General features: G+C 65.6%; 38 protein-coding genes (1 of these 38 running past the window's edge). 22 read left to right on the top strand and 16 right to left on the bottom strand.

The genetic code is table 11. From position 1 onward, the window contains the following. A protein-coding gene (locus KOR34_RS25935; protein ID WP_146569064.1) for an alpha-2-macroglobulin family protein crosses the window boundary here: on the bottom strand, positions 1-4,529 show its 5' portion. Its footprint begins 1,594 nt before the window's first position; 4,529 of the gene's 6,123 nt are visible here — the first part of the coding sequence; it begins with the start codon at positions 4,527-4,529; the stop codon falls past the left edge of the window. 284 nt (positions 4,530-4,813) lie between these two features. Here KOR34_RS25935 and KOR34_RS25930 point away from each other — a divergent pair, with 284 nt between their 5' ends. Next, positions 4,814-6,241 (top strand): undecaprenyl-phosphate glucose phosphotransferase, encoded by a 1,428-nt coding sequence (locus KOR34_RS25930; RefSeq protein ID WP_146569063.1) that lies wholly within the window; start codon positions 4,814-4,816, stop codon positions 6,239-6,241. Positions 6,242-6,738: 497 nt separating this feature from the next. Next, positions 6,739-7,557: a helix-turn-helix transcriptional regulator gene (locus tag KOR34_RS25925; RefSeq protein ID WP_146569062.1), complete on the top strand. Its 819-nt coding sequence runs from the start codon at positions 6,739-6,741 to the stop codon at positions 7,555-7,557. Between the two features lie 4 nt (positions 7,558-7,561). Here the strand turns inward: KOR34_RS25925 and KOR34_RS25920 are convergent, their stop codons facing one another. From KOR34_RS25920 to KOR34_RS25875, 10 genes are all read right to left on the bottom strand, one after another. Further along, positions 7,562-8,302 (bottom strand): ABC transporter permease, encoded by a 741-nt coding sequence (locus KOR34_RS25920; protein ID WP_146569061.1) that lies wholly within the window; start codon positions 8,300-8,302, stop codon positions 7,562-7,564. A 49-nt stretch (positions 8,303-8,351) separates the two neighbouring features. Continuing rightward, a complete protein-coding gene (locus KOR34_RS25915; protein ID WP_146569060.1) occupies positions 8,352-9,506 on the bottom strand; it encodes an endonuclease/exonuclease/phosphatase family protein in 1,155 nt (384 codons plus the stop codon). A gap of 93 nt (positions 9,507-9,599) precedes the next feature. Next, on the bottom strand, positions 9,600-11,891 hold the full coding sequence (locus tag KOR34_RS25910; RefSeq protein ID WP_146569059.1) for a GH92 family glycosyl hydrolase: 2,292 nt from the start codon (positions 11,889-11,891) through the stop codon (positions 9,600-9,602). 175 nt (positions 11,892-12,066) lie between these two features. Next, a complete protein-coding gene (locus KOR34_RS25905; RefSeq protein ID WP_146569058.1) occupies positions 12,067-13,620 on the bottom strand; it encodes an alpha-L-arabinofuranosidase C-terminal domain-containing protein in 1,554 nt (517 codons plus the stop codon). A 32-nt stretch (positions 13,621-13,652) separates the two neighbouring features. Beyond that, entirely contained in the window at positions 13,653-16,235 is a 2,583-nt protein-coding gene (locus tag KOR34_RS25900) for a glutaminase family protein (protein WP_146569057.1), read from the bottom strand. 142 nt (positions 16,236-16,377) lie between these two features. Next, positions 16,378-16,785 (bottom strand): hypothetical protein, encoded by a 408-nt coding sequence (locus tag KOR34_RS25895; protein ID WP_146569056.1) that lies wholly within the window; start codon positions 16,783-16,785, stop codon positions 16,378-16,380. Positions 16,786-16,838: 53 nt separating this feature from the next. Continuing rightward, positions 16,839-17,996, bottom strand: coding sequence for a DUF1559 domain-containing protein (locus KOR34_RS25890; protein ID WP_146569055.1), 1,158 nt, complete (start codon positions 17,994-17,996; stop codon positions 16,839-16,841). 42 nt (positions 17,997-18,038) lie between these two features. Further along, positions 18,039-19,550 (bottom strand): LamG domain-containing protein, encoded by a 1,512-nt coding sequence (locus KOR34_RS25885; protein ID WP_146569054.1) that lies wholly within the window; start codon positions 19,548-19,550, stop codon positions 18,039-18,041. Positions 19,551-19,618: 68 nt separating this feature from the next. Beyond that, positions 19,619-21,100, bottom strand: coding sequence for a LamG domain-containing protein (locus KOR34_RS25880; RefSeq protein WP_146569053.1), 1,482 nt, complete (start codon positions 21,098-21,100; stop codon positions 19,619-19,621). Positions 21,101-21,216: 116 nt separating this feature from the next. Further along, entirely contained in the window at positions 21,217-23,541 is a 2,325-nt protein-coding gene (locus tag KOR34_RS25875) for a glycoside hydrolase family 2 protein (RefSeq protein ID WP_197531757.1), read from the bottom strand. Between the two features lie 595 nt (positions 23,542-24,136). On the opposite strand from KOR34_RS25875, the gene KOR34_RS25870 reads away from it, so the two are divergent. From KOR34_RS25870 to KOR34_RS25860, 3 genes are all read left to right on the top strand, one after another. After that, entirely contained in the window at positions 24,137-24,682 is a 546-nt protein-coding gene (locus tag KOR34_RS25870) for a sigma-70 family RNA polymerase sigma factor (RefSeq protein ID WP_146569052.1), read from the top strand. Positions 24,683-24,699: 17 nt separating this feature from the next. Beyond that, positions 24,700-26,445, top strand: coding sequence for a FecR domain-containing protein (locus KOR34_RS25865; protein ID WP_228714770.1), 1,746 nt, complete (start codon positions 24,700-24,702; stop codon positions 26,443-26,445). 166 nt (positions 26,446-26,611) lie between these two features. Next, positions 26,612-27,556 carry a DUF6807 domain-containing protein gene (locus tag KOR34_RS25860; protein ID WP_146569050.1) on the top strand — a complete coding sequence of 315 codons (945 nt, stop codon included), beginning with the start codon at positions 26,612-26,614 and terminating at the stop codon, positions 27,554-27,556. Here the strand turns inward: KOR34_RS25860 and KOR34_RS25855 are convergent. After that, entirely contained in the window at positions 27,543-28,391 is an 849-nt protein-coding gene (locus tag KOR34_RS25855) for a sulfurtransferase (protein ID WP_146569049.1), read from the bottom strand. The two genes, KOR34_RS25860 and KOR34_RS25855, sit on opposite strands and share 14 nt — an antisense overlap. 176 nt (positions 28,392-28,567) lie before the next feature. Between KOR34_RS25855 and KOR34_RS25850 the strand changes: the two genes are divergently transcribed. Continuing rightward, complete coding sequence (locus tag KOR34_RS25850) at positions 28,568-28,948, top strand: hypothetical protein (RefSeq protein WP_146569048.1); 381 nt, start codon at positions 28,568-28,570, stop codon at positions 28,946-28,948. 197 nt (positions 28,949-29,145) lie between these two features. Beyond that, on the top strand, positions 29,146-30,390 hold the full coding sequence (locus tag KOR34_RS25840; protein ID WP_197531756.1) for a tetratricopeptide repeat protein: 1,245 nt from the start codon (positions 29,146-29,148) through the stop codon (positions 30,388-30,390). Here KOR34_RS25840 and KOR34_RS25835 read toward each other — a convergent pair. Beyond that, a complete protein-coding gene (locus KOR34_RS25835) occupies positions 30,387-32,141 on the bottom strand; it encodes a CRTAC1 family protein (RefSeq protein WP_197531755.1) in 1,755 nt (584 codons plus the stop codon). The two genes, KOR34_RS25840 and KOR34_RS25835, sit on opposite strands and share 4 nt — an antisense overlap. Before the next feature lie 52 nt (positions 32,142-32,193). Beyond that, a complete protein-coding gene (locus tag KOR34_RS25830; protein WP_146569044.1) occupies positions 32,194-33,618 on the bottom strand; it encodes a tetratricopeptide repeat protein in 1,425 nt (474 codons plus the stop codon). A gap of 246 nt (positions 33,619-33,864) precedes the next feature. On the opposite strand from KOR34_RS25830, the gene KOR34_RS25825 reads away from it, so the two are divergent. From KOR34_RS25825 to KOR34_RS25815, 3 genes are all read left to right on the top strand, one after another. Beyond that, positions 33,865-35,436: a PEP-CTERM sorting domain-containing protein gene (locus KOR34_RS25825; RefSeq protein ID WP_146569043.1), complete on the top strand. Its 1,572-nt coding sequence runs from the start codon at positions 33,865-33,867 to the stop codon at positions 35,434-35,436. Positions 35,437-35,798: 362 nt separating this feature from the next. Next, positions 35,799-38,948 carry an FG-GAP-like repeat-containing protein gene (locus KOR34_RS25820; RefSeq protein ID WP_197531754.1) on the top strand — a complete coding sequence of 1,050 codons (3,150 nt, stop codon included), beginning with the start codon at positions 35,799-35,801 and terminating at the stop codon, positions 38,946-38,948. 57 nt (positions 38,949-39,005) lie between these two features. Then, complete coding sequence (locus KOR34_RS25815) at positions 39,006-40,046, top strand: KamA family radical SAM protein (protein WP_197531753.1); 1,041 nt, start codon at positions 39,006-39,008, stop codon at positions 40,044-40,046. A gap of 483 nt (positions 40,047-40,529) precedes the next feature. On the opposite strand, the gene KOR34_RS25810 is transcribed toward KOR34_RS25815, so the two are convergent. Then, positions 40,530-42,173 (bottom strand): TolC family protein, encoded by a 1,644-nt coding sequence (locus KOR34_RS25810; protein ID WP_146569041.1) that lies wholly within the window; start codon positions 42,171-42,173, stop codon positions 40,530-40,532. A 323-nt stretch (positions 42,174-42,496) separates the two neighbouring features. Between KOR34_RS25810 and KOR34_RS25805 the strand changes: the two genes are divergently transcribed. The 12 genes from KOR34_RS25805 (at position 42,497) to KOR34_RS25750 (ending at position 55,688) form a co-directional block, all read left to right on the top strand. Then, positions 42,497-43,777 (top strand): efflux RND transporter periplasmic adaptor subunit, encoded by a 1,281-nt coding sequence (locus tag KOR34_RS25805; protein ID WP_146569040.1) that lies wholly within the window; start codon positions 42,497-42,499, stop codon positions 43,775-43,777. A gap of 40 nt (positions 43,778-43,817) precedes the next feature. Continuing rightward, positions 43,818-47,189, top strand: a complete 3,372-nt coding sequence (locus KOR34_RS25800; RefSeq protein WP_146569039.1) for an efflux RND transporter permease subunit — start codon at positions 43,818-43,820, stop codon at positions 47,187-47,189. Next, the gene (locus KOR34_RS25795) at positions 47,186-50,482 is read left to right on the top strand and encodes an efflux RND transporter permease subunit (RefSeq protein ID WP_146569038.1); all 3,297 of its coding nucleotides are present in this window, start codon (positions 47,186-47,188) and stop codon (positions 50,480-50,482) included. Before KOR34_RS25800 ends, KOR34_RS25795 begins: the two co-directional genes overlap by 4 nt. Before the next feature lie 257 nt (positions 50,483-50,739). Further along, positions 50,740-51,378, top strand: coding sequence for a hypothetical protein (locus tag KOR34_RS25790; RefSeq protein ID WP_146569037.1), 639 nt, complete (start codon positions 50,740-50,742; stop codon positions 51,376-51,378). 295 nt (positions 51,379-51,673) lie between these two features. Then, a complete protein-coding gene (locus tag KOR34_RS25785) occupies positions 51,674-51,886 on the top strand; it encodes an excisionase family DNA-binding protein (protein ID WP_197531752.1) in 213 nt (70 codons plus the stop codon). A gap of 23 nt (positions 51,887-51,909) precedes the next feature. Beyond that, positions 51,910-52,824, top strand: coding sequence for a hypothetical protein (locus KOR34_RS25780; RefSeq protein ID WP_146569035.1), 915 nt, complete (start codon positions 51,910-51,912; stop codon positions 52,822-52,824). Further along, positions 52,821-53,105, top strand: coding sequence for a hypothetical protein (locus KOR34_RS25775; protein WP_146569034.1), 285 nt, complete (start codon positions 52,821-52,823; stop codon positions 53,103-53,105). Before KOR34_RS25780 ends, KOR34_RS25775 begins: the two co-directional genes overlap by 4 nt. 285 nt (positions 53,106-53,390) lie before the next feature. Continuing rightward, positions 53,391-53,612: a hypothetical protein gene (locus tag KOR34_RS25770; protein WP_146569033.1), complete on the top strand. Its 222-nt coding sequence runs from the start codon at positions 53,391-53,393 to the stop codon at positions 53,610-53,612. Further along, positions 53,612-53,857 (top strand): hypothetical protein, encoded by a 246-nt coding sequence (locus KOR34_RS25765; protein ID WP_146569032.1) that lies wholly within the window; start codon positions 53,612-53,614, stop codon positions 53,855-53,857. The genes KOR34_RS25770 and KOR34_RS25765 overlap by 1 nt, the downstream gene beginning before the upstream one ends. A gap of 11 nt (positions 53,858-53,868) precedes the next feature. Next, positions 53,869-54,630 (top strand): hypothetical protein, encoded by a 762-nt coding sequence (locus KOR34_RS25760; RefSeq protein WP_146569031.1) that lies wholly within the window; start codon positions 53,869-53,871, stop codon positions 54,628-54,630. A 283-nt stretch (positions 54,631-54,913) separates the two neighbouring features. Then, positions 54,914-55,099 carry a hypothetical protein gene (locus tag KOR34_RS25755; RefSeq protein WP_146569030.1) on the top strand — a complete coding sequence of 62 codons (186 nt, stop codon included), beginning with the start codon at positions 54,914-54,916 and terminating at the stop codon, positions 55,097-55,099. Between the two features lie 367 nt (positions 55,100-55,466). Beyond that, entirely contained in the window at positions 55,467-55,688 is a 222-nt protein-coding gene (locus KOR34_RS25750) for a hypothetical protein (protein ID WP_146569029.1), read from the top strand. Between the two features lie 804 nt (positions 55,689-56,492). Here KOR34_RS25750 and KOR34_RS25745 read toward each other — a convergent pair. Further along, positions 56,493-57,587 carry a type I restriction endonuclease gene (locus tag KOR34_RS25745; RefSeq protein ID WP_146569028.1) on the bottom strand — a complete coding sequence of 365 codons (1,095 nt, stop codon included), beginning with the start codon at positions 57,585-57,587 and terminating at the stop codon, positions 56,493-56,495. Between the last annotated feature and the right edge of the window lie 84 nt (positions 57,588-57,671).

Raw genomic sequence — 57,671 nt, 5'->3', positions numbered from 1 at the left:
AGGTCGATCAGCGTCTGCTGGGTCACGACCGCCGGGAGGAAGCGGTTGAGCGTCTGTTCGGTGCAGCCGTGGGGGTAGTCGATCAGGTAGGGCAGGGCGTCGACCATGGCGCCGGCCAGCGTGGGCGAGTAGCGGACCTCCAGCCGGGTCTGCTCCGCCCGGCGTTTGGCGGGCACCTGGATCTCGAACGCGCCCCGCTGCGCGTCGGCGGCGATGACGCCGCTGTACGCGTCCTGCTTGAGCACGCCGTGCACGCGGACCGGGAACGACAGCTCCATGGCGTCGGATTCTTCGTCGGTCAACGCGAACGCGCGGACCTTGGCCTGACCCTCCTTCATGGCCGTCACTCGCCAGTCGACGCGTCGGTCGCCGCCCGCGGGGACGTCAACCTCCTGGGTGAGCTGCGAGGGGGACTCGAGCGCGCCGCCGTCCAGCTCCAGCCGGACCGTGACGCGTTTCTCCTGCTCCAGGTAGTTGTGCACGTTGGCCGAGAGGAAGACCTCGTCGGTTTCGACCAGGAACCGCGGCGTCTGCAGACGCACCAGCAGGTTCTTGCGGGTGACAACCTCGGCCGTGCCCTGGCCGACGCGCGCTCCGTGGCCCATGCCCCAGGCGCTGACCTTCCACGTGGTGAGGTTCTCCGGCATCTTCAGCGAAACCTCGCCGATCCCGTCCGAGTTGGTCTCGAGCGACCCCCGCCACAGGGCCGTGTCGGCGAACTCGCTGCGGACGGCGGGCTCGACCAGCGGCTGCTCGCCGTCGGCGGGCGCCGAGTCGGCGGCGAACTCCGACATCTCCATGTCCACGGCGTCCATCACCGCCCCGGCGGGCGCCATGGCGGGCATGGGCGCCCCGCGGGACATCATGCGCATGCCACCCATCCCGCTGTCCCTGCCGCGTCCTAGCACCGCGGTCTTGGTTTGAATCTGATCACCGAACACGCCCAGCCGCTGCATGCCCAGCTGGCCCGGCGGGACCAGGTTGTAGCCGGTGTGCGAGAGGCTGTCGGAACGGTTGGGGTGGTGGGTGTGCCGCCAGTCCCAGAAGTGCTTGCGGATGTCGCCCACGTTGGACCCGCCGGAAATGTACTCGACGCTCTTGTCGTAGATGGTCAAGGCGGTGTCACCCACGACCGGTTTGCCCTCTTCGTCGGTCAGGCGGAGCTGGACGGTGGCCTCCTGACCAGGCTTGTACGCCTTGGCGCCGGTCAGCAGCTCGAGCTTCAGCACCTTGCTGACCGGCGGGACCGCGATGTCACGCACGGCCTGCAGCACCCGTGCGCCGCCAACGGCGGTCGCCTCGACGATCAGGTTGGGCATGTCGGACTGTTTGACATCGATCTCGACAACGGTGCTCTTGCCGTCGAGCTGCACGAGCCGCGGTTCCGGGTAGACGCCGTTGGCCGGCCTCACGAACAGCAGCACCGCCGACCCGGTGCGGGCCGTGCTGACCTGCAGCCGGACCTTCTCGCCGGTGAGGTACTCGGCCTTGTCGGGGACGATCTCAAGGTCGTTGAAAGCGAACCCGGCGCCGTCAAAACCCTCGCCGGCGATCGTAAAGACGTGGCCCCCCTCGATCTCTTGCCCGGCATCTGTCTTGGAGGTGAACGACAATCGGTACTGGCCGGGCTCCGATGCTTTGATCTGCAGGCTGGCGAGCCCGTCGGCCTTGGTGGCGAGCTCCCAGCGGCGGACCTCGGTCTCTTCGGGCTCTTGCCCGTCGCCGCTGTAGGTGAGTTTCAGCAGCCGCAGCACCCCGGTCTTGGCGAGCGGCTCGCCGCCGGCGGACCGGACCGCGACCCGTGCCTCCAGCGGATCGCCTACGCGGTAGTGCCCGCGGTCGGTCCAGACGTACGCGCGGTACGGCTGGCGGGCGACCAGGACGTCGCCGGCGCCGACGATGGTGCGGCGCGACTCGTCGACCACCTGGGCCTCGATGTGGTAGTTGTGGTCGGAGTTGGGGTGCAGCGCCTTGGCGAGCGAGGTGTCAATCTCGACCTCGATCGAACCGTCGGCGCCGATGGGCGTCTCGCCCTCGGCGACCACCTCGGGCGGGTCCGGCTGCCGCCAGGGCCACCAGCCCGGTGTCGGGCAGCGGACGCCCCAATGGCGGAAGCCGGGGTGCCAGTCGTAATCGCACCCTAGCCAGCCGTAGCCCGGCCCGTAGAGCCAGTCCCAGGGGCGGGGCGGGAACCAGTCGGCGTCCCGCTTGGTGCGCGTGACCTTGTACTTGACGACCGCGTTCACGACCGGCGAGCCGAAGTAGTAGCGGGCCTCGATCTTGGCGGTGAACTTCTCGCCGAGCGCAACGCCGTCGTGGGGCGCCTCGACGGTGACCTCGTACTCGGGTTTCTTGTACTCCTCAACCCGGAACCCACCGGCGCCGTGCCCCAGCACATTTAGCTGGTAGGCGCCCAGCGTGGCGCCGTCGGGCAGCTCGTACTCGCCCTCGATCGCGCCGTAGGCGTTGGACGTCAGCGTGACCTCCTGCACCTTCTCGTTGCGGCCGTCGGTCAGCTCGACGCGGAACGACTTGTGGGCGAACTCCGAGGTGTTCTCCGCGGCGCCGTACTCGGCGCGCTGGACCCAGGCCTTGTAGTGCACCTTCTGCCCCGGGCGGTAGACCGGCCGGTCGGTGATGACAAACGCCTTGGTCTGGTTGTACTGCTGGCGGTGCAGCCGCGACCGGCCGAACCCGTCGAAGCCGAGGTAGGCGAAGCGGCCGTCGACGGTCGTGGCGATCGCCAGCCACTGGTAGTTGGGCTCGCGGGGCTTCTCGGCCACGTCGACGCGGACGAGGCCGCCGGCGTCGGTCTTCTCGGCGAACCGCTGGGTGTCGACCTGGTAGCGGTTGGGGCGGTCTTCGACGGCCCGCTGGCGGAAGCCGAACAACTCGATGGCGGCGCCGGCCACCGGCCGGCCGTTCTTGGCGTCGGCGACGAAGTACAGCTGCTTGCCGTCCAGCGGCTTGCGGACGATAGCCGTGTCCGCCAGCCACAGCACGGTGTGGCTGACTGCGCCGTCGGCCGGCTTGGCGGTCAGCCAGTACGCGCCCGACTTTTGCAGCGGCGTGGTGATGGTGATCTGCTGGTCGAAGTGGTCGGCCGGCGGGTCGAGGTCCAGGTCCCACTCGGCGGCGACCTCGCCCAGGTACTGCTCCTGGCCCTCCCTGAGCAGCCGGTGCCCGACATTGCTGATGTCGAGCTCCTCCCATTCAAGCTTTTCCGGGCGGGAGTCGAGGTACGCCTTCACGTCCATCAGCAGCTTGCGGATGTCGATCTGCTTGGCGGTCAGGTGGACCGAACCCGCGTTGCGGAAGCGGTACTCGACCGTCGCGCCCTGACCGGCGGGCTGCGGCTCGGTTGGCTGGAACTCGCCCCAGTCACCCACGATCTGCTCTCGTGATCTCTGGAACGACTCGCGCTGCCGTTCGGTGGCGTGCTCGAGCGCCGCGTCGAAGTACTCCACCGCTCGCGGGTACTGACGGCGGTTCTGGAACAACTGGGCCAACGAACTGGCGGCCTGAACCAGCGGGTGTTTGAGCTGCTGGGCCGACGGGTTCTGGAGCACCTCCTGGTAGAGCTTGATGTGGTTCTGGTCGGCGGGGAGCTTGAACCGCCGCACGCCGGTGGCCAGGCGGGCGATGGTCTCGTCCTCGGCGAGGGTGTGCAGCGTGAAGATGCTGGCCTCGTTGCCGCTGTCCTGGTTGAGCAGCGGGAAGTACTGGGCCATCGTCTGCACGCCGAACTGGCTCTCCAGGAACCGGGCGCGCATCAGCAACGCCTGCGACCGCTCGTAGTCGCCGTGGCCGGCGTATTGCTCGAGGGCCCACCGCCAGCGCTCGCCGTCGTTGCGGGCGGCGTCCCAGGAGTCGGGCAGGGCGTAGAAGACGGGCTCGCCGTCGGCGTCGACTGGCGCACCCTGGCCGCCCCCGCCGCGGCCCCAGCCGTCCTCGTAGTCGGGCAGCTCGTCGAGGTTGGTCAGCAGCTGGAGCTGCCAGGCCTGCTGCTGGAAGCGGCCGCCCATCAAAGCATCGATCAAGGCCCGCGCGACACCACCCGGGGAGCGCTCGCCGTCGAGCTGCGACGCGTCGCGCAGCAGCTGCAGCACCCGGACGCGGTCGCGCTCGTACGAATTGACCACCTTCGCCCGCCCACGCACGCCGCCGCGGCGGAACTCGCCGGCGACCATCGCGCCGTAGTGGGGCAGGTTTTCATACGACTGCGCTACCTTTAGCAGCACGCCGGGGTTCTTCGGGTAGGCCGCCGCCACCGCCTCGAGGAAGGCGTCGGTCTCCGCGACGCGGTTTAGCTGGGCCAGGCTGTTGACGCACTGACCGATCGCGGGGACCAGCTCGTCATCGGGCAGGTTCTTGCCGAGCAGGCCGGCGCTGAGGGTGTCGTACGCCAGCTTCCAGTTGCCCTGATCGGCGGCCCGCTGGCCGGGCAGTGGCGGTGGGTCTTGGGCGAAGGCCATCGAGAGCAACGCCGCCGCGGGGAGCAGCAGCAAGAACTTCTTCCGTTGAATCATGGCGCCTGTTCGTTCCGGTAGGCGGGGGAGGTCCGTCGCAGGACAGGATACGCCAGTTGGACGGATTGAGGTAGCTGTGAGTTCCCCGCGGCCGCCGCAGCGGCCTGCGGCCCTGGCCGGGCGGTTGTCGACGGGCGTCAACGACCGGTTGACATTTCGCCACACGCCCCCGCAGGCAGGCCGCCCGGGGCCTGCGTTTCCCGTTGTTTTCTAGCGTCCGGCCCACTGGCGCCGGGCTTGCAATCAGTCTGGGCGTTCCGCCACCGACACCGTGAGCCCTCCCGATGAACTCGACCACCCGCGGCATCCGCCAGCACAGCTCTGTCCTCCACGGCGTCCACCGACTGCTGGACGCGGTTGCGATCGCCGGCACGCTGTACGTGGCGCTGCAGGCCACGCCGACCGGCGGCGAGGCGGGGCACACGCTGGCCAACGAGTGGCTGATCATCTCGGCCGCCGCGGTGCTGGCGATGCACGTCGCGGCCGAGGTGACCGGCGTCTACCACAGCTGGCGGGGCGACCGGCTGCGCCGCGAGCTGGGGTGCATCGCCATGACCTGGGGCTACGCCATCGCCGGCCTGCTGGGCGTCGGCCTGGTGTCGCACTACAACGTCCGCTTCACCTACGAGACCAAGGTCGCCTGGCTGGTCGCCGCCCCGCTGTCCATGATGGCAATCCGGGTCGCTATCCGGGGCGTGCAGAAGGCGCTCCGCAAGCGCGGCCTCAACACCCGCACGGTCGCGATCTGCGGCGCCAATGAGCTGGGCCTGCAGCTCGCCGAGAACCTGAACGGCTGCCCGAGCCTCGGCCTGCGTGTCGGCGGGTTCTACGACGACCGGGGCGTGGGCGAGGACGCGGGCCGGGTGGCCGACGCGGGCGACCGCGCCGGTGACCTCGACCAGCTCGTCGCCGATTGCCGCAGCGGCCGTGTGGAGTCGGTCTACATCACCTTCCCCATGCGGGCCGAGCAGCGGATCCGCAACGTGCTGTCGAAGCTTTCTGACACGACCGCCAGCGTGTACATCGTGCCGGACTTTTTCGTGTTCGAGTTGATGCACGCCCGCTGGACCAACATCGATGGCCTGCCCGCGGTGAGTGTGCACGAGAACCCGCTGCACGGCGTCGACGGCCTGTTCAAGCGGTTCTGCGACCTGCTGTTTGGTTCGCTGCTCCTGGCCCTGTTGGCGGCGCCGATGGCGGTAATCGCGGCCGCGGTGAAGCTGACCAGCCGCGGCCCCGTGTTCTTCCGCCAGAAGCGGTACGGCCTGGACGGACGCGAGATCCTGGTCTGGAAGTTCCGCAGCATGCGGACCGAAGACAACGGCCCCGTGGTGCGGCAGGCGACCCGCGGCGACAGCCGCATCACCCCGCTGGGCGCCGTGCTGCGACGGACCTCGCTGGACGAGCTGCCGCAGCTGTTCAACGTGCTGCAGGGAACGATGAGCCTGGTCGGCCCCCGCCCACACGCCACCGCGCACAACGAGCAGTACCGCACGCTGATCGACGGTTACATGCTCCGCCACAAGGTGAAGCCGGGCATCACGGGGCTGGCCCAGGTCATGGGCTTCCGCGGCGAGACCGAGACCCTCGACAAGATGCAGGGCCGCGTCCGCTACGACCACCAGTACATCCGTGACTGGTCGCTGTGGATGGACCTCAAGATCCTGGTCCGCACGGCGTTGGTGGTGCTGAAGCAGGAGAACGCGTACTAGCACGCGGCTGGCGGCGTCACATCCCCGCCAAATGGCCCCTGACTTCGGTCTATCCCGAACGCGGTTGCTATCGGCCTGTTCCGTAGGCCAGGGGCCATTTGGCGGGGTTGCGAGACGCTTGTGTGTCCTGCGGTGGCGGTGTTTCGAAGGGTTGTGTCTTGGTGTTCGCCGGGGATGCGGCGGGCTTGGAAACTTTTCGTAGCCGTCCGCCGGGTTGCCTGCGGTCGGCTATCGGACGCCGCGCACGGCGGCGAGGTTCACCAAGTTCCCTCGAGGCCCGGCGGCCTACTGGAAAGCTAGTTCCCAAGCGCCCGCGGGCCAGTCTGTTCATCGATTCTTCACCGGGCCCGGGTGAGTCGAATCCCCGCAGTTGTGGACGACGCCGGCCCCGCGCCCTACTATCCGCCGATTATGTTCGCTAAGTTTACTTTTCGTATCACCCCTGGGGGGGATCCATCCTACGGGTTCCCCTGCTAGCGAATCCTGGGAGTGCGCGGATGTCGGATCAGGAGTCATCGCCGAGTGATCAGGAGATGATCCTGATCGAGGACGCGGTGGCGATCGCCAAGCTGCTCGGCGAGGTCGCCGGGAACGAAGGCGACGTCAACGCGCGCAAGCGGCTGCTGATGCGGCGGCTCAAGGAACTGACCGGGGCCGACGGGTGGTTGTGGACGGTCTCGTACTGCGACCACTCGGCCGACACGCCGATGAGCGTCGGCGCGATCCACGAGGACCTGACCGACGGGCAATTTGCTGGCTGGCTCGAGGCGAGCCAGATCGGGCAGCAGCCCCCTCCGGAGAACGCGCCGCTTTGCCACGTTCTTGCTGAGGGGCAGCACTTCACGCGCACACGCGACCAGCTGGTGCCAGACGAAGACTGGTACAACCACCCCACGATCAAGAAGTACCGCCTGGACCGGGGCATCGACGACTTCTTGTACAGCATCTTCCCACTCGGCTCGGTCGACACGTACAGCGCGATCGGGCTGTACCGCCACGTCGGCCGCGAGCGGTTCTCGGCCCGACACCGCCGGATCGCGCATATCATCCTCGCCAACGTGGATTGGTTGCACTTTGCCGGCGCGCCCGTATTGAACCCACGTGTGGTGCGCGAGCTGACGCCGACGCAGCGGGTGGTGCTGGTGCACCTGCTCGACGGCCGGCGACGGCCCGAGATCGCCGAGTCGATGGCGATCACCGAGAACACCGTCCGCGACCACGTCCGCAGCGTGCTGCGGTTCTACGACGCCAAGGACCAGCTCGACCTGGTCTGCAAGTTCCGCGCGGGCAACGGGCGGGATCTGGCGGCCGTGTAGCCGCTCACGGGGCAGGCGTACCGTCATCGAGCGGGTCCGCGCCGACGTGGCGGGACTCGAACCACAGGTAGCACGCGCCCGACAGGCCCGCTGAGCCGTACACCATGGCCATCACCATGATCTGGTAGCGGGCCGCGATCAGCGGGTCCACGCCGGCCAGCACCTGGCCCGTCATCATGCCCGGGATCGACACCAGACCGACCGCCAAGAGCGCGTTGGTAGCGGGGATCATGCAGGCCCGCATGGCCGCTGCACGGGCCTCGCAAGCGCGGACTCCGCGGCCCGTTTCGGCTTCAAACCGCTCAGCGGCCAGGCTCACAGTGTTCATCGCGTTGGCCAACGCCATCCCTGCCAGGGGGACGACGTACCGCGGCTCGAACCAGGTCTCGAGCGACAGCACCACCTGGGTGCAGACGCCCAGCGTGACCCCGCCGCCAATCAGGATGGAGAGCACCGCCCGGCCGCGGCGTCGCCAGGTGGGACGGTCCACCGTGCGGAGCGCGATCCAACCGGCCGACAGCAGCATCACCGTCAGCACCAGCCCCACCACCGCGGGCTGATCGGTCTGGAAAACCAAAGTCAGCACGTACCCTATCACGAGCAGCTGCGCGAGCATCCGGCCGAGGGCGTAGACGCCGGACCACGGGGCGAGCGACCACCGCCACAGGATTGCGAGCACCGCCGCGACCGGGATGAGCGTCACCGCCAGGTTGCGTAGCGGGATGATGGGGAGTTCGGCGAGCATGGGAGTATTGTGCCACGCGTCGCCGGCGCCGTCAGGGCGGCAGGCCGGGTCACACCACTCGCGGGGCGACCCGGCCTGCGCCCAGGGTGTGCTGGTCCGCCTCGTCGGACTTGATGTCGCGTTGCTCGGCGTCCTGCTTGCCCTCTTCCAGAATCTCCTCGGCCTCCTGCCGGTCCCCCTCGCCTGCGCCGGGGTCTTCCGCGGCGGCCGCCGGCGGGACGACGTCGGCGATGACGCCGAAGTGGTCGGAGCCGGGCAGCTCGATCCGGCTGAGCTCGCGGAGCTGGAACCCGGGCGAAACAAACACGTGGTCGATCGGGAACCGCAGCAGCGGGTAGTGGGACGGGTAGGTGTTGTACAGGCCGCGTCCCACCCGCGGGTCGTGCAGCCCGCTGAGCCGCTTGAAGAGCCGCGTGGTGTGCGACCACGCGACGTCGTTGAAGTCGCCGGTCACGATGCAGGGAGTGTCGCCGCTCTTGGCCACCTCGTCGGCGACCACCACCAGCTCCGCGTCGCGGACGCGGCTGTCGCGCCGCTCCTCGCCGGTGCTGTCCCGCAGGCCGGGCGGCGTGGGGTGGACGCAGATCAGGCGTACGCTGCGGCCGCCTGGCAGGGCCAGCCCGGTGTGGATCGAAGGGCGCCGTTCGCTTATCAGATAGCGCACCTCGGGGTCCTCCAGCGGCAGCCGCGACCACAGCGTCAGGCCCAGCCCCTCGCCCTCGACCGTGCCGCTGTGGTGGGGCAGCGACTGCTGGAGGGGCGCGAGCGCTTCGGCCCAGGCGTCGTCGAACTCGATGAGCAGGAGCACGTCTGGCTGCGTGCTCCGCAGCTTCTCGAGCATCGCCTGCTTCTGGTCGTTCGTGTACTCGAGGTTCGCGATCACCAGCCGCAACGAGTCCTGACCGGCGTTCTCGGGCGCGTGGGCGACCTCCTGTGAAGTCAGGCCGGTGTACCGGACCACATGGGAAAGCTGCCAACCAAAGGCCAGCAGGCAAACGGCCGCCAGCAGACCACGCTCGCCGAACCAAGGCGCCTGCCCGCCCGCTACCGCGAGCAGCAGCACCGGCAGCAGCGAGACCGCCGCGAGTTGCAGGCGGGGGAAGTCGCAAACCCGCACCCACCAGGCCCCCACAGGCAGCAGTGGGAGTAGGGTCGCCACTACTACAAACGCGGAGACAAGTCGTGCGATCCAGAACCAGGGCATGCCAGCTGCGGGAGATAGGAAAGGGGCAGACTCCGCGAACGCCTCCCATCTTGTCCGCTGGCGTCGCCGCGGGCAAGCGTGGCCGCCGTCGGTCTACTCCGCCGCCGTGGAGACCGAGTACGGCCGGTCTTGTGGCCTGACGCCCCGATCGCGGTTGGGCTCCGGGCCCATCTGGAGTTTCAGCACCCCGCCGCTAGTGACCTCTTCATGAGTCAGGTAGTTCCGCTCGAACGGCCGGCCGTTCAGGGTGGCCCGCTGGATGTAGACGTTCTCTGGCGAATTGCCATCCGCCTCGACCACGAACTTGCCGCCGTCCTCCAGCGTGATGGTCGCCTTCGCGAAGGCCGGGCTGCCGATCACGTACTGGTCGACACCCGGGCAGACCGAGTAGAAGCCCAGGGCGCTCAGCACGAACCAGGACGATGTCTGCCCCTGATCCTCGTCGCCGGGGTAGCCGTCCTCGGTGGCGTTGTACAGCTTCCGCATCACTTCACGCGTCCACCGCTGCGCCTTCCAGGGCTCAGACGTGTACGCGTACAGGTAGGGCATGTGCTGGATCGGCTGGTTTCCGTGCGCATACTGCCCCATCTGGCCGAGCACCATCTCGCGCATCTCGTGGATGGGGGCGCCGTACGTGCCGGGCTTGAACTCCGCCGGCGCGTCGAACACCGCGTCGAGCTTGGCGATGAACGCCTGGTCGCCGCCGAGCAGCTCGGCCAGTCCGGCCGGGTCGTGGAACACGGACCACACCCAGTGCCAGGCCGAGCCCTCGGTATAGGGGCCGCCCCACTCGATCGGGTCGAAACGGTCGTTCCACTTTCCGTCGGCGTCGCGGCCCCGCATGAAGCCGGTCTCGGCGTCGAACACATGCTGGTAGCTCCGCATCCGAGCCGCGAACTTCTGGGCGTAGTCGTCGTGCCCGGTCAAGGTCGCCAAGTGGTAGCCGCACCAATCGTCGTAGGCATATTCAAGGGTTTTGGCGGTCCCCTCGCGGAACTCGGGATACGGCAGGTATCCCAACCGGTCGATAACGTCTGCCCCACGGCGGCCATTGGCGGGGCCCCACGGGCCTTTCTCACTCGACTCGTGATCGTACGCCTCGAGCGCCACGGCGGGGTCGAACGTGTGGATTCCCTTGGCCCACGCGTCGGTCAGCAGCGAGATGGCGTGGTTGCCGATCATGCTGCCCGCCTCGCCCGGGAACGACCAGCTCGGCAGCCAGCCGCACTGCCGGTACGCGGCCATCAGACCCTGCATGTAGCGGCCGTGCATCTCGGGGTAGAGCAGGGCGTTGAGCGGCATCTGGGCGCGGAACGTGTCCCACAGGCCGGTGTCCGTGTACAGATAACCCTGGTGGAGCTCGCCGTCGTACGGGCTGCGGTAGAAGGGGTCGCCGTTCTCGTCACGCTCGTAGAACTTCCGCGGGAACAGGCTGGCGCGGAAGTAGCACGAGTAGAACGTGTCGGTACGCTCCTCCGAACCGCCCTCGACCATGATCGTGCCAAGGTGCCGGTTCCAGACCTCCTCCGCGGCCTGCTTGACCTCCTCAAGCTGGTTGTAGTCGCCGAGCTCGCGGTTCAGGTTGAGCTCCGCCTGTTCCGCCGAGACATAAGACGACGCCGCCTTGGCCTGCACGACCGCGCCAGGAGGGAAGGTGACGTAGGCGCCGGCGCCGCGACCGCGGGCCTGGTCCTGGCCGGGTTCGACCTCGCCCGACCGCGCCCGCCAGCAGCCGAACGCCTGGTACGGGGTGTCGAACTGCACGACGAAGTGGTTCACGAAGCCCCGCGGCTGGTTGCGGCCGTTGCGGACCCAGCCGACGATGCGGTTGTTATCGGGGTCCAGACGCACCTCGCTCCGGCCGGTGTAGCCGTCCAGCACGAGGTGCGCGTCGCGTTCGGCCGGGAACCGGAACCGCAGCATCGCGCCGCGGGTCGTGGGCGAGATCTCTGTCTGCACGCCGTTGGCCAGCTTCACGCCGTAGTAGTGGGGCTTGCCGACTTCATCGTCGTGGCTGAAGCGGGCGGCGCGGGCGTGCTGGTCGACCTTCAGGTCGCCGACGACGGGCATCAGCGAGAACACCGCGTAGTCGTTGCTCCACGAGCTGCACTGGTGGGCCTGCTGGAACCCCCGGATTGTGTCCTTGTGGTACTGGTACTTCCAGCCATCGCCGTTGTGACCTGTCTGCGGCGTCCAGGTGTGCATGCCAAACGGCAGCGCGCAGGTTGGGTAGGTGTTGCCGCGGGTGAGCTCGAACCGCGAGTTGGTCCCCTGCAGCGTGTTGACGTGCCGAACCAGGTCGGGCAATTCGTCGGCATTCGCGGCGCCCCGGACGCCGAGGGCGAGGAGTGTTAGCAATGCGAGCGACGAGGCGCGGAGGGGCATAACGGCAGGTGTGGGGCGGGGAGCGTGGGGAGGGGAGATGCTTCCAGGCTAAAAACGTGACGCCCCCGCCGCAAGCGGCGGGGGCGTCGGTCACTAACTTCCGTTCTCGGATCCTGGCAGCCGATTGGGAAGCAAGCAAGCTTGGTAAGTTGTTGCGCCGCGCGGTGGTCTGCGGCTAAGCGGGCAGGGACACCTCCACGGCGGTTACCGACGCGGCCGGGAACTTCCACGGCTGCCCTGGTTGCAGCTCGCGTTTTTTGATCTGCATCACCCGGTCGCTGTTGAGGTGCGACACCTCGACCATCGGGTCGTCGGCGATCTGGTGCGCGGCCGCGGTGCCAGTCGGTAGGTCGCCCAGATCAAGCACCGCCTCGACCGGCTGGTTCTGATTCGTGTTCACGACGTGCAGGTACAGCTTGTCGTCGCCGCGGCTCGCCACCACGTCGAGCCCCGGCGGGGTGTGTTTCACGTCCGTTGTGTGGGCGCCGATGTGGTGGCGGTAGAGCTGCATCACGCGGGCGACCGGCATCAGGTAGGCTGCGCCGGAGCCGGCGGGGGTCGGCAGCATGACGGCGTTCACCTGCCAGCGGTTGCCGCAGAAGTCGGCGGCGGTGGCGATCTTCAGCACGTCGGCGTGCCGCTGGTGGTTGTTCAGGATCCGACCGTACGACACGCCGGCGGCCCAGGTCGACAGCACGTCGCAGCGGTTGCGTCCGGGGATTGCGAAGTGGCACTCGGTCATCGCCAGCGGCAGGTCGACGCCGGTCAGGCTGTCGCGCACCTCGCGGATCTTGCGGTCGTTCTTCTCCCACGCGTCCATCAGCACCTGCCAGGTCGCCGACGGGTCGCGGCGGTACCGCTCGCCGCGCAGCACCGGCTCGCGGCGGTTGTCCGGGTCGAACATCTGGTGGAACGCCAGCATGTCGATCTGCTCGCCGGCCACCGCCGCCATCCGGGGCGCCCAGCCGCTGTCGCCCCAACCGATGATGGAGATCGACGGGTCCCGCTCGCGCATCGCCCGGGCGAACTCGACCGTTTTGCGGGCGGTGGTCTCGAGGTCGAAACCGTTGCGGTCGTAGGAGGTCTCGTTGCCGATCTGCCAGTGCTTGATGGTCAGCGGCTGCTGGTGGCCGTGGCGCTTCCGCTCGCCGTTGTCCGGGTCGTTGCAGTACGAGACCCAGTCGGCAGCCTCCTGGGCGTCGCCCGAGCGGGGCCTGCCCTGGGCGTGCATGAAGCGCTCACGTCCATCGGACTCGAAGTTGACGCACATCAGCGGGTCGGCGCCAACGCGGCGGCAGAAGTCGACAAACTCGGCCGTGCCGACCTGATTCGACTCGATGCCGCCCCACTGCAGGTTGAGCATCGGCGGCCGCTGGTCGCGGGGGCCGACCCCTTCCCGCCAGCGGTAGAAGTCGGTGTAGATGCCGCCCCACCGCATCATGGTCGGCGCCAGGCGGCGGGTGGCGTCCACCAGGTCGCCCCGCCAGTCGTTCCGGGTGTGGTCCCACGAGGCCTCGACCGAGCTGTCCGTGACGCCCAGCGGCTCCATGAACTGCATGTACAAGTATGGCGAGATCTCGTGCACCGGCGTTGGATCGACGACGATCTTCTCGACCGAACCGCCGCCGCCGGTCGCGGCCCGCGACAGGGCTGCGGGCGCTACGGCCGTGGCCGCGAGCGACTGCAGCACCCTGCGGCGGGCGATCGGGTTGTCGGACGGCTTGGTCATGCGGTGGTTGAGTGCTTCGGGACGTCGCTGTTTCACTGCTGGGCGGCGACGCGGGGCGTCTGCTCTTCGACCGTGGCGAGGCCGACGTCGATGTACTGGCCGCCGGTGCGGTTGCGGCACGAGACCGCAAACACGTTGCCCTCGGGCTTCAGCGTGGCGAGCGCCTCGGGGCGGATGAACGCCAACTCGTAGTCGGTCGAGTAGCCGCCCAGCGAGGCGGCCAGCACGCCGTTGATGTAGACCTCCGCGTCCTCGTCGTAGTGCACGTGCAGGCGGACGTCCGCCGGTGCGTCGGCAGGCATGTCGAACTCGCGACGCAGCCAGATCCGCCGGCCGGTCCACTCGGCGCCGATCCGGGCGTTGGGCGTTCCGTGGGCGCCGAAGCCTGCCTTTGCGACCCGCCAGCCGGAGTCGTCAAAGCCTGGCGCCCGCCAGCCGTCCCCCGGGCGGGACGTGGTGTACCGCCAAATGGGCGCAGTCGCCTTGCGGTCGGCGGCCGAAGCGACTACCTCGGTCACCTTGGGCGGGATCGGCATCGGCGCGTAGTCGCCGGCATTGGTCACGTCCCGCGAGGCCCACTTGTCCCACGCGTCGGCGTTGTAGAGCATCCGCATGAACACGCCGCCTACCACCGGCCGGGCGGTGAAGCCAACTTTGCGGGCGGTGTCGGTCTTGTACCAGTCGGTCATCGGCTGGCGGTTCGGGGTCTTGTCCAGGAACTTCACCACGGGCCGGGCGAGCGTCTGGAAGTCATCCTTGCTGTCGGTCAGGCTGGCGGTCCACAGGATCCAGTCGAGCTTGGTGTAGCTGTCGCGGTTGTCCAGCGGCAGGCCGAACTCGTTCTGCACCTTCTTGTAGTAGGCCATCTCCTTCTCCAGCACCTCGTCCGGGAACAGGTTCAGGCCGAGCACCTTGTCCCACACCAGGTTGTACTTCTGGCTCCAGGTGCCGGGGCGGTCGAAGGTCAGGCGGAAGTGGTCGCCGTCGTCGGCGTTCTTGATCCACTGGGCGGCGTACTCCTGGGCGACACGGCGGTACTCGTTGGCGGCGGTCTCATCGCCGCGCATCTCGCACAGCTTGGCGTAGGACCCGAGGCCGCAGATCGCCTTGGCCGACAGGTTCACGTTGTGCGCCAGGTGCCCGGCGAAATCGTCGGTGCAGAGCTGGTGGTCGGGGTCAAAGCCCTCCTCGCGGAGGTAGTTGGCCCACTGCGTGAGCTGCGGCCAGTAGCGGTCGGCGAACGCGTGGTCGCCTTCCAGCTGCGCTACAGCGGCCATCAGGATCAGCATGTTGCCGCTCTCCTCGACCGGCATCTGGTTCTCCTCGCTGGTCTCCCCGCCGCCGTAGACCTGGCCGTTTGCCTTGGGGTAGGTGCCCAGGTCGTGCGGGGCGAAGGGGAACGTCCAGCGGTCGCTCGCCGCGTACTCCATGAACGGCGCGATAAACGACTTTGCAAGCGAGGGGCCGAACAGCAGGAACTGCGGCGACATCGGGTAGAACACGTCGGAGGTGCCGATGCAGCCGTTGGAGTGGTTCTCCTTGCAGAACTGGATCGGCTGCCCGTTGTCGTCGGCGACAAACTTGCCGGCCGCGAAGCACTGGCGGTACGCCAGCGCGCCGAGGTAGGCGAAGTCGTCGCCGCCGGCCGCGACGAGGTCCGCGGTCAGCTCGGCGTCGAACGCGTCGCAGCGGTCGAGGATCTGCTGGTAGTCGCGGATCGCCTCGGACAGCAGGCCGCCGGCGTCGAGGCCGTTGCGGCGCCAGTAGGGCCGCAGGTTCTTGTGCATAAACTGGATCGAGTAGAGGTCGTCGTACGCGGCGATCAGCCACCGCGACTTCGGCTCGGCCCCGACCTCGCCCAGGTCAAAAGAAACCCGGGCAGCTAGCGACTGGGCGGGCGCCTTGTTGCTATCCCCACCGTCACGCTCGCGGAGCAAAGCCGCCCGCTTACCGACATCCACTTGTGCGCGGTCGGCGGGGGCCGCCAGGTAGAGCGTGCCCCAGTCGATGCGGAGGTCGTCGCCACGGCGGCGGAGGATGTTCTGAGCAACCGAGGCCAGCTCGGCGACCGCGAGGTCGCCAACCGCGGAGGTCGCCACGGTGGCGGCCTCATCGGCGTTGTTGACGGTCAACTCTGCCGAGGCGGTGAACTGCACTCGCACGTCGTGCTGCTTGCCATCGGTCGAGCGGGCCGTATAGGTGACGTACGTGATTGGCCGCGAGAGCAGGTCAATGTCTTCGGGCAGCGACGGCGTGGTGAACTTTAGTTCCAGCTTGACCCCGGCGCCAGCGAACTCGTAGCGGGTCTGCGTCGCCGAAACCTCGAGCGACCGCTGCTCGAGCGCCGGCATGCCGTCGGGGTCAGCGCCCATCACGCGGTACCCCTTGCCGTCGATGGTCACCACGCTCGCCAAGCGGTGCGGCTTGCCGGTCCAGTGCTCCGTGTTGGCGCCGGCGAGTTCCGGACCGGGCGACCAGACGCTGAAGTAGGGGTCGACGGCGATCAGCGGGGTTGCTGGTGGCGCGGCGTCGTGGGGGACCGCCTCGGCGGGGCCAACGATAGCGGCGAGCACGAGGAGGGCGAAGGAGCAGCAGGAGTAGGCGTTCTGTCGCATTATTGAGTGTTCGTGTGGTGGCTGGTCGCTGGCGGGAATGCTGGAGGTGGGTGTTCTGCTAGGTGCAGACGGGCGCGTATCGATCGCCCTTCACGCCCCCGAGGGGGATGTCGGCTGACGCTAGTTGGGTCGGAAACGGACGCTACAGATCAAAGTCCAACTGGTTGGAACCCGATCTGATCGTCACCTTCGTGCCTTGCTTCGGATGGTCCGGCGGGATCGGTTTCACAGGCGGCTGCTTCTGCCCCGCCATCTGTTCCAACTCCTCGCGGCTCGAGACCTCGGGCGGCTTCGGCTGCGCGGTGAACCGGACGGTCGCTTCACCCGTGGCCCCCTTGGTCACGGAGTACTCGCCCGACTCGATGGGCGCCGAGAAGCCGTTCCCGTTGGCGAGTGTGAAGTCGATGATCCCGTACTCGACCGGCTGTCCTTCGAAGGTGACCGAGCCGTGAACGGTTGCCGTGTCGGCGCCCCCTCCGCAGCCGGCTACGACGAGCAACGCAGCGGGCAGGGTGAGCAGGAGCGAGCGACAGTTGGTGATGCGGTTCATGCTAGAATTCGTCGGCGCGGCCCCTCTTGGGCCGCGGTGCATTAGGTTGGTGGCTAGAACTCGATGCTGGCGGTCTCGGGACCGCCAACGAGGTTGCCGGCGCGGGTGCCGATGGCGCGCCACACACCCAAGTCGATGCCGTCGGTGAAGAAGTGCACCGAGCCGTCGCCCATAGCGCCGATTACGCCACCCGCGTGGTGGCTGCGCGCCGCGGCGACCGTCTCCGACGCGGCCGTGTTCTGGGCGCCCGGGTGGTTCTTACCCACGCACAGGTGCTGGAAGGGGTAGTCGCTCTGCAGCGAGGGGCAGGGGCTCCAGACAACATCCGCCTCGCCCGAGTTGGGGCCGAACGTGGTGTTGAACAGGGCGCCGCCGATGTTCCCGTAGATGCTCTCGCCGAACACGCCCCCCCAGCCGAGGTTTTCAACCGGCACGACGCCCTCTGAGATGAGCAGAGTCTTGGACAGACCGTCGGTGAACTTCGACACTTTAACCTTGGCAGGCGCCCCGCCCGAGAAGGCCGCGTCGATGCCGGGGTAGCCCTGGTTTTCCTTGATGGCCATGGCGCCAGGCCCGAAGCCCACATCGCCCGACATCACTTCGCGTCGGAACCTAGCGGTCAGCGGGTTGTCACCGTACAGATTGCCCGAACCGATACAGGCCCGGTAGTTGCCCCGCATAAAACCCCAGGTCGTCGACTCGAGCTCGTTGCCGACAGGAGTCTGGTCGGACGGGCAGTACCAGCCGGCCACCACCGATTCACGGGCCTGCCGCTTCATGTCGTCGGCGTGCCCCGCCGGCCGGTACGCGTTCGCTCCGGCGGTGTCGAAGAGGTCGTGGTACAAGTCCTGCACGGCCTGCTCTTCATGGAACGGCAGCGTGTACTGGCTCCAGGTGTAGGCGTCCCAGCGGTCGCACTTCCGGCCGTAGGGCAGGTGCTTGTTGGTCGACTCGTAGTTAATACAGGCGAGGGCCAACTGCTTCTGGTTGTTCACGCAGCCGGTGCGGCGGGCGGCCTCGCGGGCGGACTGCACCGCCGGCAGGAGCAACGCGATTAGGATGCCGATGATCGCGATCACCACCAGCAGCTCGACCAGGGTGAACCCGACGCGGGGCGCCCGACAAAGCGGGGCCCGCCCGATACGCCCCGCGGTCGGAGCGTACTGCCCACTTCGGGCGGACCCACGGAAATCGCTGTTAACACAAGTCATGACAAGAAACCAGGTAAAGGGTTTTAGGTGGCTTGGCGATCCTTACCGCCGACGGCGGGCGAACGCCGCCAGGCCTGCGGTGGCCACAAGTCCCAGAGCGAACGGCTCCGGTGCAGACGACGCGCCCGCACTCGAGACATACGAAACGCCGCCGATAAACAGTCCTGAGCCGGGCTGGCCGTAGTTGAAGGTCAGGTCGTTGGCGCCGGCAGTGTTGAACGCCGTTCCGAGCGACAGCGAACCCCCGGGGGCGATCACGGTGCCGCTTCCTTCGAGCAGCAGCTCGCTGAGCAGCTCGGCGTCCGAGCCGCCGGCCTCGGTCCACGCGCCGCCCCCCCCGCCACCGGTCTGGCCGTAGTTGTCACGCCAGACGTCGTAGTCCTCGGGGCCAAACTCCCCTCCCAGGCCGTCTCGCCAGACGGTGTAGTCCGCCGCGTCAACCGATCCATCCTCGTTGAAGTCGCCTTGCAGCGACCCGCCGACGCCCTGGTCCTCGAGGCTGTTCCAGCTCCCGGGCGCCAGAGCGCCGCTGTCGCTGCCGATCTCGTAGTAGTCCATGCTGATAGCGTTAGCGGTGTTGTTGCGGATGGTCACCGCGCCGCTGGAGGTGTTCACCTCGAGCGTCAGGCTGGAGGAGGCGCCGAAGTGGAGCAGGTCGGAAACGCCGACCGCGTGGTCCGAGATGCGGACCTCGTCGATGAAGCCGTAGGCGCGGTCGACGTGCCCACCCGCGTACAGGCCGCGGCCCACCGACCAGTCGCCGGTGTTCCAGTCGCCGCCGTCGCCGGCGCCCGGGGTCAACGCCGTGTTGGTGCTGCCGCTGGCGGTCAGGTCGGTCTGGGCGACCAACTGGTAGCCGGTGCCCGCCGATGCGTTGGCCAAGTAAAGCGACAGTGTGGAGCCGTCGCTCACGCCTGCGGCGTGGTACCACACGGCGTCCGCGTCGGTCTCGGTGCCCGGGTCCCAGGTGTCAAGCGTCCCGCCCGGCGCCTCGGCCGCGTGGAAGAACCCGTCCTGGTCGGCAAACTTGATCGCGAAGCCGTTTCCAGGCACCGCCTGGAAGTAGACTGCGGCCAGGTCGGCGTTGTCGTTCACGACGCCGGTGGAGTCCCGGCCAACAACCGTGCGGAAGCCGCCGTTTTCAAGTTTGAACGAGGCCTCGATGGTGAACGCCGACGGGGCGATTGTCTGGATGGCAGTCGGGCCGGTGAACATGGCGGGGCCGCCGCCGGTGTTCTGTACACTGAAGTTATTGGCGGCGCCGGTCGCCTCGATGGTCGACACGGGCACCTGCGAGCGGTAGACGTAGCCCGCACCGCCGCCGGTCTCCCACACGGACAGGTCGTTGCCGTTGCCCGAGACGTCCTCGATGTCGGCCGAGTAAACGCCGGCGCCCGGGTCGTTGTGGATGATGTCGGTGTCGACGGGGCCGTCCTCGAAGCGCCAGTAGGCGACCGTGTCTGCCGTTGCGGCCATCGGACCTGCAGCCAGGGCCACGCAAGCGGCGACTGCTGATAGCGCCAGCCCGCGGTTAAGGATGGGACGAGTCTTCATGGGTATCTCCACGTTGCTGTTAGTTTCGGTGTGGTTTCGCTATGGATTAGTGAACTTCTCGGACATCGCTACCGGCGGCGGACCGCGGTGAGGCCCAGGCCGCTCAACGCCAGCAGCACAACGGCCGTCGGCTCCGGCGCGGCGCCAAGGGCGGCGAACGCCGCGGCGCCGTTGGCGGCGATGAAGTCGTCCTTGAACAGGCGGAAGTCGATGTAGTTGTTGGCGCCGTCGCCGTTCAGGTCGCCCGCGATGGCCAGCTCGTATGCGGAAAGCCCTGAGAGGTCCGTGTGCGTGTTGGCGGCGAACAGGTCGAAGTCGTCGGCGTCGATGTCACCGTCGGTGTCGAGGTCGCTGCGGGAGAATCCGCCGTCGACATTGACGAACTGGACCTCGCCGGTCTGCTCGGTCCCGCCCTGCAGGGTGTACTTGAACCCGATGTCCTCAATCGACGACTGGTTCCAGGCGGCGCCGAGCGTCTGGCTCGTGCTGGCGCCGATGCTCTGCGAGGAGGCCGAGGCCCCGACGATCAGCTCTTCGGTGTCCGGATTGAGGGTGATGTTGCCAAATCCGTTGCTGGCGGTCGGATCGAGCGAGCCGGCGGCCGAGTCAATCCGGAAACCGGTGAGCTGCAGCTGCTCGCCCGTCTGGTTGGCGATCATCATCTCGCCGGTGAGCCGGTCGATAACCAGCGTTGGAACGGCGAGCTCGCCCGGGACCGGGCCGGCGTTGAAATTGGCCGTGACTTCCCCGGCCGACAACGCGTGGTCGTAGACGTTGAACTCGTTGTAGCTGCCGTCGAACAGCGGGTCCGCCCACTGGGCGCGGCCGAGCCAGCTGTTCACCTCATTCATGTTGGTGATGTCGATCGGCGCCGCGGTGCCGGCGCCCACCACGGGGCCGCTATTGACCAGCGCGCCGTTGAGGTACAGGTTCAGCGTGCCGTTCGCGTTGACCGTGGTGTCGGTCTGATCGATGGTCACCACAACGTGGTGTTCCTGCCCGGTTGTGAGCGGGCCGGTCGACTGCACGAACGACTCCATCCCGTCCTGCTGGTGGGTCGAGGCGGCGAACGGGTTGTCGGCTAGCCCCGTCTGCGGGACGACAATGATATAGTCCGAGCCGCCGCCACCGGTGGAGGAGTTCTCGCCAACGTTGGAGGTCCCGAAGTCGCCCAGACGGGCCCAGTTGCGGTTTTCTTGAATCGTGGCCCAGAACTCCAGCGACACCTGGCCGGCGGTCCCAAAGAACGCGGCGTCGGTGACCGTGAAGTTGGGAAGGTCTACGTAAGCGCCGGTCGCGGTCGACAGCGTAAAGTCTTGGTTGCTGTTCGCGCCGTTGTTGTTGGTGAGTCGCAGCTGGCCGCCCGAGTAGAACGCGATGCCGGCCGGGTCGATCAGCGTGCCGTCGGCGTCGCCGGTCGAGTCGTTTGCGGTCCCGTCGTTGAATGTGTAGCTGTGCACCTTGACGGCCTGCGATACGGAAGCGGCCGCTACGGTCGCTGCAAAAGCGAGCAGGGTCGCGGTGCGGCGTGCGGGCATGGTGACGAGCATTTCGGGAGTCCTCCTGGTGGCGATAAGTATTCGAGATTGAATCTTGTTGGTGACGAGCAGCTGCGTGGTCGTTGCACGCGGTGATAAGTGTGCTGGCGGTTCTTGTAGAGCGAGGTTTACTGGGGTTTGCTCTCAGGCAACGGTTGCCGACGGGCCGACGCGGTGGCGCCAGCCAGGTCGGACTTGGTTTGCACGGTCATGAAGCCAAGGTCGATGTACTGCCCACCGGTCCGCTGCCGGCAATGAACGGCGAGCACGCCGCGCCCCGCACGCAGGGCCTCGCGGCCCTCGCTTGGGATCGCGATCAGCTGGTAGTCGGTCGTGTAGCCGGACAGCGTGGCGAGCTTGACGCCGTTGAAGTAGATCTCGGCGTCCTCGTCGTGGTGGACGAAGAAGTACAGGCTTCCCTCGAGGTCGGCGTCGGTAAGCTCGATCTCTCGGCGTAGCCAGATGTCGGTCCCCGTCCACTCGGTCCGCACGATAGCGCCGGGGGTATTGGGCGCGCCGAATCCGGCCCGGCCTAGCTTCCACGCCGAGTCGTCAAAACCTGGCTTGAACCAGTCGTCCGAGGCGGGAGCCTCCGTGGTGTAGCGCCACTGCTCTCCGTGGCCATTGGGGTCTTTGGAGGTGGCGACCGCGGTCATCACGGTGGGGGCGGGGCCGTAAAGTCGTTTGTTCCACTCCGCCGCCCGGTCCGGGTCGATCTTCTCGACCTCGCGGTCGTAGGTCAGCAGGCCATTGATCTCGCCCTCGACGTCGGTCGTCTGGGTGTAGATGGCCGCCGCCAAGCCCTTAGATTTCAGCACCCACAGGTTGTCGATCAGCTGGCGGTAGTGGGAGTGCAGCTGCTCCCTCGACTCGTAGAAGTTGTAGCCCCAGTTGCCGGACTCCTGCCAAAGGTGCCCCTCAACCGCCAGCCCGAGACCGCCGAACTCGCCGAGGACCGACGCACGTGACTCCTCCGGCGCGAACATCGCGGGGCCTGGGTAGTTGTGCATGTCGTGCATGTCGCCCACGCCGCGGTCGGACCAGCCGCTGGGGCCGTCGACCAGCCGGGTCGGGTCGTGCTGCTTCACCCAGGCAAGGATCTCCTCGGTCTTGAACTGGCCCCAGCCCTCGTTGAACGGGACCCAGGCGATGATCGACGGGAAGTTGTGCAGCTGATCCATCATCGCCCGCAGCTCGCGACGGAACACCTGCTCGGACTCAGGAACACGCTCGATATCGGGCTCGTTCCAGCTGATCGCCCGGTCCCCGTTCGGCATATCCTGCCAGACCAGCAGGCCCAGCTTGTCGCACCAGTAGTACCACCGGGCCGGCTCGACCTTGACGTGCTTGCGGCACATGTTGAAGCCGTACCGCTTAGTCATCTCGATGTCGTACTTGAGCGCCTCGTCGCTCGGCGCGGTGTACAGCCCATCGGGCCACCAGCCCTGGTCGAGGGGGCCGAGGTTGAACACCGGTTCGCCGTTGAGGAACAGCCGGTTGAATCCGTCGTCGGCCTTCCGAAGCTCTACGCTCCGCATCCCGAAGTAGCTGTCGACCGAGTCGACCACCTTGCGAGACTCGTCGGCGCCCGGGACGGCGAGCTCAACGTTGAGGTCGTACAGGCGGGGGGAGTCGGGCGTCCAGAGTTCGGCGTTCGGCGCCTTGAGCCGCATCGGCGCGTTTGCGCGGCCGGTCTTGCGGTAGAAGAGCTCCTCGCCACGCGGCACTCGTGCGCGGACGATCGCTTTGTCCGCGTCGGGACCGACCACTTCCGCGACAATCTCTAGCTCGCTCGAGTCAACGTGCGGAGTCACTTTCAACGACCGGATGTAGGTGGCGGGCACACGCTCCAGCCAAACCGTTTGCCAGATGCCGGTGACCGCGGTGTAGACGATCCCACCCGGCTCAAGCGACTGTTTTCCGTGCGGCTGCGTGCCGCGGTTGGTGGGGTCGAGGACCTTAACCACCAGCGTCTGCGGACCGCTCTCGCCGAGCGCCTCGGTGATGTCGAAGCTAAAGGCATCGAAGCCGCCCTGGTGAGAGCCGACGCGTTTGCCGTTCACCCACACGGTGGCGTCCCAGTCGACTGCGCCGAAGTGCAGCAGCAGGCGACCCCCTTTGAGCGCGGGGGCCTCGAACATGCGCCGGTACCAAACCGCGTCCCCCTCTTCCACCCGCTTGCCCACGCCCGAGAGGGGCGCCTCAACCGGGAAGGGGACAACAATCTGATCGGCGAACTTGGCCGGTTGCGGCTCGTCGGCGCCTGTCAGCGCAAAGTCCCACTCTCCATTGAGATTGGTCCAATCGCTGCGGACCAGTTGCGGACGCGGGTACTCAGGCAGCACATGGCTGACGTCGAGGTCCTTGCCCCAACGCGTCATCACGGGCTGCTTGCCTGACTCCTCCGCCAGGCAGACGCCGCTCACCCAGGCCGATGCCAGGGCAACAAGCACTACAGTCAGGGCGCGTGACGAGATTTGATGAAGAGCGGTATTCAAAGCAGAAGCCTAACGAAGACGAAGACCAGGATCGCAAGACAAGCGTTGCATCAACTCCGCCGCGTGGTAGACGTGCCGCATCGGGAGCGGCACGCGACCTCGGCGCGCGAAGAAAAGCAGTGCCTCATCAAGGGAGGCCAAAGGGCCATTGATAAGTTCCGCCAGGTATCCAACCGAACGCTTGCGGGCGTCGTCGCCGACACCCACCACGAAGGCCTGCCCCTGATTCCCGTGCCGCCGACACGCTCGGAAGAGTCTTCGTCGCGAGTCGCTTGGCCGGGGCCTTCGTGGCTCTCACGGGTGTATGGGGGCGTGTCGCGGGTTTTTAAATTGAATTTGCGGAAAAGTTCCTCAACAATTGCATTGTGCTTCCATTCCACTGAATTTTCCCGCCTTTGAGGCTCAGTTGCGGGGTTCCACTCGGGCACTCCACGATCTGGTTGGGAAGCCGCATGTCCGAGTGGCGTGCACGCGGCGCGCCTTTTATTGAGCCACTTCTCATTTTCGCGTTTAAGAAGTGCGATCGGGATCGCCATAGAACTGCAGTGTCATGACGGATCGATCAAAAGCGACCGACAGCCGGTGCGACTTCGCCGCTCTCTGGGCTGAGTCATACGCCAGGCTGCGTACGTATGTCCGCATCTTCGTGCCGTCGGTGCACGATGCTGACGATGTGATGCAGGAAACCGCGATGGCGATTGCTCGCGACTTCGACAAGTACGATCCCCAACGCCCCTTCCTGGAGTGGGCGGTCGGCGTCGCGCGGAACCGGGTGTTTGAGCACTTCCGTAAACGCGACCGGGATCGGCGAATGGTCTTTGACGTCGAGACCGTCAAGCACATCGAGGAGAGTTTCCTGGCCGCGGAGTCGCAGTTCGACTCGTACCACGACGCCCTCGAACTCTGCTTGAAGCAGTTGCCAGAGCGGGCCCGGAGGCTGATCGACCTGCGTTACCTCGCCTGCAACTCGATCGAAGAGATATCGAGCCAGCTGGGGCTAACCGTGCGGTCGGTGTACACTCGCCTCTCCCAGGTGCGGTGCGGTCTCAAGGAGTGTATCGGCAGGCGAATGAAGTTGTTGGGGGATGCCCGGTGAGGAAGCCAGTTGAATTGTTGAACGCCCATTTCGACGGCGAGGCGCTCTCGCCCGCCGAGGGCCGCCGGCTGTCCGACTGGGTAAACGCCCACCCGGACAACGCCCGGGCGGTGGTCCAGATGGGCATGATCCACGAGATGACCGACAGCATCCTGTCGGTGCCCCGGCTGCTGGACCAGCTGTCGCTGACAAGCGACCCGGCCGTGCAGCGCTCGATCGGCGAATCCCTCGACTGGATCGAGTCCCGTCCTGCTCCCGGTGCTCGGACCGCCGCGCTGGCCAGGCGCCACGCCCCGGGGTCGCGGTGGTTTGCCGTCAGCAGTGCGATGCTAGCGGCCAGTCTGCTGCTTGCGGTTTCGACGCTGCTCCTCGACCGTGGCGGTACTGTCGCTAGGAATGATGTTGGATTGGCGGAGGTCGCCCCGCAGCCGGCGCTCCCGATTGCGGAGCCGCTCGTCGCGACTGTGCTGGACGTATTCGACGTGCAGTGGAGCGAGGGCCGCCCGGCGTACCGAGGCATGCATATCCGCCGGCTCGCCCCGATCGACATTTCCGACGGCGTCCTCGCGCTCACCACTTCGACCGGTTGCGACGTGGTTGTCCAGGGGCCGGCGTCGCTGGTGTTCGAGGATGAGGACCGCATCCGGTTGGATCGCGGCCGGCTGACCGCGCGGATCTCTGACGAGGCGGCGCAGATCGTCGTCGAGACCCCAACCGCCCGGGTCGTCGACCTGGGCACCGAGTTTGGCGTCAGCGTCACCGACGCGTTGGAAACAAGCGTGGCCGTCTACGAGGGGGTGGTGGAACTCACCAGCAGAAACTCGACCGACGACAGCGACGAGCTTCAGACACGCACGCTGCAGGCGGGGCGGTCGGGCTACGTTGACGGCCAGGGGCAGCTGCGGTGGACCATCGAAACGCTTCCCCACGAGCGAGAGTTTATCCGTCCCGACGAGATCGCCGACCTGCGTGACGCGCGGCGCGGCTCCAGTCAGGCCAAGGAGCAGGTGTGCTTCTACGAGCTGCAGCGGATCCGTGGGCTGCTAGGCTTCCAGGGCTTCGACATCCCGTCTGGTGGCGTCGACCGCAGCCTGGCCTTCGCCGACGCGGGCCCGCGCAGCGACTCGCTGGTCCGATTCGACCGTGACATCGTGCCGGGGCGCCTCCACTCCTCCGGCTCGCTGCTGGTTGAAGAGACCGCGCCGGTTTTCCTCGACTTGGATACTTCGCCCGATTCGGCGTTCGCGAGGGCCGGTCTGCTGACCGACCGCGGCATGGTGGGCCGGTCCGACACCGAACTCTGGCTGGCGTGGCGGACGCGGGCGACCGATCACCGCCGCCCGGGGATGTACGCCGGCCTCTCGGTCATGTTCGGCGGCGACCGGCAGTTCCACGAGCCGCTGTTCCTGGGAACGACCGACAACAACGACCGACTGGCCGTCGTCGCCAACGTCGGCAGCCGGGCCATCGTGCAGAAGCTTGTGGACGGCGGCGAACTCAGCTCCGGCGATTCGCCTCGGTTGTGGGTGTTGCGGATGGTGTTCGGCGAGCGGGCGGACAAGGTCGCTGTCTGGTGCGACGTGCCTCCTGGCGAGACGCCGCGGGTGCGGCCGCACGCCGAGATCCTTAACGCCAACCTGATGTTTGACCGGCTCAGGCTGGGCGTCGGGACGGACGCCAGCCCATGGTTATTCGACGACCTTGTCATCGCCATCCGGCCTGATGCCCTCGGCCAAGCGGTCGGGTTGATCTCCGGCGAGTAGTCTTTCGTCGCCAGGCACGATGCCGCCTTCAACCGCATGCGTGGGGCGATTCCGTGCAATCCTGGCGTCCGGCTGGCCGCGGACGATATCCTAGAAGTCCGAACTCATCCGCCGCCATCCGGACGTGGCGGGACGGACAGCTCTTCAAAAGCTCTAGGATCCTGGTATGAAGCCCGCCGCGTTCATCCTGCCGTGCTTGTTTGCCGCCGTTGTTGTCCCGCCCGTCGCCGCCGAGGTGAGCGTGGAAGAGTCGCCCGCGGGGGCGGTCGTGAAGATCGACGGCAAGCTCTTCGCAGAGTACCACACGCGATCGGGCCACCAGCCGGCGGTGTGGCCCCTAATCGGGCCCGCTGGCAACAAGGTGACCCGCGGCTACCCGATGACCGAGCTCGGGCCTGACGAAGAAAACGACCACCCTCACCACCGCTCGCTGTGGTTCGCCCACGGCATTGTCAACGGCGCGGACTTCTGGGTGGAGCCCAAGAAAGAGGGCGACGCCCTTATCGAGCACAAGCAGTTCGAGACCCGCCAGGGGGGCGATCAGAGCGGCACAATTGTTACGCACAATGACTGGGTCGCGGGCGGTAAGAAGCTGTGCGAGGACCGCCGCACGCTCGTTTTCTCCGAGCCGAAGCCGGGCGTCCGGCTGGTCGATTTCACGATCGAGCTCAAGGCCGACGAAGAGCCGGTTACGTTCGGCGATACGAAGGAGGGGACCTTCGCCGTCCGGGTGGCCGGCACGATGAAGGTGGACGCCAAGCAGGGGGGACGGCTGGTGAACAACAATGGCCAGCAGGACAAGGAGGCCTGGGGGCGACCCGCCGCGTGGGTCGACTACGCGGGGCCGGCCGAGGGCGAGCAGTCGGGTCTCGCCATCTTCAGCCACCCGGACAGCTTCCGGCACCCCTGCCTGTGGCACGTCCGGACCTACGGCCTGTTTGCCGCCAACCCGTTCGGGGTGCACCACTTTCCGAAGACGGATCTCAAGCAGGGGGCCGTGACGATTGAGCCCGGCGAATCGATTAAGCTGCGGTACCTGGTCGTGCTGCACGACGGCCAGGCAGACCAGGCCGGCGTCCAGCGGCTGTACGACGAGCTCACGAGCCGCTAGCCACCGCGCGATCTGGGTTGCGGATCCACTCGCTCCAGGAGCCGGCGTAGAGCCTGCCCATCGGCAGTCCCGCCGCGGCCATCGCCAGCATGTTGTGGCACGCGGTGACGCCGGACCCGCACATGTGGATCACGCCGTCCGCGCCCGCCTGCTCGGCAAGTGGTGCGAAGCGGGCCCGCAAGTCTCCAGCTGGCAGCAGCCTCCCCTGATCGTTCAAGTTGCCCGCGAACGGCGCGTTCACCGCGCCGGGCACGTGCCCAGCAACCGGGTCTACCGGTTCCAACTCGCCGCGGAACCTTTCTGGGCCGCGGGCGTCGATGAGGAGGGCGTCGCCGCCTGCTAGCGCCGTTTCGGTCGCGTCAGAGGTAATCCACATCGCATCGTCCGGCGTGCCTGAGAACGCAACCGGCCGCGGCTTGCTCTGCACAGCTGTCGTGGGCAGGCCCAGCGACTGCCACGCCTCGAACCCGCCGTCGAGCACCGCGACCTCCGAGTGGCCAAGCCAGTGGAGCAGCCACCACAGCCGGGCCGCGAAAGCGCCGGACGCGTCGTCGTACGCGACGACCTGAATCCCGTGCCCGACGCCCCAGTCGCCCAGTTGGGCGGCGAGCCGTGCGGCGTCAGGAAGCGGGTGGCGTCCAGACGTCTCGGTCACCGGTGAGGAGAGGTGCTCGTCCAGGTGGGCGTAGACCGCGCCCGGCAGGTGGCCGTTGGCGTAGGCCCGTTGGCCAGCGTCGGGGTCAGCGAGCGAGAACCGGCAGTCGATGAACACCCAGCTGGGATCGTCGATCCGGGCACGCGCATCTTGTGGCGAAATAATGGCTGTGTGGGTCACGGTTGTGGTGCTCCCTCGGGCAATGATGCTGTTCGCCAGTCTACCGCAACCACTTGCGTGGGGAAGGCAGGATCGGCGCCGATGGAGCGAACCTTTCTGCGGCCGCCCCTCTCTTGGGTAGCAGAAGCCGCCGCCTGCATGCGCGCGGTTGTTGAATCCAAGCCGGGACAGTTCTCGTGGCTGCCTCACTCGCCGACAACCTGACGGTCGCCAAGCCAATCGCGGCCGAAGACCTGCGCGCCGGCGAGTACGTTGCCGTGCTGAATGAGGTGGTCGAGTACGCGTCCTTCCTGTGGTGCTGCGACTCTTCGCTCTTGCAGCCGGACGAGCCGGTCCGCGTCACATTCCGGCCGCAGAGCCCGGCGGCGCCGCTGCGGATCAAGGCGGTCTGCCTCCCGTTCGTGGCGGTCAAGACGGCGTGCGGGAAAACGGCCACGCTCGACGTGCGCAGCTGCCAGCTGGTCCGCCTCGACAACCGGTTTGCTCGTGAGGCCAAACGGGCCTACGGCGCTAAACCCAAGTCCGGCAAGAAGTCCCGCCGCCGGCGCCGCAAGTAGCGTGGCGCCGGCGGCTTGGTTCTAGGACCACCGCTCATATGGTGTGCTATGCTGGTAGAACCGTGTTTGGTTCCTGCTCTTGCCTCTCGCCAGTGCCGCTAGTTCCCATGCGATTTTGGTTCGCGCCGCGTAGTTTGCCGCTCTTGATCCTGGCTGCGTCGATCACCGGGGCCGGGTGCCAGCGTGACGCTTCTCCCGTGAACAGGGACAGCCGCGGCGAGGCGTTGCAGGACGACTCAACGACCGCAGAGGAAGCTCAGGCGCGCCCGCAGGGCGAGAACGTCGCGGTAGGCGAAACGCAGCTTGGTGCGGCTCCCACCGCAGGCGCGGCGCCGGAAACCGCGGACGAGTTCTTGGCGGCCGGGATCGCCAGTGAAGAAGCCGGACGTTCAAGCGAGGCGATCAGCAACTACACCAGAGCCATTGAGCTCGACCCCACCAGCGACGTCGTCCGCAGGAGGCTGGGATCGCTGCTGATCCGCCTAGAGCGTTTCGTTGACGCTTCGATCTTCTTCGGCCAGATCGCCGAACGCGAGCCCGACAACCCTGACGCCCACAACGATTGGGGCGCCGTGCTGGTGCAGATCGGCAGCGTGAGCGAAGCGATCGACCAGTTCCGCGAGGCTCTGCGACTAGACGCCGACCATCCTGATGCCCACTACAACCTGGCCACGGCGCTGCTGAGCGAGGGCCGTGTCGAGGAGTGCAAGCAGCACCTTGTCGAAACCCTGCGGATCGCGCCTTCATACCTGGACGCCAATTTCACGCTCGGACGCGCGTACCTGATCGAGGGTGAACTCGACAAGGCGGTCGCCCAGTTCCAGCATGTGATGCGGGCCAACCGCGAGTACAAGTCGCTCGACCAGCACCTCGGCCGCGCCTACTCGCGGCAGGGGAACCTCCGCAAAGCCGTGCAGCACTACTCGGAGGCTGTCCGACGAGACCCGTTCAACTACGAGGCCCGCTACGCGTTGGGCGTTGCTCTCTCGACGTTTGGGAACCCCGCCGCGGCACGGGCGCAGTTCACGGAGGCCCTGCGGCTGAGCCCCGAGAGCCACGAGGCGCACCACGAATTGGCGCAGGTGCTGGTCGAGCTCGGCGAGCAGGAGGAAGCGATCACCCACTACAATGCCGCGTTGGCCCTGCGACCCGATTGGCCCGAGGCCCTCAACAACCAGGCTTGGCTGCTTGCAACTACCGAGGATGAGCGGCTGCGTGACCCCGCCAAGGCAGTAGAGCTGGCCGAACGGGCGAAGCAGATCGCCGACCACAACATGCCGCGCGTGCTAGACACGCTGGCCGCCGCACAGGCCGCCGCGGGCGAACCACAGCAGGCCGCAGAGACCGCAGGCGAGGCGGCCCGCTGGGCGGACGAAACCAACCAGGCGGAAGTCGCTGAAGAGATCCGCACCCGGGCGGAGCAGTACCAGGACGGCGCCTAGCCGTCGACTGGCTGCCCCTCGCCTTCCTTCACGGTGATCACCCGATCCACGCCTGGCACGGCGAACGTCTCGCGCCGGCCGCTCGGCCACTCAATGATCAATTGGTCGACGCTTTCTTCGGATCCAAGTCCGAAGTGGGCGCGCGGGTCGTTGCTGGCGAGGTAGCTCGAGGCGGGGTGCGCCAAGCGAACCCACTTCCGGTCGCCCGCTGTGGCGATCACCCGTGCCCCATACGCGTCGCGTTGGCCGGTCATCGCCCGAACAATCAGCCAATGGGCGCCGGGCTGCGGGGCGTCGTTACGGTAGACCCGCAATTCGTTGTCAAGCTGCTGTACCGCAAGATCGAGGTCGCCGTCGTTGTCGAGGTCGGCGAATGCCATGCCCCGGCTGCTGAGTGGTTCGCTGCCGAATCGACCTGCCTGGTCGCTGATGTTTACAAACCGCCCCCCCGGCTCACCCTTGAAAAGCAGGTTGGGCTCGGCAAAGCGGCTCCAGAAGGGGCTCAGCTGTGAGGAGGGCTGGGGCACTCCTTTGCTCACCCGCCCGTTGGCCACCGCCATATCGAGCAGGCCATCATGGTCGAAATCGACGAACCCGCAGCCCCAACCTGTATACGGACGGTCGACGGATCCCATCGTGCTTCGCGCCGTTTCGTCGGAGTACAGTTCGTCAGAGCCATCGGAGAGGTAGAGCGTGTTGGTCTCGCCGCCGAGGTGCGTCTTGAATAGGTCCATGCGTTGGTCGCCGTCGACATCGGCAATGGCGACCCCCATGCCGGCTTCGACGCGGCCCGCCATGTTGTAGGCGCACCCCCGAAAGACGGCCTCCTCCTCAAAGGTTCCGTCCTGTTGGTTGACCCATAGCTGAGCGGGCTCCTCGTCGTTCGCGACGTACACGTCACACCAACCGTCGCCGGTGACGTCACCGCACGCCAATCCCCAACCACGGCCGGGCAGGACGATATTGGCCTGCTCAGTGACGTCGGTAAACGTGCCGTCGCCGTTGTTCCGGTACAGCGTGTCCACTAGGCCGTCGAACAGGTGGGGGCCGCAGTAGTCGAGGTCGTTGGGGTCGTCGCCGACAACGCACCGGCGGTCCGGATCGAACACCGCAAAATTCACGATGTACAGGTCCAGGTCGCCGTCGCGGTCGTAGTCGAGGAATCCGGCGGACGAACTCCACTGATCGCCCTCGATGCCCGCCTCGGCCGTGTGGTTGACGTACCGGCCGCCCTCGTTGATGTACAGGGCGTTCGGCCCGTAATTGGTCACCAAGACGTCCGGATCGCCGTCGTTGTCGATGTCGCCCACCGCCACGCCGTGCCCGTAGCCCCGGTCGTTCAGGCCGGCGGCGTCGGGGACCTCTTCGAAGGTCCCGTCCTCTTTCTGCCGAAACAGCCGGTTGGGCGCCGGGGCGGTGAACGAGCCCGCCGCGCAGTGGTTCACCTGGTACAGGTCGAGCCGGCCGTCACCGTCGAAATCAAGCACGGCCACGCCCCCCGGGGTGATCTCGGGGGTCATGTAGTCCCCGTCCGGCCAGTCGCCTTTCGGCGGGGTGATGCCTAGCCGATCGGTGATGTCGACCAGCAGGCCGTTGTCGGCGGCATCGCTATCGTTGGAACTCGCGGCAGCGTTTCTCGGGGTAGTGGCCGTCGCAGGCTGGTTCGTTGACTCGTCAGATGAGCAGCCAAGCAGGCAGGCTCCGCTGATCACGATAATAGGACAAAGCAGTACGCAGTATCGCTCAGTCATCGGTTCGCTGGTTCGAGGAGGAGGCGTTTGAAGAGCCGGCGGGAAACTGACTCTACCCTTCGTTGGGTACGAGTCCAAGCGTTTGGCCCCACTCAGCCGCATCATTCAGATGGATGAATAGACCTGTCGCGTTCAGGGCGGTAGTGAGCTGCTCGGTCGCGGCCCGCGTCTTGCCGGTGCGGTACAGCGCTCGGGCGTAGTAGTAGCGGGCGTCGCGATCCGCTCCGTTGGCCTTCACTGCCGCTTCCAGTTGCCGCGCGGCCAGGTCGACCTTACCCGCATGCAGCACCACCCATCCGAAGGCGGCCGCCGCGGGCACTGAGTTCGGGTGAGAAGATGAGTTGAGCGTGGCGACTTCTTCCGCACGCATCACCCGCTTGGGGCCACCCCGCTCTGCAAGCACTGAGGACAGGTAAGCGTTCGCCTCGACCGAGCTTGGATTGTCTAGCGTTAACTTCTCCAGAAGGCCTTCGGCCCGTTCCAAGTCTCCCGTGCTCCACGCGGTCAGAGCCTCGAGGGTCCTAGCCTCCTGGCTCTCAGGATCCACTTCAATCACGCGTGCAATCGGCGCCGCTGCGGCCCGCGGGGCGTTGCGGACAGACAGCAGAAACTTCGCCAGCGCGAGTTGGACCTGGGCGTTCGACGTGGCTGAGTCAGCAGCCCGACGTAGCCACTCCTCCGCGGCGTCGGTATCGCCGGCTTGCTGGTGGAGCCCTGCTATGGCTAGCTCCGCTGTGGGAGCGTTGGGATTGGACTCCGCAGCGGCGGTTAAGTGAGCAATCGCCTCTTCACTGCGCTGCAGTGCGAACAGGATATGCCCCAGTCGATAGTGGGCCTGGGAGTGTTTGGGGTTTTGCTCCAGTAGCTGACTAAACAATTCGAACGCCAGTTTGGATTGGCCTCGTGTCTCGGCGACGCTGCCCAGGCCCGCAAGGGCCCATTCGGTGAGCCTTGCTTTGCGAGGCGAGTCGTCCGGCATCTCACCGGCAAGCTGGCCGGCGCGTTCGTACTGCAGGCAAGCGTCACTCAAACGTCGATCCCGCCACGCGAGATCGGCCAGCGCCAGGTGCGGCTCGGGGTCTTCCGGCAGAGCCACGACCGCCTGCTCTAGCAGCATCCGCGCCTGCTGGGGCTGTCCCTCCTGCTGCAGCATCCCGGCGAGCGTCACCTCGGGAAGCGGGCCGCCTGGCAAGCTGCGGAACTCCTGACGCAGCAATTCGAGGGCAGAGTCAACGTCTTCTTGGCGAACGGCTCGCAATGCTTTACGGCGGAAGACGCTTTGTGCGTCCCCCGCGGCGCCGCCGATCGCGGCTTGGTCCCTCGCAATCGGGGAGGAACCGCAAGACGTGGGAATGCCTGCGAGGGAAACAGCCATCAGAGCCGCCAGCCAGGTGTGACTGAACGCAAGAGGATGCGCGAACCCGAAGAGACGAAACCCCTCGTCTCTCCGCCTTCGGGTAGCTGCAAAATAATGCATGGATTCACACCCTCATTGATTGACAATTGCTAAACTTTAATCACAATTTACGACAGGTTGCGCGGATGGTGCGGCCGCGGTACGCGGCCCACCGAACCTGCGTCGCCGCTCGTCTGTTTTCTACTCGTCTCGGCTAGCGACCTGGCAACGCTGGCCACGTTACTCGCTCTCGCAACGGCAACAACGGCTTAATTATTACCTGCTCTGTCGCCGCTGAGAGAAAAATTGCCTCTGGAGGTAGCCCCAATGAGATGCACCCTGTTTCGACTCTTCTCCTTACCCGGGGCGCTCTGCCTCGGGGTGCTCACCGCCGGTGATGCCGCGGCGGTGGACTTCAACTGGAACGTCGATGGCCCGGCCGACTGGAACGTCGGCACGAACTGGGACCCCGAAGGTCCTCCCACTGAGGACGGCAACGGCGACAACGGCCGTGAGTTCGCCTACGTGAACAACGGCGGCACTGCAGAAATAACGGATGTAATCCCAGATGTCGCTGACATCTTTGTTGGCGCCGGCGCTGACACTTCTGGAACGCTAAACCAGTCCGCCGGCAACACGTTTGTTGCGAACGACAGCTGGATGTTCGTCGGACAGGACGGCGGCACCGGAACGTACAACCTCAGCGGCGGTACGCAGGGCAAAGCCCGCTTGTATGTCGGTCGAGGTGCGGGCGGTGTGGGTGAGCTCAACCTCTCTGGGTCGGGCGTTGTTGGCGGCGACTTGCTCGTCGCGGGTGTTGATGGTGGCGTCGCTACTGTCAACGTGACCGGCGGGGGGTCTGCCAACACGACGGGTAATATCGAGCTCCACAACGCTACCGTTACCATTACTGACGACGCATTGATGAAGTCCGGCAATGAGGTTTGGTTCGGCAATGGTGGGGGTAACACCACCACTGCCAATATGGATTCCGGAACCGTAGAGGCCAACACCTGGATTGCAATCGGCCGCGACAGCAGCACGGGCACGGTCAATCTGTCCGGTTCTGCCGTGGTGCGGAAGATTGCGGTGGATGACGGGAATCCAGAGAACATCTCGAACTCCGAGCAATCCTTCATCGTGATTGGCGGACTCGGGAGCGGCGGCAGCGGCACCCTGAACGTTCAGGACAACGCCACCGTCTGGAGCGATACAGGCATGGTGCTCAACGAAACCGCAGGCCAGGCTGGCATTGTTAACCAGTCGGGCGGCACGGTCACCCTGCACGACTACGCTTCAACCAACGCCGTGTTCGGTGATTCCTTGGAGATGGATCCGAACGGACACGGCTTGGGCGAGTACCACCTGAGCGGTGGTGTGCTGAATGCCGAAACCGTTGATGTCGGAGGCGGATTGTTCGACATGACCGGTGGCACCCTGTCGGCGACCAATTTCATCGGTGACCTGACGCAGGGCGGCGGCACGATCTCGCCCGGAGACTCGCCCGGCACGATGACCGTGACCGGGAACTACTCGCTGGACTCCGGTGACCTCTTCATGGAGATCGAGGGCACCATGGCTGGCACCGAGTACGATCAGCTGATCGTCACCGGTGACGTCAGCTTGGCCGGCGAGCTGACCCTGGCCGGCGCCTACGTTCCGAGTGCATCGGACGCGTTCATCCTGATTGACAATCAGGGCGCCAACGCCGTGTCTGGCGCCTTCACCGGGCTGGCCGAGGGAGCGACCGTTACATTCAACGGCATCGACCTGACGCTGAGCTACATGGGCGGAGACGGCAACGACGTCGTCCTGTCGGGACCCGTTCCCGAGCCGACCACGCTCGCCCTGCTCGCGGGCCTCGGCCTGGCGGGTGTTGCGTCGCGTCGTCGCCGCTAGACTGCGGAAGCACTACTGCTGACCTCCTACGGGCCGCTCCATCGCTGGGGCGGCCCGTTTTCTTTTTTGTCTGCAACGAACAGCACAGGGAGGCCGGAGTTGCGACCCCGCTTGGGATGCGTGACAATGCGGAACTTCACTCCCGGTTTTCATCACTTCCGCCAGCGAGGATCGCGGTGGCTCGTCGAGTTGGATCTCATCCCGTTGTCGTTTGGTCGTGCCCACGGAGTTATCGGCGGCTAATCGTCGTGCTTGGCGCGATTGCCATTGGCACCCCGCTCGGTTGCTCCAAGCCCCAGCCAAAGGCCCCGGCATTCTCTGACGCAGAGTTTGTCGGCCAGCGGAACGCAGCCGCGGGCCTGATGGGTCAGTTCAAGTACGCGGAAGCGGTTGAGAAGCTCCGGCCACTCGCCAAGTCCAGCCGATCCGGCGGCGACGTGCAGGTCGATCTCGCGATCGCGCTGCTTAACCGCCGCGCGGGTGACGACCTCAGCCAGGCGGCGACTCTTCTGGACGGCGTGCTCGCAGAAACGCCCGACAACCTTCGGGCCCGCTATTGTCGCGCTCTGTTGTTGTTCCACGATGGTCAGTCCGACGCGGCTCTCGACGCGTTCCGTCGGGTTGCGGAGGCCGACCCCTCCGATCCCTTCGCTGCGTACTACGTTGGTCAGTGCCTGCTGGGGATGAAAAACTACGAACAGGCGGTGGCTTGGTTCCGCAGGGCCGCACAGACCGACCCATACCTCCGGAGCGCCTATTACGGAGAGGCCCAGACGCTCCGTCGCCTGGGGCGGGCCGACGAAGCCCAGTCCGCACTGAGCGAGTTCCAACGGCTCTCGACGAACCCTCGGTCCCGTGTCGCGGACCTGAAGTACTCCCGCATGGGGCCGAAAGCCGAAGTCAGCGGGGGCGTCTTGGGGCCGGTCGCTACGCAGCCGTTGCCTAGCGGACCCCTCTTCGATTCGCCGCGAACTATCAAAGTCGAGGGCGCCGTTGGTGAGGTCGGTGACGGTACCAGCACAACGGTTGTCGATTTGTCGGGCGATGGAGAACTCGACCTGTTCTTGGCGGATCCAGCGGGCAGACCTCGCATCCTGCTCGGCGATGGTGAGGCGTTTGAGCTGAATCCCGACCACCCGCTCGCCCAGGTCACCGGGGTTGGCGCCGTGCTGTGGGGCGACTTCAACGACGACGGCATGGTCGACGCCTACCTCTGTTGCCGGGGGAAGAATCAGCTCTGGCGGCAGCTCGGCGACGGGAGTTGGGAGGACGTGACCACATCCGCCGCTGCGGGCGGGGGCGACCACACGACAGTAGATGGCGCCTGCTACGACATTGACCACGACGGCGACCTTGACTACATCCTGTTGCAGGCAGGGGCGCCGCGTGTGGTGCTCATAAACAACCGCGACGGCACGTTCCGATCGGCCGCTGAGGAGCTTGGCCTGGCGGGCGGTCCCGAGGGGTCGTCGGGTCTCGTCATTGCCGACCTAGACCAAGACGACGACGCCGACCTGATCTTCCTCAACGACGGGCGTCCCCACGAAGTCCTGCAGAACGACCGCCTGTGGAACTACAGCCCCGCTCCTGGGTTCGAGGAGTTTTCTGAGTCTGATTGCGTGGCCTGCGTTAGCGCTGATGCCGATGTCGACGGGCTTGTTGAGCTCTACACGACCGGGCCCAGCGGAGTCCGGCGATGGGCGTCGGCGGAAGATGGCGGTTGGCGCTCCACCGCGCTTGCCGATCAGGCAGCGACAGACCTGATCGCCTACGACTTCAACGCCGACACCCAAGCCGAACTGGCTCTGGTCACTGCCGAAGGGATCGCCGTTATCGACCCGATGGATGGCTCGCAGCTGGCCACGCTGAAGCGCGGCGGCGCCGTGGGTCGACCGTGCCTGGTTGTGGCTGAGCAAGGGCCGGAGCTTCTTGGCTGGGCCGCGGACGGTACCCTATGGAAGTGGCCGGCGGGTAGCGGCCGCTGGCCCTTCGCCCGCGTACAGTTGAGCGGCAAGACGGACCGTGCACTGGAGATGAGGTCCAACGCATCAGGCATAGGCGTGGTCGGGCACGCCCGCTCGGGAAAACTCTGGTCCGCGTTGCCCGGGCCACGACCCACTTCAATGCCAGGGCAGAGCCTGCAGCCGTTTGCGCTCGGCGCGGGCGGCGCCGAGCAGATCGATTTCCTCCGCCTGCTGTGGCCAGACGGCGTGTCGCAAACGGAGCTGGATCTTGCGGTCGGCAAGCTCCACCGGATCAGCGAAACCCAGCGGCAGGCCGGCAGCTGCCCGCTGTTGTTCGTGTGGGATGGCAAACGCTATGCGTTCGTCGCGGACATGCTTGGCGCCGGGGGGCTCGGGTTTAACCTCGGGCGGGGGGAGTACTACCCGCCCCGTCCCCAGGAGAGCCTGTTGCTCCCGGCCGGATTGCTCAAACCTCGCGAGGGCCGACTCGAGCTGAAGCTCGGCGAGCCGATGGAGGAGATCTGCTATTTCGACGCGGTGCGGCTGGTCGCGTACGACGTGCCGCCCGGGTGGTCCATAACCCTTGACGAGCGCTTCGCCGGTTTGGGGCCCGGTCCAACAGGTGAGCCGGTGTTCTACCGGAGCAGGCTGGCGCCTGAAGAGGCGATGAACGATCGTGGCGAGGACATCCGCGTCGCTCTCGCGGAGGCGGACGGCCTGCCAGCCCCGCTCGACCGCCGCGACAGCCGGTTTGTCGGGCTTACCAACCCCCATTCGGTTACGCTGAGTTTTACCAGGCCGATCGACGAGTTGGAGGATCCGACGCTGGTGTTCGACGGCTGGGTGGACTACGCCTACTCCCAGTCGGCGTTTGCGGCGTGGCAGGCCGGCGAGACCTTTGTCGAGCCGACCATCGAGGCGCAAGCCGCCTCCGGCGAATGGGTGGTGATTGCGGACCGCTTCGGCTACCCGGCCGGAACCTCGCGCCACGGTTCGGTGCGGCTGGACGGGGCCGCCCTCCCCAGTGGGGCTACGCGGCTGAGGATCAGCTCCAACATGCTGGTCTACTGGGACCGGCTCCTGCTCGTTGACCGCGCATCGTGCCCCGAGGCCAAGCGCCGAGCGATGCGTCTTCGGTCCGCATCGGTGGCGGATGTCGGTTTTGCCGCCCGCCGAGTCGACGAGAACCGCCTCAGCGTGTACGACTACGACGACCGCCCGCCGCTCGGTGATACCCGCCACCCCGCCGGCTACTACACCGAGTTTGGCGTCGCGACCCCGCTGATCGAGGCGACCGACGACGCGGTCGCTATCATTGGGCCAGGGGAGGAGCTGCACATCAACTTCGAGGCGCCGAGCAAACCGCCTCCTTCCGGCTGGACCCGCCAGTGGGTCCTGGAAGCAGACGGCTGGTGCAAGGACGCCGACCTCTTCACCGAGAACGCCGGCACAGTGGCGCCGCTGCCCCGCCGTCCGAATGCGGTCGAAGACGCCCGCCGTGAACAGCTCCATCGGCAGTTCAACACCCGCTTCCGCAGCGGGTACTAGTAGAACCGATCGCCGCCCGACAGCCCTCCGACTTCTACGCTTCACCGGTTTCTATTTGTGACCTCACCAATCGATCGATTCGCCGAGAAGACGACCCCTCATCTCCGCAGGCTTGCGGAGTCGAGCGACGCCGTGCGCGCGATGTACCTCTTTGATCCTGAGCACGAGGACCTGCCAGCCAACCGCGATGCGGACCTGTTCCTGGAGAAGCAGCTCACCCGCACCAAGGGGCTGGTGTACAAGTACCCTGGGCGGGCGATTGTGCTGCTCAGCTACACCTGCGCGGCCAATTGCCGGTACTGCGAGCGTCAGGACCGCGTTGGGGTCGGGCTGGACAGCGAGGGGCGTTTGCAGCCAGAGGAGATTGACGCCGCGGTCAGCTTTGTGGCCGAGAGCCCTGAGATCACCGAGGTGATCTTCAGCGGCGGCGATCCACTCACGCACCCGGTTGGCCTGGACCGGGCCTGGCGGGCGATGGCCGCCCTGCCGCAGGTCGCCATTCTGCGGATCCACACGCGGTTCCCGTTGCAGGCGCCGGACAAGGTGGACTTCGACCTCTTGGAGGGCCTGGCGGGCTGTGACGCGATGCCCTACCTGAGCCTGCACATTGACCACCCCGATGAGCTTACGCCTGAGACCGAGGCGGCGATCGGGCGCCTGCGGCGGATGGGGTACGTGCTGATCAGTCAGTCGGTCTTCCTCAAAGGGGTGAACGACGACCTCGACGTGCTGGATCGGATGTTCACGCGGCTGGCGCAGCTTGGCGTCTGTCCGTACTACCTTTACCACTGCCACCCGATCGCCACGACGATGCGGTTTGTTATGACCCTCGACGAGGAGATCGAACTGATGAGCCGGCTACGCGAACGAATCAGCGGCGTCGCCTGCCCGCAGCACATCTTCGAGATGCGCGGAACGACCGGCAAGCTGGTAGTCCCGACCGACCACTGGTCGGTTGATCTTACGTCGGTGTGCGACTTTACCGGTGCGACGCAGGACGTGCGGAGCGTGGCAATGGACGTCGAGCTGCCGACCGTGTCGCTCTCAGCGCCGGCGAAGACTGGCGCCCAAGCAGCGGACGGGATGCCGGATGGCTGAGTCCGTACGAGGCGTGATCCCGACGTGCCACGAGTCGGGCTGCGGCTACCGCTGCTGTGACTTCAGCCGCGGCAACTACATCGTGCTCTACCCAGGAGAGCTTAACGAGGCGGTATCGGCGGGGGCCAAATTGGGGCACCTGGAGATCCGCCCGTCGAGCGACGGTGGGCACCGCGCCATCTGCCACGCGTGCGACACGGGGTGCTGCGACGGTGGCTATAAGCCGCTCGACTGCGCCAGCTACCCGTTCTTCCCGACGATCGACTCGTCGGACCAGCAAGTGCGCTCCGGTCTGGCGTCGCCCAAGTGCCCGCTCTTGCTGTCCGGGCTGCGCGAGCACCGTCAATGGGTCGCGCAGCAGTGGCGGACGTTGGCGGCTCGCAGCTACGCGGTTCGGCGATGGCTAGGACGCGTCACCCTGGTGGATTATCGATCTTTGCCAGACGCGGCGCCTGACTTACCGTACGCCAACGAGTTGGAAGCCTACTCGATTATCAATTGCAGTGGGGGATCCGGCTCGACGGGCGGCAGCCGCTCTGGCTCGGCCGCCGCGACCACCGACTCGGATGAGACTCCGCAGCGGATCTGCCACCCGCCGCCGAGCGCCTTGTAGATCTGGATCAGCGACAGCGCGACGCTCGCCTGCGCCGACGCCAGGTTGTCCTGGTACGTGACGAGCTGCGACTGAACGGTGGCGACGCGGTTGAAGTCGACCTGCCCATTGCGGTACTGGATGACCGCGACCGCTGAGGACTTCTTGAGGGCGTCGACGCTCTCTTGCAACGCGGCCACCAGCTCTCGCGACTGCAGGTAGGACACAATCGCATCCTCGGCCTCTTGGTTGGCCCGGAGAACGGTCTGTTGGTAGAGGGCGACCTGCTCGCGGAACTTGGATTCCTGTACGCGTACGTTGTTCGCTATTCGGCCGTAGTTCAAGATATTCCAGTGGAACGAGGGACCGACAGTGCCGTTGTTGGCCGCCGACGTGAACAGCGAGCTGAACTCGCTGGCGTGCCAACCCAGGCTGCCGGTGATGCTGAACGCCGGGTAGAGTTCCGCGGTAGCGACCCCAATCAGCGCGCTCTCGGCGGCCACGCGCCGCTCCGCGGCCCTTACATCAGGCCTGCGTCGGATCAGTTCCGCTGGGATGCCCACCACCACCTCTGCCGGGGCCGCCGGTACCGGGGCGGGCGGAAGGCGGCTGGCCAGGTTGGCCGGGGGCAGGCCCACTAGTACACACAGTTGATTGTTGGCGATCCTCTGCTGGATGCTTAGCTGAGGGAGCAACGCCTTCGTGTTGGCCAGCGTGGCGGTGGCCTGGTCGATGTCCAACTCCGTGACTGCGCCCTGGTCAAACCTTGCCTTCGCGATGCCGAAGCTCGACTGCTGCAGCGCTACACTCTGTTCGGCCAGCGCGATCCGCTGCTGGTACTCACGTAGCTGCACGTAGGCGGTGGCCGTATCGGCGATCAGGCTGACCAGGATGGCGTCGTAGTTCTGCACCGACTCGCCGAGCCGGGCGTCGCTCGCCTCGATCGCGCGGCGGAAACGCCCCCACACGTCAATCTCCCAGCCAAGGGTGAACCCGTGTCGCCACGACTCGAGCGTCCGCGGTATCTGGATGGGGGTGGGGAGGCGATTGTTGAGCTCGTTCAGTCCGGTGAGGTCGCCGCGGCGTGAGCGTTGGACATGAGTGTAGCCGCCCTCGTAGGCTTGGTGCTGCGGGAACAGGCCGCTGGTGGTGATGGCGAGCTGCGTCCTCGCCTGCAGGACCCGCTGCCCCGCGGCCCGCAGCGTGAGATTCTGCTCGTAGGTCGACTGCACGAGGCCGTTGAGAACCGGGTCGCCGAGCGTCTCCCACCAGGCGAAGTCCTCTTCGTTCGTGGGGGAGGGGATCAGCTTGGGGCTGTCGGCGTCGATCCAGTCGTCGGCGGCGGGCGCGGCAGGGCGGCAGTAGTTGGGGCCGACGAGCAGGCCGTTTCGCCACCAGTCGACCGGCCGCGCGTCACGCAGGCCGGCGCAGCCGGAGCTCATCGCCACGACCGCCAGCAGCGCCAAGGTCCGCCAGCCGCCGACGCTGGCGGGCGGCCTGTCGCGCGTCGGCGTTGGTAGGTGCCTGGGCTGCATGCGTCCGACTGCTGCTGATCTCTCGAGACTGCACGCGTCACGACGCGTTGAAACCGTACAACGCACTTAATCGGTGCAACCGGTGCGGAGCGGACACGTGGAACCCTGGCGTCGAACCGACCGTTACAACCGTCAAGGCTTACCATCGGTCAACAGCATGGCTGTGGGGCGGTCCCAGGCGGGCGGGCATGCGGTGGGAGAGGGATGGAGAGGGCGAGATCCTCTGCTGAGAAGCCGCCCACAGGCTGGTGGGATTGTGGCTATAATCGCCCTGGCGAATTGGACGCAATTCCACTCCGGAGAACCCGCGGCTCCTTACTCTCATGCGTGCCTGGAACCTCACCCAAGTCCTGCCCACCCTGGCAACGCTGCTGACGCTTGTAGGCTGCCGGCCCGCCGCGTTGCAACCGCCCCCCGCTCAGCCGGTCACCCTGACCGTTAGCAAGCCGATCGTCCGTGAGGTGGGGGACTTCAGGGTGTTCACCGGCACGACCGCCGCAGCGCAATCGGTCGATATCCAGGCCCGCGTAACGGGATATCTGGTCAAGCTCCCGTTCAGTGAAGGGGGCGTGGTGAAGTCGGGGGAGCTGTTGGCGGAGATTGATCCCCGGCCCTACCAAGCCAAGCTTGACGCCGCGCAGGGCGAGGTCACGCTTAACGAGGCGCAGCTGAACCTCGCCCAGAAAGAGAACGATCGCGCCAAGGCGATCCGAGCAGAGAATGCGGGGGCCATCAGTCAGCAGGAGCTGGACACCCGTGAGGCGAAGGTCCAAGAGGCCCAGGCGGCGGTGCAGTCGGCAAAGGCCAACCTGGAGCAGTACCGACTTGATCTCGAGTTCACGAAGGTCTACTCGCCAATCGACGGACGCGTCAGCCGCTACTACCTGACAGTGGGCAACCTGGTGACGCAGAACCAGACGCTCATCACAACGGTGGTGTCGCAGTCGCCAATCTACGCCTACTTCGACGTCGACGAGCAGACGATGCTGCAGGTGCTCCGATCGATGTACGATGGGCAATCGCCCCCCGCCAAGTCGGGGAAGGCGCCCGTATCGATCGGCCTGCAGGACGACAACGGCTTCTCACACCACGGCGTCATCGACTTCGCGAACAACGTGGTCGACTCCTCCACCGGCACGATTGTGGTCCGCGGCGAGTTTGAGAACCCCGCCGGCGCGGCGGGTGTTCGGATGCTGCTGCCGGGGATGTTCGTGCGTGTGAAGCTCCCGGTCGGAAAGCCCGAGCGGCTGCCCCTGGTCGCTGAGAGGGCGGTGGTCAACGATCAGGGGCAGACGTTCCTGTACCTGGTCGATGCGCAGGGCAAGGTTGAGTACCGGCGGGTGGAGCTCGGCCGCATGACGGACGACGGCCTGTGGGTTGTCCGAAACGGGCTGGCGGAGGGAGAGCGGGTAGTGGTGAGTGGAGTCCAGTTCGCCAAGCCTGGAGAGCAAGCCCAGGTGAAGGAGGCGCCAATGCCGACCGCCCAGGCAGTCGCGACGCCGGCGCCGATTCCGGCGATGGGCGCCCCGGCAGGCGGTGACTCGTCAAACGCCGCACCGGAGAGCACACCCCAGCCCGCCGCGCCCGCTCCCGCGACGCCCTAGCCGATCGCCAGCCTCACCGGACCCGTCTTTCGAGAGCTCGATGATCTCCCGGTTCTTCATCGAACGCCCGGTCTTCGCGTCGGTAATCTCGCTCCTGATCACGCTCGCAGGCGCCCTGGCGGTGTTCACGCTGCCGGTTTCACAGTACCCCGAGATAACGCCACCCACGATCCAGGTGATCGCTCGGTACCCCGGCGCCAGCGCGCGGACGATGGCCGACACAATCGCGTCGCCGATCGAGCAGCAGGTCAATGGCGTCGAGGGAATGCTTTACATGTCGTCGCAGTCGTCCAATGACGGCACATACATGCTGACGGTCACCTTCGCCCTAGAGACCGACATCGACGAGGCGATGGTCGCCGTGCAGAATCGGGTGTCGCTGGCGATGCCGCAGCTGCCGCAGATTGTGCAGGTGCAGGGGGTCGTCGTTCAGAAGAAGTCGCCGGACATCCTGCTGGTCGTCAACCTGGTCTCGCCCAACCAGACCTACGACACGCTCTACATGAGCAACTACGCGACGCTGCACGTGATCGACGAGCTGTCCCGCATCGACGGGGTCGGCGACCTGACGTTCCTCGGGCAGCGGGACTACAGCATCCGGGTCTGGTTGCTGCCCGATCAACTGGCCTACCGGCGCATGACGCCTGGCGATGTCGTAGCCGCCCTAAGGGGGCAGAACATCCAGGCGGTCATGGGGCAGCTCGGCGGCGCGCCGGCAGCGTCGACGCAGCAACTGCAGCTAACGCTCTCCGCCAAAGGCCGGCTGGGCACGGTCGAGGACTTCGAGCAGATCGTCGTCAAGACGGAAAGCGACGGGGTCACGCGTCACGGCCCGACCACGCGGTCCGTGCTCTTGCGCGACGTGGCACGGGTGGAGCTGGGGTCGCAGGCCATCCGCATGACGTCCACGCTCGACGGCATGCCCACCGTCGGCCTGGCGCTGTACCAGCTCCCCGGCGCCAACGCCCTGGAGGTGGGCACGGCGATCCGCGCGAAGATGAAGGAGCTCGCCGGCGCGTTCCCGGCCGGGCTCGAGTACGCCATCGTCTACGACACCACGCCATTTACCGCCGAGTCGATCCGTGATGTTTTCCACACGCTCGGCGAGGCGACCGTGCTGGTGGCGGTGGTGGTCCTGCTGTTCCTGCAGAACTGGCGGGCGACCATCATCCCGCTGGTCGCTGTCCCCGTGGCGATTGTCGGCACGTTCGCCGTGATGGCGATGATCGGGTTCTCGCTCAACACCTTGTCGCTGTTCGGGCTGGTCTTGGCGGTGGGCATAGTCGTGGATGACGCGATCGTCGTGGTGGAGAACGTGCAGCGGTGGCTTGAGGAGGGGCTCGAACCGCGAGAGGCGGCCATCAAAGCGATGGACGAGGTGTCGGGGCCCATCGTAGCGGTGGCATTGGTGCTGGCGGCCGTCTTTCTGCCCTGCGCGTTCATCGCGGGCATCACCGGGGAGTTCTTCCGCCAGTTCGCGGTTACCATCGCGGTTTCGACGGCATTCTCAGCTTTCAACTCGCTGACGTTGAGCCCCGTGCTTGCGGCGAGGCTGCTGAGGCCCAAGGGCGCCCCGAGGGACTTGGTTGGGCGAGCGCTCTTCCTGCTTCTGCGATGGCCGTTCGGCTGGTTCAACCGGGCTTTCCAGTTTTCCGAGCGAGTCTACTCACGAGCGGTGCGGGCCTTTGTCCGCCGCAGCCTCACCGCTCTGCTGCTGTACGCCGGACTCCTCTACCTGACGGGCTGGTCGTTCACGCACGCACCGCAGGGCTTCATCCCTTTGCAGGACAAAGGGTATCTGCTAGCCAACGTGCAGTTGCCCGACGGCGCGTCGATGCAGCGAACCGCAGAGGTGCTCTCGCGACTCAAGCAGCAGTTGCTGGACACGCCCGGCGTGGCGCACGTCATCACGTTGTCGGGGCGTTCGATACTGGTCAATGCGAACAGCTCGAACTACGGCACCCTGTTCATCATCCTCGACCCGTTTGAGGAGCGACGCACGCTCTCCAAGAACGGCCTGCTGATGCTGATGCGGCTGCGGAACGAGTACCCGGCCAAGTTGAACGACGCGATCGTGCAGATCCTGCCGCCCCCGCCCGTTGCAGGGCTGGGGGTGTCCGGGGGATTCGAGCTCATGGTCGAGAACCGCACGGCGGCGCCGCAGCAAGAGCTGCAGCACGCGACCCAAACGCTGCTCGACGACGCGCTGGCAAGCAGCGAGATCGCCGACGTGTTCACGTTCCGAGACGCCGAGTACCCCTCGGTGCTGCTTGATGTCGATAGAACCCACGCGCGGGCGATGGGCGTCGCGGTGAAGGAGGTGGCGTCGACGCTGCAGTCGACCACCGGGTCGGCCTACATCAACGACTTCAACCTCTTCGGTCGCCGGTGGCAGGTGAACATCCAGGCGGACGCGAGCCGGCGCAGCCAGCTGGAGGACCTTGGGCGGCTGCCGCTGCGGAACACGAGCTGGTCGATGACGCCGCTGCGGGCGTTCTCGACGCAGCAGATCGTCACCGGCCCGCCGATCGTGTTCCGCTACAACATCTACGAGTCGGCGCCGGTCATGGGACGGGCGGACTTTGGCGTCAGCTCGGGTGAGGCGATCCGCGTGGTCGACAAGCTGGCGTCCGAGTCGCTGACTGACGGCATGCAGCACGAATGGACGGGCCTCAGCTACATGCAGGTCGAGGCGGGCGACACGGCCGTCTACATCTTCGCCATGTCGGTGGTCTTTGTCTTCCTTGTGCTGTCGGCTCTGTACGAGAGCTGGGCGTTGCCGCTGGCGATTATCATGGTGGTCCCGCTCGGGCTGCTGTTCTCGATCCTCGGCGTCTGGGCGTTCCCGGTGATGAACGTCGACATCTTTACTCAGATTGGGTTTGTGGTGCTGGTGGGGCTGAGTTGCAAGAATGCGGTGCTGATCGTGGAGTTTGCCAAACAACTTCAGGACCAGGGCGCCGAACTGTTCGACGCGGTGGTGGAAGCCGCGGAGGTGCGGCTGCGGCCGATCGTGATGACCTCGTGTGCGTTTCTGCTGGGAGTGCTCCCGCTGGTGGTTGGGACCGGCGCCGGCGCCGGAATGCGGCGGGCGCTGGGCGTCGCGATGTTCTGCGGGATGTTTGGGGTCACGCTGTTCGGGATCGTGCTCACGCCGGTTTTCTACTACCTGATCCGCAGGGTCGGCGCCGCGGGGCTGCTATCGTCCCCCGTCATGCGCCGCGCCGTTGGGCTGCTTGTCGGGCCGGGGGTCGGCGGCCTGCTGGGGCTGCTGGTCTGGAGGGTGAGCCCGTTGTCCTTCTGGTGGTCCATCCTAGTGGGGCTTGTGTTAGGCCTGCTGGCCGGCGCCGCAGTCCTAGGGCTGCCCCGTCCGTCCATCCGCCACGCTGAGCTGCGGGAGGAAACGGCGTGATCTCCGAGTTCTTCATCAACCGTCCGATCTTCGCCGCGGTGCTTTCGATTGTGATCACAATCAGCGGCGCAATCGCGGTCTTCCAACTGCCGGTATCGCAGTACCCCAACATCACTCCGCCGACGATCGTGGTTTCGGCCCGATACCCCGGGGCGAACGCCGAGGTGGTGCGAGACACGATCGCCTCGGCGATCGAGGAGCAGGTCAACGGCGTCGAAGGCATGATCTACATGTCATCGGTGTGCACGAACGACGGCGCCTACACGCTCACGATCACTTTCGAGCTGGAAACCGACGTCACGATCGATCAGGTGTTGGTGCAGAATCGGGTGTCACTGGCGCTCCCCACAATCCCGTCGATCGTGCAGCAGCAGGGGATCACGGTTACGAAGAAGTCGCCTAACACGCTGATGATCATCAACCTCGTGTCGCAGCGAGACCCCGAAACCGACCAGATGCTGCGGGACAACCTCTACCTGAGCAACTACGCGTCGCTCCAGATTAAGGATGAGCTGGCGCGTCTCGACGGCGTGGGGGACGTGACCTTCATGGGGCAACGCGACTACAGCATGAGGGTGTGGCTAGACCCGCAGCGGCTTGCCTCGCTGGGGCTGACGGCCGCGGAGGTGGTGCAAGCGATCGAGGACCAGAACGCCCAGATCACCGCCGGTCAGATCGGGGCAGAGCCCGCGCCGGCCGGTCAGCAGCTGGAATTGGCGATCACTACCCTGGGGCGCCTGACCACGGTCGATGAGTTCAGCGACATCGTGATCAAGAGCGATCTCCGGGGCGGGCTGACCGGCGACGGGGCGCGGGGCAACACCTCGACGGGCGCCGCCCGCAGCGCTACCGCGGCGGCGAACGCCAACGCGCGGATCGCGAAGAACACGGGCATCGGGGTCAACCCGGCGGCCAGCATCGTCCGCCTGTCGGACGTCGCTCGGGTCGAGCTAGGGTCTCAGCAGTACAGCCAGGCGTGCACGCTGGACGGGGAGCCATCGGTCGCGCTCTCGGTCTTCCAGCTCCCGGGGTCTAACGCCATTGCGACGGCGCGCAGCGTCTACGCAAAGATGGACGAGCTCAGCCGCCGGTTCCCGCCGGGCGTCGAGTACCAGATCGTCTACGACACCACCCCGTTCATCCACGAATCGATCACCGAGGTGTTCAAGACGCTCCGCGACGCGATGGTGCTTGTCGGGCTCGTGGTGCTGGTCTTCCTGCAGAACTGGCGGGCCACGCTCATCCCACTAATCGCCGTGCCGGTGGCGATAGTTGGCGCCTTTGCGGTGATGGCGGTGCTCGGGTTCAGCCTCAACAACCTCTCGCTGTTTGGCCTGGTGCTAGCGATCGGCGTGGTCGTCGACGACGCTATTGTCGTAGTGGAGAACGTGCAGCGATGGCTCGAGCAGGGTGAAACGCCCCACGCCGCGGCAGTCAAAGCGATGCAAGAAGTTACGGGGCCTGTGGTCGCCGTGGCCTTGGTGCTCTCGGCGGTATTCCTGCCGTGCGCGTTCATCGCGGGCATAACCGGTGAGTTCTTCCGGCAGTTTGGCGTGACGATCGCGGTGTCGACGATCATCTCCGCCTTCAACTCGCTGACGCTCAGCCCCGCCCTCGCGGCGTTGCTTCTCCAGCCGGTCGGCGCCAAGCCCGACATCCTGACCAGATTGCTCAACGGCCTGTTCGGCTGGTTCTTCAAGCTGTTCAATCTGGCCTTCGACCAAAGCAACCGGGCTTATACCGCCGCAACAGGGATTCTGCTCCGCGTCTGCGTCGTGGTGCTCGTGATCTACGGTGGGTTGCTCTACCTGACGTACGACACGCTGGACCATGCGCCTTCCGGTTTCGTGCCGCAGCAGGACAAGGGCTACCTGCTGCTCAACGTCCAGTTGCCCGACGCCGCGTCTCTGCAAAGGACCGAGGCCGTCACATCCGCCGTCGAGCAAATTGCCCGGGGGACGCCGGGCGTGGCGCACACTGTGGGAATCTCGGGCCAGTCGATCCTGCTCAACGCCAACGCGTCGAACCTAGGATCGTTGTACGTCATGCTTGAGCCGTTCCATCAGCGTAGTTCGCGTGATTTAACCGCCGACGCGATCGCCGCACGGATCCGCTCCGCTTGCCGGCAGCAAGTGAGCCAGGCCCAGACGGCCGTCTTCGCGCCTCCCCCGGTTGATGGGCTTGGCGTGATCGGCGGCTTCACGCTGGTGGTTGAGGACCGGGACGACCAGGGGCTGTTAGCGCTGGAGCACGCCGCGGACGCTCTAGTCGAGCGCGGCAACTCTACCGACGGGCTTAGTGGTCTGTTTACAGGACTGCGAGCGGACACGCCGTGGATCTACCTTGATGTGGCCCGCGACAAGTGCGAGTCGCTTGGGGTCAGCGTCGCCGACGTGTTCAGCGCGTTGCAGTACAACATCGGCTCCTACTACGTGAACGACTTCAACGAGTTCGGCAGGTCGTGGCAGGTGAACGTCATGGCCGAGTCCGACTACCGCAGCCGGGTTTCCGACATCCGACTGATCCAGGTCAAGAACCGCCAGGGAGACATGGTCCCGCTGTCGACGCTCTTGTCCGTCAAACGTGTCAGCGGCCCGGTGATGCTGCAACGGTTCAACAGCTACCCCGCGGCGATTGTCTATGGCGACTTCGCACCCGGCACAAGCTCAGGCCAGGGGGTGGAGGCAATGCGGCGCATCGCCCGTGAACAGCTCCCTAAGCAGATGGCCTTCCAGTGGGCCGACATGATCTACATGCAGCTGCAGGCGGGCAACACGGCGATGTACGTGTTCGCCCTGGCGGTGGTCTTTGTCTTCCTCGTGCTGGCCGCGCTCTACGAGAGCTGGCTGCTGCCGCTCGCGGTGATCCTGGTCGTGCCGATGTGCCTGCTCAGTTCGGTCGCCGGCGTGTTGTACCTGGGCCTGGACGTGAACATCTTTACGCAGATCGGCTTTGTCGTGCTGGTCGGGCTGGCGTGCAAGAACGCGATCCTGATCGTCGAGTTCGCCCGCCAACGACAAGCCCAGGGCGCGTCCCGCCGTCAGGCCACGCTCGACGCGTGCCGCCTACGCCTGCGGCCCGTGCTGATGACCTCGTTCGCGTTCATCTTGGGCGTCGTCCCGCTGGTCATGGCGACCGGCGCCGGCGCCGAAATGCGCTACATGCTGGGCGCCGCGGTGTTCTTCGGCATGCTCGGCGTAACGCTATTCGGCGTCATTCTTACACCGGTGTTCTACTACGCGATCATGGCCGTGACCGACCGCCAGCAGCAAGACGCTTCGGCAAGACAGTAAGACTAGCTACGTCTAAGAGAAAAGAAGTGGGCGATACAAGACTCGAACAGTTAGCGGAATCGCCGCAGTTCCAGGCCCTTCTGGCCAAAGCGCTGCACGAGGCGCTGCAGAAGCTGCAGGAGGGGACGCCCCGTAGCCGCTAGAATGGCGGCGAACAACCATCCAGCCAGCGGGCTTGATCACCCGCGTCGGCCTGCCCGAGCAGCCCTCTCCTGCGGCGCTCGGGCTGGCCGGGTTGGACTAGCAGGAGGATTCTGTTGAACGATCGCCAGAAAGCGTTGTGCATCGAGTCATATCGATTGGCTCATTCCGTGGTGGAGTGTGCTGCATATGCGTCGTTCATTCCGCCCAATTGCGACAACAGCGTAAACAGCCCTGGCGATGTTGCCAGCCGTGCGGCGCACCTGGAGGACTCACTGGACTGCCTTCGCGAGTCAGTAAAGCCGGAAACCCGCCAACTGTTCAATGCGGCGAACCCATTCCCAGCTCAGGTTGGTTCGTATGCCGGACTGTCTTACCTAGAGGTGGCTGAGGAGTATGGAGAGGACGTATTGTCGACCGCCGCAGCCTCTGGTCTCACCTCGGAACCCGATGAAGAGAGCATGACGCGGTTCTTTAAGGAACTTTCTGCTCGGCGGTTTCCTGCCTTCGATATCGGTCTCTTGGAACTGCACCTCTACAAGGAATGTGTTCGGGTAATTGGAGACGAGCAGATCGAGGTTCCGCATCGAAGCACGCGTGAGCCGCGCAGTGAGGTAGTTCGCGCAGCTGTGAATCTCCTGGCGGACGCGAGAGCGAGGGGAGTCGCACCGGATTACGGCGTGATCGCTCAACGAACGGGCGCCTCGCGGAAGTACGTAAGGAGCATCGCGTCGAAGTACGGGTTTACTCCTTGAAGCGCTACGGATCGTCAGAGTAGCGCTGCGGTTTGTGTCAATCCTTGCCATTCTGCGCTAGAAATACAGTCGCAGAAATCTTTCTGGAATCGTGATCTCAGCGTAGCGCTCGGCCGCTGTAATCAGTTGCAGATGGAGGCTGACTGGATGGTGTGTCCAGCCCCCCACCGCAATTGAAGGAGATCCTAAGGTGACGACTAGAAAGTGCTCTGGCCTTGCTCTTGTGGCCGCTGCGATCGCTGCGGCCTCCCCTCACTCTGCCGGACTGTTGCAGTCTCTGGCTATGGTGGCGCCATTGATCGCCTTGGCCGCGGCAATCGCACCGCCGCCCATTGAGCCGCCGCCGTTCAATCGCAAGTCATTGGCGGAGCGGTGGGGCGTCAACGAGCGCACGATCGACGCCTGGATTGCTTCCAGGAAGATCCACGCCGTGCGGCTCGGGCACCAGGTCCGGATCTCATACGCCGAGGTTTTGCGAGCTGAGGCCGAAGGCATCGCCACTTGCTAGCACGTTGTACCGGAGGCCCCGCCATGGCTGGTGATTGGATCAAGATGCGTAGCGGACTCTGTGATGAGCCTGAGGTCATTGCGCTCGCAGCCTGTACGGGGCTCGACGAGGACGCCGTCGTGGGCAAGCTCCATCGCCTGTGGGCGTGGGCGGATCAGAAATGCGCCGACGGTAACGCACCTGGCGTTACGACTAGTTGGATCGATCGCTACGTGAGGGCGGACGGGTTCGCGGCCGCGCTAGTCGAGGTCGGCTGGCTCGAGAGCACCGAGAGTGGTGTGAGGTTTCCGAAGTGGGAACGTCACATGTCGAAAAATGCTAAGCGGCGTGCACTTACGGCGACGCGGGCAGCAAACCACCGCACTAAACGTAACGCTGAGAGTAACGCAAGGAGTAACGCACCTCGCGTTACGAAGGGCGCACCTAGAGAAGAGAAGAGAAGAGAAGAATCTCCTCCCCCTACCCCCTCCGGGAATGGGCCGTTGACCGGGGGGCCCGGATTGGAGGAGGTGGAGGAGGGATTGCGTAGGTGTGGGGTCTCGGTGGCGGGCAGGGCGGCGCGCGAGACGCCGCTACAGCCCGAGGAGTGCCTCGCCCTAATCGAAGAGTTTGAATCGGCCCCGGCAGGTGCTTGGGCACCCGGGGCGCTCTACCGGCGGGTGATGGGGCAGCTCGACGAATGGCCACCGAAGAACCACGTGCCGGAGTCTGACGTCGACCGGGCTGCGAGGGAGCAGCGCGAGGAAAACTTGCGACAGCTGGAAGCCGAGTGGGGACACGCCCACGACGCTCTGCCTCGGGACGCCAGAAGCGAAATAGTGGCCGTTGCAAAGCGTTCTGATCCAGAAGCGAAGTCGGGCAGCCGACTGCGATCGGCATGCTTGCGCGTGCTGGCAGCTGACCCGGATCACTGGAAGAAGCCCGTGGAGGTCGCATGAGCAGTCGCACACTACCAGCTCCCGCCGAGACGCCGCCTGCGCGGCGTGGGACTTTCGATGCAAAGGCCAGCCGGGTGCGGCGTGTAGAGATTCAGGCCAGCCACAACCTGCTCGAACGCAACCACGGCGCGGCGCTCGACGCCATGGAAGCCGCCGAGCGCGACCGGCTCGCCCTGTACGTATTCGGGTCGGAGGAGAGCGTACGGCTCGGCCGGCAGCATGCTCCCGACTTGTACCGGATCGCCCTGCTGTCAGCACTGGCGACCGGAAAACAGCCGTAGCCAACCAGAAGTTTACGAGACCTGCGATGGAGTGCCGTTTCGAGAGTGGCTGCTGAGAACCCAACCCGACGCGACTGGTCAAAGGCGCCGATGCTCTTGATCCCCAAGCCCGCCTGCCCCCACTGTGGGCACCCTGGATTCCGGCGGGTCAAGACGGCCCCCAACGGCGATGGCGGGTCCACTCGGCAGTGCGTATGCCTGGCCTGCGACCAGGGCTTTCTCGTAATTGATGAGCCGACGTTCCAATCGGAACTTCCTGTTGTTTGGCCCGTGTAGGATTCCAGCATGAACACGCCCAACCTACTGCCGATCGGACGCATCGCCGTTCAGATCCAATCCCCGCTGTCCGACATCCGACGAGCAGCCGCGGCCGCCGGCGTCGAGCCGGCGCTGTCGCTCAACGGGGTGCTGTACTTCAGCGAGGTGGACGTCGAGAAGATCGACGCCCACCTGCGTCGGCGCGCCAGCAGCCCCGCCGACCCCATGAATCCGCCGGAGATCCTCTAGTGCCGCAAGACACCCCCCAGGGCCTGGCCGCGGTCGAAGCGCTCGAGGCGGCCGCCCAGGAGCTCGCCCAGCGACTCTACAACGAGTCTGAGTATCTCGAGCTATCCGACACGCTGTTGTCGGCCGTGATCAGCCGGGTGCACCGTGAGAACCCCGCACTCTCGCGCGAGGCCGATCGCTACAACGCGAAGTGTATTTCCAAGTACGCCATCTGCCAGCGGCAGTGGCCCATTCCCACCAAGTAGGACTAGCAAACATGCCGACAGCAGCCCCAGTCGCCACCGTCCAAACGAGCCCCGCCAACAACACCGCCCAGTCCAACGCCCCCCAAACACGGCCGCCGAGAATCAAAAGTCTTGCCGCGTATGAGCCGATTGACCCGGCAGCGGTCTGCGCGGCCTACGAGGCGTTGTGCGATATCGAACGCACCGCTGACTCGCTTGACTCGCTCAATAGCCTCGAGCTGGACGAAGACCAAATTGCAGCCATCGAGCCGTACTTCGCTGAAGTCCATGTGATTGGCCGCTGTCAGTGCTGCGACACCGTGCTCGCGACAACGAGCTTGCCGAAGCAGGACGATGGCACGCCACGGGCGATGCGAAGCGAGCTCCGCCGAATAGGCCATGCCAGGCAACTACGCAGCCGCGGAGTCGGCCAGTCGGCTGTTGACGACGCCGACGCCAAACGCAAGAGAGCCTACGAAGCCTTGGATGCCGCGGACGGAGCTGTGACCTCCGAGCGGTTGGCAGGCGAACAGATCGAGCAATACGAGTACGAAGCCCAGAAGGCCCACGCGGGAAGACTGGCTGTTCTAAAGTCGGAAGCGAAGCAGGCTCGCGATCACTTCAATGAAGCGGCTGCGAAACACATCGCTGCTAAGCGGGCTTTGGAGACTCTCATTTCAGAAGTTCCACGCCGCCTTCTGCAGCGAATCAGCAAAGTCGACCAAGTCTCCCACCCCCACATTCACGAATGGGCCGAGACCGGAGCCCTTACCCCCCAAATGTTGCGTGGTTGAAAACCGATAACCAGCAGCATGATTAAAGCACAGGAGAAACGAAGATGCCTACCAAACAGCCCCGATCACCACAACAGGAGGACGCTCAGGAGTCACTGAGCATCGAGGAGTCCAGGCAGCTAGTTCGCCAGGTCATGCGGGAGCGGAACTGCTCACGCCGAGAAGCGTGGGTTCGCATCCAGCGACGCGGTAGCGGACACCGTCCAACCAGCAAGTGCGGTCCGTTGCCAGGTTAGATCCGCACAGGGCCGCCATTCAGTCCAAGCAACAAATGGTTCAATAGATGAAATCTGTACTAGCTACGAAGCCAGCGTCCAACTCCAACATCGGCTACCGTGAGCTCGCCGAGGAGTACATGGACAAGCACAAGTGCCGCTGGTCTGATGCTTGCCTGGCCATCAAGCGACGGTACCCCGAGGCGATCGCTGCTTTCGGTGGTCCGCCGCCGTTGAGATCCAGCACGGCCTGATGATCGGTAGGCCCGCGATACTTTCTACCAGTTCGCTGGTGGGGTGATGGGGGAGCTGCGGCGAGCGTCGCTCCTCAAACCCAAGAGACGCAGATCTGCCAAAGCAGCAGCGCAAGGGCAAGCCGGCCGTCGGGTGTTTCGGCCACCGGGCGGCTGGTCCCCCTCCCCCAGGCTCACCTCCTATCCCCCCGGGGGCCTTCGGGGTCCTTCTGGCCACCCCCCACGGGGGCTCCGCCAGGAGCGATCGAAAGGTTTTTTTATGCGAGGCGTGGATGAACTCTCAGGTAAGTAAACATCAAATTGGTAGTACATAGTGCCAGATCCAACAAAGCCCGACCGCCCTGGCTCCTGGCTGACGGCGCCGCAGATGGCAGACGTGCTGGATGTGAGCGTCGGATTCTTGCGCCGCGAGGTTCTACGACTGGCTCGCCAAGAGCACATTCGCACAGTGGGCCGCCGGAAGTTGTACAAGGCGAGGCCACTCCTCGAAGCCTTCCTCAACCGTCAACTTGCCGGTGAGCGCGAGATTGACGATATCGGCATTTGTTCGGGACTGGGCGACGCTGACCCGGATGAGTGGCGGAAATGACTCGTCGCCGCACCATCCGTATCAGCTGCGCTGCAGTTCTCCGCTCTCTGGCGTTTCTCGACCAAATCTACGGCGGTGTGCGTCGGCGATTTTCCAGAAGTAGGAAGCCGCCAATGTCTTACTACGGACTCACTGGACGCCTGAGGATCGCCTAAAGCGGATTGGATTCAATTGGCCGGCACCAGCGTGGCCGCCAGATGTGTTTCCGCGGATAGTAGATCGAGGTCCACGACGCTAGCTTGAGCTAGCGGCAATCTTTGGCAATATGGACTGAGCCCCGCGCGTCAGCGTCTGAACAACCGGCGCGGGGCTAATGCTAAAGCCACGTATCTGATGGGTGGCGTCATTGCAAGACTGGATGAACTGCATTCGCAGCGATAGTTCTATGAGCACTTGCTCCTGGCTAGAGAGATGCTCGCTGTTAGTGTTAACCATGCCATACTTGCCGTGCAGCACCACATCTGTTGCGAGTTCAAGAAAGTCTGCGCGAGACACTGTTGGGCGCAAGTGGTGTCGGTCGCAAGATACACCGCGACAGAATCCACGATTCCCGCCGAAAGAACTTGCTGTTGGCACCTGAGGTGCTGACTGCATCGAAGAATTCCGCTGCGTCGCCACAGTCGATTCGCCTCAGGTACGGCGGGCATGGGGCATTGCATACTACTGCCTCAGACATCTCGCAACTCCACGCTTTGCCTCCGCCTAAGGCCGGCAAACCTTACAGGGCTCCATACCAGCCGCCGTCACTGCGGCGAGTTCGATCAGCCTTCCTGACTCGCGCCGTCAACTATCTGCCCGTTGGAGCTAGGATTCGTTAGCGTACCTGGAGGCCGTTTCGCACAGCGATTGCGCGTGCTGATAAATACACTCCAGGGATTCGATCGCTTCCCGCTTCACCTTCTTCTCGGCATCAAATAGCCCGATGTACTTCCGCCGCGAATCGAAGTAAAGCCGGCAAATCGGCTTCCGATTGTTGTCGTCCGCCAGCACTCCGCAGTAGCTCTGCGTATCGCGAATTGTCACTCGAGCCGGTGGTAAGACATCTCTAACAATCGACTTCACGATGTAGAACGCCTCAATTTCTTCCTCGGTTGTGACAACGGACGGTCCAGCGTCAGAAGTCGGCTCCTCCTCGATGTGCGACTCGGCGATGCGAGCTGGCGCATCCCCCTGGATGGCAGACTCTAGCCGCATGCGGATTCGATCACGCACGAACTCGTGGAATGCCCTCTTGGTGATTTCCGTGAACTGTTCCTTCACCGCCTGCGATATTCGCCCGTCGTAGACCCTCTGGCAGAATAGCTTCACAAATTCTTCGGAGGGCGAGGTGAATTCGTCGGCGATGCTTCGTGCTATCCCCTTCGTGTACTTGAGGTCGCTCGCCGTTTGGAGGATATCCTCCTCCGAGAAGTTTTCTTTGGAAAACTTCTTGAGCTCCATTGCTACTTGGTCCGTCACGCTAATGAGCGACCACTCGAAGAACGGCTTGCCATCCATCTTGTTCGGCGCTTCGAGATCGGAAAAGAACTGGTAGTCGATTCCGTTTGTAAACACTCCGAATCTCGCGTCCGTAACCGAGAAGTATCGGTAGAGCTGCGACGGCGTAAGCTTGTCAAGATCGGCGCCGACGCTCTTGCATTCGAAGAGCATGATGGCCTTGCCGTCGGCCATAATTGCGTAGTCGACCTTTTCGCCCTTCTTGATGCCGACATCGGCCACGAACTCCGGCACCACTTCGAGGGGGTTGAACACGTCGTAGCCGAGAAGCTGCAGCAGTGGCATCACGAGAGCGTTCTTAGTTGCTTCCTCGGTTTGCAGTTGTTCGGCCGCCATCTGCGCCCGGTCGGCAAGCTCTTGATACCATCCCACCGCTTCTGTAACAGCTAGCACCGCTGCCATCAGCGTGTATTGAAAGAGAGGCGGGCCACGCTTGGTTTCCTAGAATTGTTTGTTGTGAAACTCAAACAGAAGGAGACTAGCCAT

This window comes from Posidoniimonas corsicana (assembly GCF_007859765.1).
GTDB classification, from domain to species: Bacteria; Planctomycetota; Planctomycetia; order Pirellulales; family Lacipirellulaceae; genus Posidoniimonas; species Posidoniimonas corsicana.
This window is presented reverse-complemented; position numbering and strand designations above follow the sequence as displayed.

What these genes read in the sequence shown, in the direction of transcription:
- KOR34_RS25930 (WP_146569063.1), top strand. Translation starts at nt 4,814, where the DNA reads ATGAACTCGACCACCCGCGGCATCCGCCAGCACAGCTCTGTCCTCCAC.
- KOR34_RS25925 (WP_146569062.1), top strand. Translation starts at nt 6,739, where the DNA reads ATGTCGGATCAGGAGTCATCGCCGAGTGATCAGGAGATGATCCTGATC.
- KOR34_RS25920 (WP_146569061.1), bottom strand. Translation starts at nt 8,302, where the DNA reads ATGCTCGCCGAACTCCCCATCATCCCGCTACGCAACCTGGCGGTGACG.
- KOR34_RS25915 (WP_146569060.1), bottom strand. Translation starts at nt 9,506, where the DNA reads ATGCCCTGGTTCTGGATCGCACGACTTGTCTCCGCGTTTGTAGTAGTG.
- KOR34_RS25910 (WP_146569059.1), bottom strand. Translation starts at nt 11,891, where the DNA reads ATGCCCCTCCGCGCCTCGTCGCTCGCATTGCTAACACTCCTCGCCCTC.
- KOR34_RS25905 (WP_146569058.1), bottom strand. Translation starts at nt 13,620, where the DNA reads ATGACCAAGCCGTCCGACAACCCGATCGCCCGCCGCAGGGTGCTGCAG.
- KOR34_RS25900 (WP_146569057.1), bottom strand. Translation starts at nt 16,235, where the DNA reads ATGCGACAGAACGCCTACTCCTGCTGCTCCTTCGCCCTCCTCGTGCTC.
- KOR34_RS25895 (WP_146569056.1), bottom strand. Translation starts at nt 16,785, where the DNA reads ATGAACCGCATCACCAACTGTCGCTCGCTCCTGCTCACCCTGCCCGCT.
- KOR34_RS25890 (WP_146569055.1), bottom strand. Translation starts at nt 17,996, where the DNA reads ATGACTTGTGTTAACAGCGATTTCCGTGGGTCCGCCCGAAGTGGGCAG.
- KOR34_RS25885 (WP_146569054.1), bottom strand. Translation starts at nt 19,550, where the DNA reads ATGAAGACTCGTCCCATCCTTAACCGCGGGCTGGCGCTATCAGCAGTC.
- KOR34_RS25880 (WP_146569053.1), bottom strand. Translation starts at nt 21,100, where the DNA reads ATGCTCGTCACCATGCCCGCACGCCGCACCGCGACCCTGCTCGCTTTT.
- KOR34_RS25870 (WP_146569052.1), top strand. Translation starts at nt 24,137, where the DNA reads ATGACGGATCGATCAAAAGCGACCGACAGCCGGTGCGACTTCGCCGCT.
- KOR34_RS25860 (WP_146569050.1), top strand. Translation starts at nt 26,612, where the DNA reads ATGAAGCCCGCCGCGTTCATCCTGCCGTGCTTGTTTGCCGCCGTTGTT.
- KOR34_RS25835 (WP_197531755.1), bottom strand. Translation starts at nt 32,141, where the DNA reads ATGACTGAGCGATACTGCGTACTGCTTTGTCCTATTATCGTGATCAGC.
- KOR34_RS25830 (WP_146569044.1), bottom strand. Translation starts at nt 33,618, where the DNA reads ATGCATTATTTTGCAGCTACCCGAAGGCGGAGAGACGAGGGGTTTCGT.
- KOR34_RS25825 (WP_146569043.1), top strand. Translation starts at nt 33,865, where the DNA reads ATGAGATGCACCCTGTTTCGACTCTTCTCCTTACCCGGGGCGCTCTGC.
- KOR34_RS25820 (WP_197531754.1), top strand. Translation starts at nt 35,799, where the DNA reads ATGGGTCAGTTCAAGTACGCGGAAGCGGTTGAGAAGCTCCGGCCACTC.
- KOR34_RS25810 (WP_146569041.1), bottom strand. Translation starts at nt 42,173, where the DNA reads ATGCAGCCCAGGCACCTACCAACGCCGACGCGCGACAGGCCGCCCGCC.
- KOR34_RS25805 (WP_146569040.1), top strand. Translation starts at nt 42,497, where the DNA reads ATGCGTGCCTGGAACCTCACCCAAGTCCTGCCCACCCTGGCAACGCTG.
- KOR34_RS25800 (WP_146569039.1), top strand. Translation starts at nt 43,818, where the DNA reads ATGATCTCCCGGTTCTTCATCGAACGCCCGGTCTTCGCGTCGGTAATC.
- KOR34_RS25780 (WP_146569035.1), top strand. Translation starts at nt 51,910, where the DNA reads ATGGCTGGTGATTGGATCAAGATGCGTAGCGGACTCTGTGATGAGCCT.
- KOR34_RS25775 (WP_146569034.1), top strand. Translation starts at nt 52,821, where the DNA reads ATGAGCAGTCGCACACTACCAGCTCCCGCCGAGACGCCGCCTGCGCGG.
- KOR34_RS25770 (WP_146569033.1), top strand. Translation starts at nt 53,391, where the DNA reads ATGAACACGCCCAACCTACTGCCGATCGGACGCATCGCCGTTCAGATC.
- KOR34_RS25760 (WP_146569031.1), top strand. Translation starts at nt 53,869, where the DNA reads ATGCCGACAGCAGCCCCAGTCGCCACCGTCCAAACGAGCCCCGCCAAC.
- KOR34_RS25755 (WP_146569030.1), top strand. Translation starts at nt 54,914, where the DNA reads ATGAAATCTGTACTAGCTACGAAGCCAGCGTCCAACTCCAACATCGGC.
- KOR34_RS25750 (WP_146569029.1), top strand. Translation starts at nt 55,467, where the DNA reads ATGGCAGACGTGCTGGATGTGAGCGTCGGATTCTTGCGCCGCGAGGTT.
- KOR34_RS25745 (WP_146569028.1), bottom strand. Translation starts at nt 57,587, where the DNA reads ATGGCAGCGGTGCTAGCTGTTACAGAAGCGGTGGGATGGTATCAAGAG.